Source organism: Streptomyces chiangmaiensis (assembly GCF_036281785.1).
In the GTDB taxonomy this organism is placed as follows: domain Bacteria; phylum Actinomycetota; class Actinomycetes; order Streptomycetales; family Streptomycetaceae; genus Streptomyces; species Streptomyces chiangmaiensis.
This window is the reverse complement of the sequence record NZ_JAYWVC010000002.1, coordinates 1-57671: the sequence shown is the minus strand read 5'-3', so window position 1 is coordinate 57671 and position 57671 is coordinate 1. Positions and strand designations below refer to the sequence as shown.

Here is a 57671-nt window from a genome sequence, read left to right as displayed (position 1 = left end):
AATGTCGATTCCCTGGAGCGAGGAGGCATGGACATATTTCGGCGGAACATTCTAGGCGGGCCTCATGAGCCTCGGCCCGGGCGGGCGGAAGTGGATCCCGGGGGTGAGGCGCTCCACAGGAGCAGCTCTCACGCGCCCGTCGCGTCTGCGGTCTGCACCTGCCGGGACCGGCCTGACCCGCTCACCTCCTTCCCGGTGCCGCGATGACGGAGGTGGTGTCCGCCCGCCCGGCGAGCGGAGCGCTGTACTTCTCCGCCGGAAGACTCACCCCACGGCATCGGGCCGCCTGGTCCTGGTACAGGAGCTGTCACCAGCGGGAGCCGGGCATCGTCTCGTTCCGTCCCCGTACGCCGGTGAGAGCGGTCCGGCTCGCGGTCGCCTGCCCGCTCGCCCTGGTGCTGCCCGGTTGGGGGCCGGTCGGCTTCGGCAGGCCGGACGAGGTCGCGGCCATGGGCCTCGTCCGAAGGGTGCCGCGACTCCGGCATTGCCCCGGTCGACGGCTCGTCCCTCGGCACGTCACCCGGTCGGGCGGCGGGTCGCGGTCACGGTGATCGTGCCGGCCGGAGCCACGGCACCCCAGGTCATGCCAGTGGTCCAGTCCAATATTGGTAGGCGCGTCCCTGGTCGAAGTGCTGGCAGAAGTCCCCGGATGGCGGCCATAGTTGGCCCACACCGTGCGCCTGAATCGCTGCTTCCGGACAACTGGGGGTCACCCACCGATGACGAGAGCGTCAGAGCCGTCCCGCAGAGCCATCCTCACCGCGGCGGTCGCCGCGGCCGCCGCGACCGCCACCGCGGGCCCTGCGGCCGCGGCCGCCCCGGTCGGCGAGCCGACGAAAGCCTCCCCGAGCCTTGTGGACAACCGTGCCTGGACCTCGTACGCGGAGTGGCGGACCGGCTCCGCGCAGGGGGTCCGCGCCGTCCCGGGCCTTCGCCCCGGCGTCGTGATCTCCGCTCCCGCCGGCCGCACCGACTACACCGACCCGCACACGGGGACGACCACCTCGTGGGAGTACGCCACCTGGACCTCCCCGGTGCACGTTCTGTCGGTCCCGTCCACCGAGGCCATCGCCTCGTGGAACGCGCACACCCCGGCCGGCACCTGGCTCCAGGTCGAGCTGAAGGGCACCTACTCCGACGGCACGGACACCCCCTGGTACGTGATGGGCCGCTGGGCGGCCGGTGACCAGGACATCCGGCGGACCTCCGTCGACGACCAGTCCGACGGCAAGAGCGACATCTGGACCGACACCTTCGCCATCGCGGACGCCGCGTCGGGCCTGCGTCTGGCGGCGTATCAGCTGCGCCTGACGCTCTACCGCACGCCGGGCACCCAGCTCACCCCTGTGGTGTGGCGGCTCGGCGCCATGGGCTCGGCCGTCCCCGACCGCTTCACCGTCGCGGCCTCGACGCCCGGTCTCGCCAAGGAGCTGAGCGTCCCGCGGTACTCGCAGGAGATCCACAAGGGGCAGTACCCGGAGTACGACAACGGCGGTGAGGCCTGGTGCAGCCCCACCTCCTCGCAGATGATCATCGAGTACTGGGGCCGGAAGCTCACCCCCGAGCAGTTGTCCTGGGTCGACCCGTCCTACACCGACCCGCAAATCTGCCACGCCGCCCGGTTCACCTACGACCACCAGTACCAGGGCTGTGGCAACTGGCCCTTCAACGCGGCCTACGCGGCGACGTTCCAGGACCTCCAGGGTGTGGTCACCCGGCTGTCCTCGCTCAAGGACCTGGAGACGCTGATCGCGGCGGGCATCCCGGCCATAACGTCGCAGTCGTTCCTCAAGGAGGAGCTGACGGGGGCGGGCTACGGCACCTCCGGTCATCTGATGACCGTGATCGGGTTCACCGCCGACGGTGACGTGATCGCCAACGATCCGGCCTCGCCGAGCGACGCGGCGGTGCGCCGCGTCTACAAGCGGCGCGAATGGGAGAACATCTGGCTGCGGACCAAGCGGTACAACGCCACCGGCAAGGTCGTCTCCGGCACGGGCGGCGTCTGCTACCTGTACTTCCCCGCCCGTCTCACCGTGCGCCAGCGCACGGCGCTGGCGGCGGTGGGCGTCCGCTGACATCACGCGGACCCGGCCATGATCCAGGGGCCCCCGGGAAACCGGGGGTCCCTGCGTGTGACCGAGATCTCCGTCGCACCGGTGCATTCCGGTGGCAAGGTGGACACATCGGTGGGGGGAGTCCACCGCACAGCCCTAGACGAGCGAGATGCCATGACCGCCACCTCAGCCACCACCGCCCGACTCCGCGCCCGCACGGGCGGCCCGAAGGACGACGGACCGAAGATCGTCGAACATGTCGTGGGCTGGGTCCTCGTGGCGGTCCTCGCGATGCTCGTCACGCAGCTCGGTCTGCTGTGACCTGAGCGGCCAGGGTTTTCGGTATCGGCCCGCACTTTCCGAACGGCGTCCCACCTTATCGATCAGAGCCGAACGCGGCCTGGGGTCGTTCTGCAATACTGCAGATGTTCCGCCGGTATTCGGAGGCATGGCCGAAATTGAATATCAGTCAACAGCGAGGTGCCGTACGCCCCCGGGTGCGCGCCACCGATCGCTCGCTGGCGCGCCGCGCCGAACTCATCGCCATCGGGCGGAAGTTGTTCGCCGACACGTCGTACGACGCGTTGTCGATGGACGATATCGCGCGCCATGCCCATGTGGCCAAAGGGCTGATTTATTACTACTTCAAATCGAAGCGCGGCTATTACCTCGCCATTGTCGAGGATGCGGTGGCCGACCTCGTCACCTCCGCGGCAGGCGGCCTGGAACTCCCGGCGGTGGACCGTGTGCACCGCACCGTCGACCGCTATCTGCGGTACGCCGAGCAGCATCAGGCCGCCTATCGCACGATCGTCAGCGGCGGCGTGGGTTTCGACGCCCAGGTGCACGCCATCCGGGACGGAGTGCGCGAGGCGATCGTGGCCACGATCGCCGAGGGGGCGTACGGCCGGCGTGACATCGCCCCGCTGGCACGCATGGGGCTCTTCGCCTGGGTGTGCAGCGTGGAGGGCGCGACGCTGGACTGGATCGCCCGCCCGGAGCTGCCCCGCGACTCCATGCGCAAACTGCTGGTGAAGACGCTCGGCGGTACCCTTCGCGCCATCGAGGAGCTCGAACCTGCGTATGCGGCGCCGCCGCCGGCCCGCCGCGACACCTGACCGCACCATGGGGCAGGAGCCGTCGCGGCTCCCACCCCGGTGCCCTTCGGCCGGTCAGCCGATGGCCTTGATCAGCTCCCCGTTCGCGGTGTCACCGCTCAGCTCCCAGAAGAAGGTGCCTGCGAGGCCCTGCTGTTTCTTGTAGGCCATCTTCGTCGCGATGGTCGACGGGGTGTCGTAACTCCACCAGTTGTTCCCGCACTTGGCGTACGCGGTGCCGCCGACGGCGCCGGTCGCGGGGCACTTGGTCCTGAGCACCTTGTAGTCGTCGATGCCCTGCTCGTATGTGCCCGCCGCCGGGCCCGTGGCCGTGCCGCCCGGCGCCGCCTGGGTGACCCCGGTCCAGCCGCGGCCGTAGAAGCCGATGCCGAGCAGCAGCTTCGAGGCCGGTATGCCGAGACCCGTGAGCTTCGCGATGGTCGCCGAGGTGTGGTAGTTCGCCTTCGGGATGCCGGAATAGGAGTTCAGCGGCGAGTGGGGGGCGGTCGGGCCGGAGGCGTCCCAGGCGCCGAAGTAGTCGTAGGTCATCGGGTTGTACCAGTCGACGTACTGCGCCGCGCCCGCGTAGTCCGCCGCGTCGATCTTCCCGCCGCTCGTGGCGTCGGCCGTGATGGCCGCGGTGACGAGGGCACCGGAGCCGAACTTCGACCGCAGTGCCGCCATCAGGTTCTTGAACGCCTCCCGTCCGCTGGTGTCACAGGTGTTGCCACAGGCGTTCGGATACTCCCAGTCGATGTCGATGCCGTCGAAGAGGCCCGCCCACTTGGAGTTCTTCACCAGGTCGTAGCAGGACTGTGCGAACGCGGCCGGGTTCTCGGCGGCCTCGCCGAAACCGCTCGACCAGGTCCAGCCGCCGAACGACCAGAGGATCTTGAGCTTCGGGTGCTGCTTCTTCAGCTTCAGCAGCTGGTTGAAGTTGCCGCGCAACGGCTGGTCCCAGGTGTCGGCGACGCCGTCCACCGACTCGGCCGCGTTGTAGGCGCGGTCGGTGGCGGCGTAGGAGTCGCCCATCGCACACTTGCCGCCCGTGACGTTGCCGAAGGCGTAGTTGATGTGGGTGAGCCTCGTGGCGGAGCCGGACGTCTCGATGTTCCTGACGAAGTACGAGCGGTCGTACGTGCCCCATTCGGTGAAGTAACCGACGACCTTGGAGCCGGCCGCGGCCGGCCGTGCCGCGGTGGCGGTCGCGGTGCCAGCGCCGGCGAGCAGCCCGGCGCCGAGGACGGCGCAACAGGCGGCGGACACGAGCGCCCGGAAGCGGGCGCTCGAGCGGTGGAGTGTGAGCATCGTGTCTCCTCGTGGGGGAGAGGGGAACGCGCGCTGACCGAACCCGTGCCGATCGGCGTGGGCGCGGTAAAGCAATGGGCCGAACAGTAGGAGGCCTAGACCAGTAGGTCAATGGTTTGGACCAATTTCAGGACTTGCGCTATTCTTTGAGTAAGCGATCGTTAACCGGTGACTCCGTGCCTCCGATCGGGCATACTCACAGCGCCACAGCCGCTGGTCAGCAGCTGCCGAGACCCGGAGCGACGAGCATCGGCGAGGCCCAGTGAGACCCGGCGGAGTCGCCCCACCCAAGGCGCACCTCTCGCCGATGTGCCCGACAGGGAGGAGAGCGTCGCCATGCCCGACCGCGCCCCGCAGCCGGTGGACCGTCAATTGCCCACGGACGAGGCCCGGGACCTGATCTCGCTCGTCCGCGACATCGCGCAGCACGAGATCGCCCCGAAGGCGGCCGCGGAGGAGGACGCAGGACACTTCCCGCGCGAGGTCTTCCGGCTGCTCTCCGAATCCGGGCTGCTCGGCCTGCCCTACGGCTCCGAGTACGGCGGCGGTGACCAGCCGTACGAGGTGTACCTCCAGGTCCTCGAGGAACTCGCCGCGGCCCGCCTCACCGTCGGCCTCGGGGTCAGCGTCCACACCCTGGCCTGCCACGCCCTCGCCCAATACGGCACCAAGCAGCAGCAGGGCGAGTACCTGCCCGCGATGCTCGGCGGCGGTCTGCTGGGCGCGTACTGCCTGTCCGAGGCGACGTCCGGTTCGGATGCGGCGTCCCTGCGGACCAGGGCGGTTCGGGACGAGCGCGGGGGAGAGTGGCAGATCACGGGGACGAAGTCGTGGATCACCCATGGCGGGATCGCCGACTTCTACACCGTGATGACGCGCACCGGCGAGGAGGGCCCCCGCGGGATCACCGCCTTCCTGGTCCCCGGCGATGCCGCCGGTCTGAGCGCTGCGGTGCCCGAGAGGAAGATGGGCATGAAGGGCTCGCCCACGGCGCAGGTCCACTTCGACGGGGTGCGCGTGTCCGACGCCCGGCGCATCGGCGAGGAGGGGCAGGGCTTCGCGATCGCCCTGGCCGCGCTCGACTCCGGGCGGCTCGGCATCGCCGCCTGCGCCATCGGGCTGGCCCAGGCGGCCCTCGACGAGGCAGTCGCGTACGCCTCCGGGCGCCGGCAGTTCGGACGCCCGATCTCGGACTTCGAGGGGCTGCGCTTCATGCTCGCCGACATGGCGACGCAGATCGAGGCCGGCCGGGCGCTGTATCTGTCGGCGGCGCGGCTGCGTGACGCGGGCCGACCGTTCGCCAAGCAGGCGGCCATGGCCAAACTGCACTGCACCGACACCGCGATGAAGGTCACCACCGACGCCGTCCAGGTGCTCGGCGGGTACGGCTACACGGCCGACTTCCCGGCCGAGCGGTACATGCGCGAGGCCAAGGCCCTGCAGATCGTCGAGGGGACGAATCAGATCCAGCGCATGGTCATCGCCCGTCACCTCGCTGGTCCCGAGTCGCGCTGAACGACTCCTGGCCCGCCGCGAGCCGCCTGACGCCGCCCGGGGGCGTCGCGAGCCGCACCCATTCCGGGTCGTGGCGCCCAGGGAGCGTACGTCCGCCGTCGGCCCAGGTCCGCATCAGCGCACGGTAGATGGGCGGATCCTGGGGCTGCGGCGGCGGAGGCGCTCCTATGGGTGCCGGAACGAACACCCGTCGCAGACGCCCGGCCGCCGAATGCGTGGGGGTCATACAAGGAAAACGCCGGGGCCCGCGCCGAGGTCACCTGCCCCGCTAATCGAGAGTGAGTTCGCTGATGGCCCGTACGGGGCGGGTCGCGTCCCACCGGGTGACCTGTCTCGGACACACCTCCCGGCGGCACACCCGGCGTACCGCACGGTGTGCGCCCGGTGGTCGCTGTGCGCCGCCCGTGCCCTCCGCACTCGGGTGAGGCGGCCGACCCGGTCGGCTGATCCTGCACCGGGCGGCCCGCGTGACATGGTGCGGGGCGGTCACCGCCACCCGGCGGCCGCAGCCGGGTGAAGAGTGTGGATCAGGCGGCCTGGTGCCGCAGCGCCGCCATCCGCATCGGGCGCGAGCCCGGGCCGCCGACATGCGAGAACGGCTGCATACGCCAGTCGAGTCCCTGAGGGAGTGTCAACAGCAGTGCCGCGTCCTGCTCCTGGGGCGCAGCGGACTCGTCCGCGGGGCGACCGTCCGACGCCGCGCGGCCCGTGCCCCGGCAGACGGTGAGGCCGAACGGGTTCCAGGGCGAGGCGCACAGCGCGTGCTCGGGCAGGAACTCCTCGTCCGCCAGGAGCGCGATGGGCTGCGCGCAGTCCGGGCAGACGACCCGGTACATCTCGAAGGTGTCGTACGCGTCGAACTCGTCGTCGGCGGATTCGACGCCCTCCGGCTCGGGCTCGACGACCGGCTGCTGCCGCTTGGACGCGGTACGACCAGGGCGCTTCAGACTGTGCATGGGATTCTCCCCCTCGGACTGGGCCGGTACGGCACTGTGGCCTCGACCACAGCAAGCACTTCCCGTCCCGTCACGGCGGTAATCACGAGGACATCACGAAGCCGGTTCACGCACTGTGGCGTTCGTCACATGTCGCCCGCGGGCACCGAGCACGGGGATTCCCGCCCCGCGGACGGGGCGCATGCCGTTCTCGGCAACATCACAAACCGGCCATGACCTGCACCGCTGAGGTATCCGCGGCATCGGGCGCACTGTAGGTTCTAGCGCCATGGAGGAGCTGGACCGACAGATCGTGCAGCTGCTCGTCAAGGACGGGCGGATGAGCTACACCGACCTGGGCAAGGCCACGGGCCTGTCCACGTCGGCCGTGCACCAGCGGGTCCGCCGGCTGGAGCAGCGCGGTGTCATCCGCGGGTACGCCGCGGTCGTCGACCCGGAGGCGATCGGGCTGCCGATGACCGCCTTCATCTCGGTGAAGCCGTTCGACCCCAGCGCCCCCGACGACATCGCCGAGCGTCTCGCCGGAGTCCCGGAGATCGAGGCCTGCCACAGCGTCGCGGGCGAAGAGAGCTACATCCTCAAGGTCCGCGTGGCCACGCCCCACGAGCTGGAGGAACTGCTGGCGCGCCTGCGGACGCTCGCGGGAGTGTCGACGCGCACCACGGTCGTCCTGTCCACGCCGTACGAGGCACGGCCGCCCCGCGTCTGACCCACCTGGGTGCAGGGCGACCGGGGCGAGGCGCGAGACTGTTCCCCATGAACGAGCGCAGCGCCTCGCAGCAGACCGTCCTGTTGCGCCGAGGAGAAGTCCACAGCCCCGCCGACCCCTTCGCGACCGCCATGGTCGTCGAGCGCGGGCAGGTCGCCTGGGTGGGCTCCGAGGGGGCCGCGGACGCCTTCGCGGACGGCGTGGACGAGGTCGTCGACCTGGATGGTGCGCTCGTCACCCCGGCGTTCACCGACGCCCATGTGCACACCACCGCCACGGGCCTCGCGCTCACCGGCCTCGACCTGTCCGGGGCGCCCTCTCTGGCGGCCGCCCTCACCCTCGTCCGTGACTTCGCCGCCGCCAGGCCGGACGACCGCATCCTCCTCGGCCACGGCTGGGACGCGGCCCGCTGGCCCGAGCGCCGGGCTCCCCGGCGGGACGAACTGGACGAGGCCACCGGTGGCCGTCCCCTGTATCTCAGCCGCATCGACGTCCACTCGGCCGTCGTCACCACGGCCCTGCTGGATCTGGCGCCGGGCGTGCGCGGCAAGGCCGGCTTCATCGACGGGGAACCGCTCGCGCGGGACGCCCACCATGTCCTGCGCGCCGCCGCCTACGCGGCGGTCACCACGGCCCAGCGCACCGAGGCCCATCGAGCCGCTCTCGCGCACGCCGCCTCCCTCGGCATCGGTTCGGTCCACGAGTGCGCCGGCCCGGAGATCTCCTCCGAGGACGACTTCACCGGGCTGCTGGGTCTCGCCGCACAGGAACCCGGGCCCCGGGTGGTCGGCTACTGGGCGCAACAGAACGTGGACACGGCACGGCGGCTGGGCGCCGTCGGCGCGGCCGGCGACCTGTTCGTCGACGGTTCCATCGGCTCGCACACGGCCTGCCTGCACGAGCCCTACGCGGACGCCGCCCACACCGGTACCGCGTACCTGGACGCCGCGGCCGTCGCCGCCCATGTCGTCGCGTGCACCGAGTCGGGGCTCCAGGCGGGGTTCCACGCCATCGGCGACGCCGCCGTCGTCGCCGTGGTCGAGGGCATGCGCGCCGCCGCAGAGCAGGTCGGTCTCGCCCGCATTCGAGCCGCCCGCCACCGGGTCGAGCACGCCGAGATGCTCACCCCCGAGACCGTCGCGGCGTTCGCCGAACTCGGCCTGACCGCCTCCGTCCAGCCGGCCTTCGATGCGCTGTGGGGCGGCGACGACGGCATGTACGCGCAGCGGCTCGGCGTCGAGCGGGCCCACACTCTGAATCCCTTTGCGGCGCTGCTGCGCAGCGGCGTCCCGCTCGCCTTCGGCTCCGACAGCCCCGTCACCCCGCTGGATCCGTGGGGCACGGTGCGTGCCGCGGCCTTCCACCGCACCCCTGAGCACCGGGTCTCCGTGCGTGCCGCGTTCACCGCACACACGCGTGGCGGCTGGCGGGCGATCGGACGGGACGACGCCGGGGTGCTGGTACCGGGCGCACCCGCGGACTACGCGGTGTGGCGCACGGACGAGCTGATCGTCCAGGCGCCCGACGACCGGGTCGCCCGCTGGTCCACGGACCCCCGCTCCGGCACCCCTGGCCTGCCCGATCTGTCCCCGGGCACCGACCTCCCGGTCTGCCTGCGCACCGTGGTGGGCGGCCGGACGGTGTTCGTGCGGCCGGGCGAGTGATCTCCCGGGGTGGCGCACCGTCGATCACGCGCCACGGCCCTGCGGCGCGACCTGCGCATCCTCCGCTCTGACCTGGGCGTTGGTGGAATAACCACAGGTCAAACGGCTGTTGACAGCGAGGCGCAGGGGGCCGGTAGGTTCGGCCGGGTCCACCACCGGACGTCCGACCGGAGAACCTCCGCGCAGTCGCCGGAGCGCCGCTGGGTCAGGGATGGTGTGCCGCACCGGCGCACCACCACTGGGAGCCAGGCTCAGCGCCCGCGCCACGGCGAGGGCAACGTTCCGGTCGGTCGGCATGGTGTGATCCGGGTGGGGCCCGGGCGTTCAGTAGACAACGGCTTTCGGTCGACCCGCAGCCAGCGGGTGCCAGGTCGGCCCGAAGGGCGCCGGGCCCCGATCCGCGCCGCGGCTTCGCGAGGGCGCGCACCGGGCCCGTCGGCCCGAGGTCCCCGGCCGTGGCCACGATTCAGCAGGCGCCCGGACGGCGCAGCGATCACTCTTACCTGACTCTTGCGCAATCGACACCGACGCGGGCGCAAGCTGTCATGTCGGCGCAGGCCGGGGCCACTATGGTGGTGCTCTGCGAACGGACATGAAGGGGCAGCAGTGAACGACGGCGACGGGACCCTCGCGGCAGGAGCCCAGGGGAGGCAGTTCGGCCCGCTCGGCACCGCCTTGGTGATCATTCCGACCTACAACGAGGCGGAGAACATCAAGACGATCGTCGGTCGGGTGCGGTCGGCCGTGCCCGAGGCGCATGTCCTTGTGGCCGACGACAACAGCCCCGACGGCACGGGCAAGCTCGCTGACGAGCTGGCGGCCGAGGACGACCATGTCCAGGTGCTGCACCGTAAGGGCAAGGAAGGCCTGGGTGCCGCGTATCTCGCTGGCTTCCGATGGGGCATGGAGCACGGCTACGGCGTCCTGATCGAGATGGACGCCGACGGCTCCCACCAGCCGGAGGAACTGCCGCGCCTGCTGACTGCGCTCAAGGGCGCCGACCTCGTGCTCGGCTCCCGCTGGGTGCCGGGCGGTCGGGTGGTGAACTGGCCCAAGAGCCGCGAGTTCATCTCCCGGGGCGGCAGCCTCTACTCACGCTTCGCCCTGGACCTGCCGCTGCGCGACATCACCGGCGGTTACCGCGCCTTCCGCCGCGAGACCCTCGAAGGGCTCGGACTGGACGAGGTGGCCTCGCAGGGGTACTGCTTCCAGGTCGACCTGGCCCGGCGCGCCGTCAAGGCGGGCTACCGCGTGGTGGAGGTGCCGATCACCTTCGTCGAGCGGGAGCTGGGCGACTCCAAGATGAGCCGCGACATCCTCGTCGAGGCGCTGTGGCGGGTCTCGGCATGGGGTGTGGGCGACCGCGTCGCCAAGCTGACCGGCCGCGGCAAGCCGTCGTAGCGGTCGGCCCGGACCTCACGTCAATCCGGGCGGCTTTCTGTCGTCGCTCGTAGGGGTTCACGGTCGGCCTGCCGGGTTGACGATCGGTGATCAACCCCCTTATCCCGCATTGAGCCGGCTTTGGGCACACTGGGACCATGACGACTGGCGTACCCGCTTCCTCTCACCCCGCCTCCCGGCCACGGCGTTCCCGGCTGCGCAGATTCCTGCCGCTGGGTGTCGCCGCATGGCTGGTGCTGGAGATCTGGCTGCTCACGCTGGTGGCGGACGCGGCCGGCGGGCTCACGGTGTTCCTGCTGCTGGTGGCCGGCTTCGTGCTCGGCTCCGTGGTCGTCAAGCGGGCGGGGCGCCGGGCGTTCCGCAGTCTCAGTGAGACGCTCCAGGCGCGGCCGTCCGGCGAGGCGCGCACGGGCGGGAGCGGGAACGGGCTGATGATGCTCGGTGGTCTGCTCCTCATGCTGCCGGGCCTGATCTCCGACGCGGTGGGGCTGCTGCTGCTGATTCCGCCGGTCCAGCAGGCGGTGAGCCGTTCCGCCGGACGCACCATCGACCGCAAGCTGCGCGAGGCTACCCCCGGCAGCCTCGGGGACGCCGTCCGGCAGGCTCGTATTCACCGTCCCGACGGAAAGGTCGTCCAGGGTGAGGTCATCAGGGACGAGCCGTCACACGCGCCCCAGGAGCCGCGCCCGCCTCTGAACCGCTGAGTCAATCCGGGCTCGCACGGCAGACGGAGAGCGCTACCCGTCCCGGGCTCGCACGGCAGACCTCGCACGGCAGACAGAGAGCGCCGCACGTCCTGGCGTACGGCGCCCACTGATGACCCGCGTGTGTTGTGTCCCGCTGGACCGCGCAGGGACTATGCGGACTTGCGGCTGTCCCGCGGATGGATCGCGATGTTCATCGCGCCGGAGCGGAGGACGGCCAGGCGCTCCTCGAGGACCTCTTCGAGTTCCTCACGGGTGCGTCGCTCCATCAGCATGTCCCAGTGCGTACGCGCCGGCTTGGCCTTCTTCTCTTCCGGGCCTTCGCCGTCCACGAGGAGTGCCGGGGTCCCACAGACCTTGCACTCCCACTCCGGCGGGATCTCCGCCTCGACCGAGAAGGGCATCTCGAAGCGGTGCCCCTTCTCGCATGCGTACTCCACGGCCTGGCGCGGGGCCAAGTCGATGCCGCGGTCCGTCTCGTAGCTGGTCACCACGAGGCGCGTGCCGCGAAGAGCTCGCTCACTCATGAATCGTGCCTCCCGGGCTTGTCGCCCACAGGACAGGTGTCGCTGTCGTCGTCATCCGGTCAACGTCCGGTCGGCGGTAAAGATTCCCGTTCCGGGTCATGCGTCGCCGTCGTAGCCGCCCCTTGTTGTACCCACCGGCGCCCGGTTTGTCACATCTGCCAGCAGATGTCACCCGGTGTTTCGTCCCCTTTGACGCGCAGTAACGGTACGCCTGGCAGGCCAAACGCGTACACTACCGCCCTTTGTCGTCAGGTGCTAAATCCTCTCGGGTACCGGATTGCCCGCGTCGCGCACCGCCTGCCACACCGGGACCCGGGCCAGCAGCACGAATCCGATGAGGAAGAACGCCACCAGGGAGATGATCGCGTCCCGATAGCTTCCGGTCAGCTGGTAGGTGAGCCCGAACAGCAGCGGTCCCAGCCAGCTCATGCCGCGGTCGCTCATCTCGTAAGCCGAGAAGTACTCGGCCTCCTTGCCGGGTGGCACCAGATGGGAGAAGAGGGACCGGGAAAGGGCCTGGCTGCCGCCGAGGACCAGGCCGATGCAGGCCGCCAGGACGAAGAACCAGACCGGCGCCCCCGCGGGCAGGAAGTAGCCGGCGCCGAGCGTCACGGTCCAGGCCACGAGCGAGCCGAGGATGGTGCGCTTGGCCCCGTACCTCCGGGCCAGCCGCCCCATCCCCAGGGCGCCGCCCACCGCCAGTACCTGCACCAGCAGCACGGCGGCGATGAGCGTCGACTGGCTCAGACCCAGCTCCTCGGAGCCGTACACCGACGCCTGGGAGATCACCGTCTGGATGCCGTCGTTGTAGATGAGGTACGCCAGCAGGAAGGCGAGGGTGAGCGGTTTGCCGCGCATGTCCCGGATGGTGGCCGCCAACTGCCGCCAGCCGTGCACCGCGGGCGCCGTGGACGCCGTACGGCGGTCCCGCAGCCGCCTGAGCGGTACCAGCGTGAAGGCGCCCCACCATATGCCCGCGGAGGCCAGGCAGATGCGGACCGCGGTGGACTCCGAGACGCCGAAGCTGTCGTGGGCCGTGAACAGGACCAGGTTCGCGACCAGGACCAGGGAGCCGGCCGCGTAGCCGAAGGCCCAACCGCGCGAGGAGACCGCGTCGCGCTCCCCGGGAAGCGCGACCTGCGGCAGATAGGAGTTGTAGATGACCATCGAGACGGCCACCGACGCGTTCGCGACGACGAGGAGGAGACCGCCGAGCAGATAGCGGTCCCCGTCCAGGAAGAACATCCCCGTGGTGGCCGCGGCGCCCAGATAGGCGGAGAGGCCGAGCAGCGGCTTCTTGCGCCCGCTACGGTCGGCCGCCGCGCCCGCGAGCGGCATGACGAGGATCGCCAGAACGACCGAGGCGGAGACGGAGTAGGCGAAGAACGAGCCCGCGCGGACCGGGACGCCCAGCGGGTGGACATAACCGTCCGCGTCAGCCGCCGACTTGGCCACCGAGGTGAGATAGGGGCCGAGGAACACGGTCAGCACGCTCGTCGAGTAGACGGAGCACGCCCAGTCGTAGAAGTACCAGCCGCGCTGTTCGCGCCGCCGTCCGGCGGGTTCGTCGGTCGCCACTGCCCGCACGGTGTCGCTGCCCACCCGTGCCCTCGCTTCCCCGTGGAACGTGATCGCGCGCGGGGCGTTCAGACCCAGGTGCCCCGGTCCTCGAGGACCTTGCGCAGTGTGTCGATGTGATCGGTGATGATGCCATCAACTCCCAAGTCCAGGAGTCGGTGCATACGATCGGGTTCGTTGATCGTCCACACGTGCACCTGCAGCCCTCGCGCATGGGCGGTGCGCACGAAGCGGCGGTCGACCACGGGGATGCCCCACTGGGACTCCGGGACCTGAGCGGCGACCGCCGAGCGGCGCAGCCCCGCCGGTATGCCCCAGGAGCGCAGCCGCAGGCCCAGCACGCCGCGGGTGCCGTACGACGTCGCAAGGCGCGGCCCTGCCAGGCGCTGGGCGCGCACGACGCGCGCCTCGGAGAAGGAGCCGACGCAGATCCGGTCCCAGCAGTCGGTGCGCTCGATCAGCTCGAGAAGGGGCCGCAGGGCGGGCTCCGCCTTGACGTCGACGTTCCAGCGCACGTCGGGCAACTCCTCGAGCAGGTCCTCGAAGAGGGGCACCGGCTCGCTGCCCGCCACGCGTGCGTGCCGTACGTCGTCCCAGGGCAGGTCGGCGATCCGCCCGGCCCCGTCCGTCACCCGGTCGAGGGTCGCGTCGTGGAACGCCACCAGCTTTCCGTCGGCTGTGGCGTGCACGTCCGTCTCGATGTAGCGGTAGCCCGCCGCCACGGCGCGCCGGAACTGGGTCAGGGTGTTCTCCAGGCCGTCCGCGACCCCGCCCCGGTGGGCGAAGGGGATGGGGCCGGGATGGTCGAGGTAGGGGTGGCGTATCAGGGTCGTCACCGTGGCAGTATCGCTCCTTCCGGTTGCCCGGTGGCAACGACCGAGCTGCGCTGCGATGCCGAGGGGACGGCGAACACGCGCAGGAAGAGCTGGGCGAGCGGACCGATGGACAGCGCGTACAGCACGGTCCCGACTCCGACGGTGCCCCCGAGGGCGAACCCGGTCGCGACGACAGCGACCTCCACCGCCGTGCGGATCAGCCGGATCGAACGGCCTGTGCGCCGGTGCAGTCCGGTCATCAGCCCGTCGCGCGGACCCGGGCCGAAGTTCGCCGCGATGTAGAGGCCGGTCGCCGCGCCGTTGAGCACGATGCCCGCGAGGAGAAGGGGAAGCCGTACGGTCAGGGCACGTACGTCGGGAAGTACGGCCAAGGTGGCGTCCATGGCGAAACCGATCACGAGGACGTTGGAGACGGTGCCGAGACCGGGGCGCTGGCGCAGGGGGATCCACAGCAGCAGGACGGCGGCGCCCACGATGGTCAGTACCACACCCATGCTGAGCCCCGTCAGCTTGGCGAGGCCCTGGTGGAGGACGTTCCACGGCGCGAGGCCGAGGCCCGCCTCGACGAGGAGAGCGGAGCTCGCGCCGTACAGCGCGAGGCCCCCGTACAACTGGATCAGCCGCCGTCCGAGCCGGTTCCTCGTGGACATGCCAGTAAACAAAACGAACCCCCCTGTGGTGGCCGTGGCCTTTTGCATGACACTCTGTGGCTTGGAAAGACAAGCCATCCATGGCCAATTCCGGGAAGGTGGACTGGGGCTTATGGCGCAGTGGACCTCGGCGGTGGGTGCGGCGCAGCTCGCCCGGCTGCTCAACTCCCAGCAGGACCGTCCCGCAGGCCCCGGCACCCGCCGCCCGCCCGCCTATCGCGCGCTCGCCGACGGCATCCGGCTGCTCGTGCTGGAGGGCCGTGTGCCGGTCGCGGCCCGGCTGCCCGCCGAGCGGGAACTGGCGCTCGCCCTCTCCGTGAGCCGTACGACGGTCGCGGCCGCGTACGAGGCGCTGCGCGCCGAGGGATTCCTGGAGTCCCGACGTGGAGCCGGCAGCTGGACCGCCGTGCCCGCCGGCAACCCGCTTCCGGCGCGCGGGCTCGAACCGCTGCCGCCGGAGGCGCTGGGCTCGATGATCGACCTCGGCTGCGCTGCCCTGCCGGCACCCGAGCCGTGGCTCACCCGCGCGGTCCAGGGGGCCCTGGAGGAGCTGCCCCCGTACGCGCACACACACGGCGACTACCCGGCGGGCCTGCCCGCGCTGCGCTCCATGCTCGCCGAGCGCTACACCGCACGCGGCATCCCGACCATGCCGGAGCAGATCATGGTGACCACGGGCGCCATGGGCGCCATGGACGCGATCTGCCACCTCTTCGCCGGCCGTGGCGAACGCATCGCGGTCGAGTCCCCGTCGTACGCCAACATCCTCCAGCTGATGCGGGAGGCGGGCGCCCGTCTGGTCCCCGTGGCCATGGCCGAGGGGCTCGGCGGCTGGGACCTGGACCGCTGGCGCCAGGTGCTGCGGGAGGCCGCGCCCCGGCTCGCCTACGTGGTCGCGGACTTCCACAACCCGACGGGTGCGCTGGCCGACGAGGACCAGCGCCGCCGACTGGTGGAGGCGGCCCGCTCCGCCGGGACGGTCCTGGTCGTCGACGAGACGATGAGCGAGCTGTACCTCGAGGACGACCTGGAGATGCCGCGACCGGTGTGCGTCTTCGACCCGGCGGGCTCGTCCGTGATCACCGTGGGGTCGGCGAGCAAGGCGTTCTGGGCGGGCATGCGCATCGGCTGGGTGCGTGCCGCCCCCGATGTGATCCGCAGCCTGGTCGCCGCCCGCGCCTATGCGGACCTGGGCACGCCGGTGCTGGAGCAGCTCGCCGTGAATTGGCTGCTCAGCACCGGCGGCTGGGAGCAGGCGGTGGAACTGCGGCGCGGGCAGGCCCGGGAGAACCGGGACGCCCTGGTCGCCGCGGTGCGCACGCAGCTGCCGTCCTGGGAGTTCACGGTGCCGCACGGCGGCCTCACGTTGTGGGTGCGCACGGGCGGTCTGTCCGGGTCCCGTCTCGCGGAGGCCGGTGAGCGGGTCGGCGTCAGGGTGCCGTCGGGACCGCGCTTCGGCGTGGACGGTGCGTTCGAGGGGTACGTGCGGCTGCCGTTCACGGTGGGCGGTGCCGTGGCGGAGGAGGCGGCGGTGCGCCTCGCGGCGGCGGCCCGCCTGGTGGAGTCCGGGGCGTCGGGACCGGCGGAGGCACCGCGCACCTTCGTCGCCTGAGCGGCCGCTGATGCGACGGCACCGTCGGGCGCCGGCCTTCCGGGCCCCGGTGTCGGATCAGCCCTCCGCCGCGACCGCTCCCGCCACCGAGCTGCTCCGCCGAGGCAGCAGCCCGAGGACCGCCTGCCGGTGACGTTCACTGGTGGCGTCGTCGTACGGGTCCGGAGTGGCCGGCACCTGGAGGCGGTGGACCGGGCCGGTGCCCAGGCGGGCGTAGCCGCGGCCCGGCGGAACGTCCTTGGTGGGCGTGGTGTGCGGAGGCACACCGAGTACCGCCTCGAGCTCCTCGGGGGCCGCTGAGCCCAGCACCACGCGGGCACGGGTGTGCTGGCGGACCGGGTCGGAAAGACCGTCGAGCCCGTCGAACTGCTCGGCGACCACCACGGTGACGTTCGCGGCCCGGCCGTGCCGCAGGGGCACCTGGAGCAGCGCCTGCGGATCCCTGCCTCCGTCCGCCGCCGCGAGATGCCCCAGCATGCTCGACCGGTCCAGCAGGATCCACAGCGGGCGCCTGATGTCGTCGGGCGGGGGGTGCCCGGTCTGCCGGGCCCGGTTCGCAGAGATCAGGCGTCGCTCCGTCTCATGGGTCGCCCACTCGAGACTCGCCACCGCCCCGGCGAGCCCGGACTCGATCGCGAGCACGCCGTCCCGGCCCGTCAGGCACGCGTACTCGCCGGTGCCGGCGCCCTCGACGATCAGGATGTCCCCGTACTGCAGTGCCTGGAGAGCGATCGAGCGCAGCAGCGTCGTCGTACCGCTGCCGGGCCCACCGACGATCAGCAGATGTGGCTCGGTGGAGCGGGGACCCGTGCGCCACACCACCGGAGGGACGTCGCGCTGCTCCTCGCCCTGGGTGAGGGGGAGCGTGCGCTGGACGCCGGTGGGGTCGGTGAAGCCGAGGACCGTCTCGCCGGGCGCGGTCACGAAGCGCTGCGCGGCGATGTCGGTGGGCAGGGGCGGCAGGACGGTCACCGTCAGCTCGTTGCCCTCCTCGTCCCACTGGAAGTGGTACTCGCGGCCCCGCCCCGACTTCGCGTGCACGAGCTGCTCGATCCGTGCACGCGACTCGGCCTCGCCGTCCGTGAAGTAGGCGGGGTAGCGGATTCGGAGGCACGAGATGCGGCCGGTCTCGTCGAACTCGAACGAGGACAGCGTCTGCGTCCAGTCCCCGCCGGGTGCGTACAGCGGAGCCGGGTCGTCGGTCACCGAGAAGTACGGCACCAGCGCCTCGTACAGCGACCGCAGACGCGCGGTCTGGGCGTCGTTCGGGCCCGTCGGCTGCGCCGGCCGGCGGTCGCGGCCCTGCCACCCCGCCGCCGCCATGAGGGCGATGCCGGCGAGCAGGGGCCCGTACGGCACCAGGGCCACGACCAGGATCACCGAGGCGGTCAGGAAGAGGAGCGGTCCCCGCCGGTCCTTCGGCGTCTCCGTCCACTTGCGCCGCCCGGCCAGGGCCAGCCGGCGCAGACCGCGCGAGATCGTGATCAGCGGGTGGAGGACGTCGGTGGCGCCGCCCGCCGCCGTCCGGGCCAGCTCCCGGCCGCGGGTGATCTGTGCGCTGCCGTTGCTCAGAATGCGAGGGAGGGGGCGCCGGGCCACTACTTGCTCCTCGGGTGCGTGCGGAGGGCGGGCGGGATCAGAAATTGAGCCCGCCCAGGAGGCTCGCGAGGCTCGCGCCTCCGGCCTTGATGCTCGGAGCCACGGCGGTGCTCGAGAGGTAGAAGCCGAAGAGCCCGCAGACCGTGGCGTGGGAGCCCTTCAGGCCGTGGTTGCGGCAGAACAGGAAGACGACGGTGCCGAGCACCACAACGCCCGAGATGTTGAGGATCATTTGCTCTCTCCTGGTTCACGGGGACAGTCACCATGAGTTCTTCCAGGCTCACAGAATGTATCCATAGGACAAAAGCTGCAACCGAGTGAAATTGCGTGGATTTCACCCAGCTGGCGGCGGTGTCCTGCGCACTCCGGGCATGTCCGTTGCGCTCACCGGGCACTGTCGTGATCTTTGCCTCGTGCGGCGCCCGCCGTGTGCCGCCGAAGCCAGTACGCTGGCGATTCACCCGTACGGCGTCATCGCTCGCCGCCGTACAAGCCGCGTGCGACCCTCCCGCTCGCCGTCGTACGCTCCCGCAGTCTTTTAGCAGTCGTAATGAGAGGCGGTCCGGCCCATGAGTGACGCCCCCGACCCCGAGGTCGTGGAGCTGGCGACCAAGATCTTCGATCTGGCGCGCCGAGGTGAGACCGAGGCTCTCGTGGCGTACGTCGACGCGGGTGTTCCGGCCAACCTCACCAACGACCGCGGTGACTCCCTCGTGATGCTCGCCGCCTACCACGGCCACGCCGATGCCGTCCGCGCCCTGCTGGAACGCGGCGCGGAGGCCGACCGGGTCAACGACCGGGGCCAGACCCCGCTCGCCGGGGCGGTCTTCAAGGGTGAGGTGGAGGTCATCCGGGCCCTGCTGGACGGGGGCGCCGATCCGGCCGTCGGCACCCCCTCGGCCGTCGACACCGCCCGGATGTTCGGCAAGAGTGACCTGCTCGAACTGTTCGGCGAACCCTGATCCACATGCTTTGACCAGCGAAGACGACGAAAACGGGGGAGGCGGTACGGGGCCGCCCGAAATAAGGTCGCGGCAGCGCGAGACGCCGAGTCATCATGACGTCGTGGTTCACGGACGCGATGGCTGGGCAGGTGTTGCCGCGCCGCGCGGACCGTGATGCGGTCCGCATGGGCCACCGACGAGAGGCAGAGGAAGATGGTCTACAGCAAGCAAGCGACGGCGGGCGCCCCGACGTGTTGTCACGCGGCCAGGTAGTGCGTGTGTCCCGGTTGCGTCGACGCTTGATGTGAGGCTGTTTCCCATGTTCGAACCGGTCATAGCGCCCAGCGGTACCCTGCTCGGCCTCCTCCAGAGAGGCCGTGGCGACGGCACGCTGCATGCGCTCACCGCACCGCGCTCCGAGGCGCTCGCGGCTCTCAACCACTGCGTGCTGCGCGATCCTCGCCACGACTGGCAGGTGGAGAACCGCTCCCTCTACTACGCCCGGCTCTACCTCGATCTGAACGGTGAGCTGGACGACATCGAGGCGCACCTCTTCAGCGCCGAGGACGTCCTGGACACCGACGATTGCCGCACGGGGCTCGCCCTCGCGGTGCTCGGGCACCTTGCGTCGTACGGCAGGCGCGACGCGCTGGAGTTGCTGCGCAGGTACGCGGCCTCGGGCTCCAACTGGGCCTGGGCCCTGGACGAACTGGCGCTGCGTGACGACGACGCGGGGCTGCGGGCCCTGGCCGCTCCCGTTCTGGCCCGTTTCCCGGCCGATGCCGAGGGCGAGGCCGAACTCGCCGCCGCGGTCCGGGACGCCTTCGAACCACGGCCCTGGCGGCTGTGGGCCGACGATCCGCGCCCGTCCGTCGCCACGCGTGTGCGCGCCGCGCAGGAGGCGGGCTGCTTCGACCGCTGGCAGCGGCAGATGCGCTCGCAGGGCCCGCGGCCGGGGTGGAGCGTGCAGGCCGTCTTCGACTGGGCCCAGCAGGGCGTCGACCGCGGTGCCGTGCTCCATGTGCCCGCCGCCCGCTGCCTCACCGCCGTCGCCGGCCCCGAGGACCGGCCGGAAATCGTCGAGGCCGCCCGCTCCGGCGGTGACGGGGCCCGGTGTACCGCCCTGCGCTACCTCGCCGACAGCAACGACACCGAGGCCCTCGACCTGATCGAGGCCGCCGTGTCCTCCGGGTCAGCGCTCGTCGTCGACGCAGCCGTGGCTGCCTTCGAACGCATGCGCAGTGTCGCCGCCGTCGACCGGGCGCGCGGCTGGGCCCGCCGGCCCGACGCCCTGGGCGCGGCCGCCGCGCGCATGCTCGCCTGCCGTGGCGGCGCACAGGACAGCGACCTGGTGCTCACGGCGCTGCGCGAGGGGGTACGGGGCGAGGGCCCCGACGCGCCGACCCTGTGGCCCCTCGTCGACGGCGCCGGTCGGCTCGGCATCGCCGGCGCCGCACCGGTACTGCGCCACATCTATCGCGAAACCGCCTCATCCCATCTCCGCGGACGGGCCGCCCGCGCCCTGGCCGCCACCGATCCCTCCTTCCCCGCGGGATTCGCCGTCGAATGCCTCTGGGACTGTGAGGAGTCCACCCGCGAGATCGCCGCACGGCACGCCGAGACCGGGGACGCGCGCGTCGTCGAGCGGCTCCGTCGACTCGCCGCGGATCCGGCCGAGGAGGCCGAAGTTCAGACAGCCGTACGAAGTCGTATCGGCCCGGACATGCCAACCGTATGAACGTTCGGTGACGCGGCGGTCAGCAGTGTATGGACGAGGGCTGACCTGCCCGGCCGCGCAGCCCAACGCTCACAGGACGTTCCCCCTCCGGAAAGATCGACGTTGACGAGGCCACGTCCAGCGGGGCGAGAACACGGGTATGCGTGTCGTCATCGTGACCGAATCCTTTCCCCCCGATGTGAACGGCGTGGCCCACTGCGCGCTCCAGACCGTCCGGCACCTCGTCGATCGCGGTCACGTTCCCCTCGTCGTCGCCCCGGCCACCGCCGCCGGGGCCGGGCCCGACGCCCTCGCGCCGTGCCCCGTCGTCCGTATCCCCTCCATTCCGCTCCCGGGCTACCCCCAGGTGCGCGTCGCTCTCCCCAGCCGACGCGTCGCCGCGGCCATCACCGAACACCGCGCCGACATCGTGCACCTGGCCAGCCCCTTCATCCTCGGCGTCCGGGGCATGGCGGCCGCCGCCCGCCTGCGCATCCCGGCCGTCGCCATCTACCAGACCGACCTGGCCGGCTACGCCCGCACCTACATGGGCGCGGGCGAGGCCGCGGCCTGGCGGCGCATCCGCTCCGTGCACGCCGCCGCCGACCGCACGCTCGCACCGTCCAGCGCCGCCCAGCGCGACCTGGAGGCGCACGGCGTGCCGCGGGTCCAGTTGTGGCCACGCGGCGTCGACACCGTCCGCTTCCGCCCGGACCTGCGGGACGAGGCGCTGCGCCGGGAACTCGCCCCGAACGGCGAAGTGATCGTCGGCTACGTCGGCCGGCTGGCCCCCGAGAAGCATGTCGAGCTCCTCGCCGGTGCCTGCGGACTCGAGGGCGTTCGGGTCGTCGTCGTGGGGGACGGGCCGAGCGAGACCACCCTCCGGTGCGCCCTGCCCGGGGCGGCCTTCCTGGGGCGCCGCACCGGCGACGAGCTCGCCCGGATCTTCGCCTCGCTGGACGTCTTCGTGCACACCGGCCCGTTCGAGACGTTCTGTCAGACCGTTCAGGAGGCCATGGCCAGCGGTGTGCCGGTCGTCGCGCCCGCCGCCGGCGGACCGCTCGATCTGGTGGCCCACGGCCAGACCGGACTGCTCGTCCCGCCCGGTGACACGGCCGCCTTCCGGGACGCGGTGCGGTCGCTGGTCGTGGATCACGGGCTGCGGGCCGAGTACGGGGCCGCCGCACGCGCCCTCGTCGAGGGCCGCACCTGGGCGGCCGTCGGCGATCAGCTCATCGGTCACTACGCGGACGTGCTCGCCGCGCGCAGGACGGCGGTGGCGGCATGAGCTTCGCCACCGAGCGCGTCGGCGGCGGACTGCGGATCGTGCGGCTCGCCAACTTCGTGGCGCCCTCCTCCGGCGGTCTGCGCACGGCCCTGCGCGAGCTGGGCAAGGGCTTCAAGGAAGCGGGCCACGACCCGGTGCTCATCGTGCCCGGGGAGCGCCACACCGACCGGGAGACCGAGCAGGGCAGGGTCATCACCCTGCCCGGGCCCCTCCTGCCCGGTACCGGTGGCTACCGGGTCCTCACGGACAAGCGGCGTGTCGCCGCCCTCCTGCAGCGACTGGACCCCGACCGCCTGGAGGTCTCCGACCGGACGACGCTGCGCTGGACGGGGAAGTGGGCGCGGCGCGCCCGGATTCCCGCCGTGATGGTCTCCCACGAGACGGCCGACGGCGTGCTGCGCACCTGGGGCCTGTCCGAGAACCTCTCGCGGCGCGCCGCCGACGCCCTCAACATCCGTACGGCACACACCTACGCGCGCGTGGTGTGCACCACCGAGTTCGCCGAGCGCGAGTTCGTGCGGATCGGGGCCCGCAACGTCGTACGGGCCCCACTGGGCGTCGACCTGGAGCAGCGGCACCCCGCCCTGATGGACGCCGGGCTGCGCGACCGGTACGCGCGCGCGGACGAGACGTTGCTCGTGATGTGCTCCCGCCTCTCCGTGGAGAAACGGCCCGGCACGGCACTGGACGCCTTGGAGGCACTGCTGCGGCGCGGACGGCGGGTGGTCCTGGTGATCGCGGGGGACGGGCCGCTGCGGGCCCGGCTCGAACAGCGGGCGGCCGAGCGGCGTCTGCCGGTCACCTTCCTCGGTCATGTGGGCGACCGGGACCTGCTCGGTGCCCTGCAGGCCACGGCCGATGTGTGCCTGGCCCCCGGGCCCGCCGAGACCTTCGGGCTCGCCGCCCTGGAGGCGATGGCGTGCGGAACTCCCGTGGTGGCCAGCGCCCTCTCGGCGCTGCCCGAGGTCATAGGCTCCGCCGGGGCCACCGCGATGAACACCGGCGACGCCTTCGCCGACGCGATCGACCTGCTCATGGAGCGGTCCGAGTGCGAACGCCGGGAGGCGGCACGCGCGCGCGCCGAGTGCTTCGGGTGGAAGACGGCGGTCGACGCGTTCCTCGCGGCACACGACGCACAGCTGTCCGTCACGCCGACGACGGCCGCCGACGACCGCCTGTGGGACGGCGCCCGGGAGGGTGTCGCATGAGACCCCTGCGGTTCGTCACACTCGGCGACTCACTGACGGAAGGCGTGGGTGACCCCGTCGGGGACTCCTGGCGGGGGTGGGCCGCGCTCCTCGCCGAGGGGCTCGCGCCCGTGGAAGCCCCGGCGGAGTTCACCAACCTCTCCTTCAGCGGCGCACAGACCCGGGACGTCCTCGAACGGCAGACCCCGGATGCGCTCGACCTGGATCCGGACGTCGTCTCCGTCGTGATCGGTGTGAACGACACGCTGCGCTACACCTTCGACATCCACGCCGTCGCCGCGCGACTCGACAAGGTCTACGCGGCCTTCAGGGCCCAGGGGGCGGTGCTGCTCACGGCCTGTCTGCCCGACCCGGGGTCCATGCTCCGGCTGCCCGGGGCGCTGGCACGTCCGCTGGCCCGACGGCAGCGGGCCGTGAACGCGGTCGTGCACGCGCTGTCCGAGCGCTACGGGGCGGTGCATCTGCACGCCGAGGGCGGGGACTGGATCACCGACCGGTCCATGTGGAGTGCGGACCGGCTGCACCCGGGGGAGCGCGGGCACCGGCAACTCGCCCTGCGCTTCCACGCGCTGCTCGCCGAGGGGGGCGTCGCGACGGGCAGCGCGCCCGCGGCCGAGCCCGAGTTCCCCCCGCCCACCCGCTCGGCCAGCCTGTGGTGGCTCGCCACCGCCGGAACGGGCTGGGTGGCGAGGCGGTGCACCGATCTGCTGCCGCAGCTGCTCACCCTCGCCGCCGCCGAGGTGCGCCACAAGGCGAGGGGGACCAGCGCCCGGCTGGACCTGAGCGCCTCGCACGCGGTGGCGTCCGCGCTGGCCGCGCTGTCGGTGGCCGAACAGCCGGACATGGCGTGAACCGGGGCGCCTGACGGCGGCTCACGGCCGTGAAAAGCACGGGGGTGCCCAAAGTCGCCTGGGCGGCGGCCGCGAGGCCGGCCGGACGACCGCGATCATCGGGTACCCCCCGGTCGCCGGATGGTCGGCCAGGAAGACGACCGGACTGCCGCCGGGGCGGCACCTGGACCGCTCCCAGCACCGTTCCCTCACTGGGGAGCGCCCCCGGCCGGGCGCGCTCCAGCGGGGGACCCTCGGTGCGCAGACCCCCGGTTGCCCGCCGAGGACACGCGGTACGCGCGGGTGAGGAACGTGCGGACCGCGTCCGCCGCGAACCAGTCGTCGCGCGGACCGAGCGTCACAGGTAGACCAGTTCGGCCGGCGGACCAGGCTGCGGAGCGGCGTCCACGGACGCGGGGACACCCTCCGGCCTCCCCAGGACAGCACGGCACCGCACGTGAGCGGTGGTGGGCCGAGCCCGGAGGGCAGGTCCGTGGAGCGGGTGCCGAGCACCACGGTCACACCGCCCGAGACGGCGAGGTAGCTGCGCACCCCGGACCGCGCGGGTCCGATGTCGAGCAGCGCGCCGCGGCAACGCGCACCGGCGCTCTCCAGGGCGCGGGACGTCCGTCCACGGTGACCGGACAGGGCGCGCCCCGACCGCCACGGTGACCGTCGAACGAGGCCTCGCGGGAAAGGGCTGGGCACGGCCGACATCCACTTCCATCGGGAGCTGGTGGCGCTCGCGGGCAGGGAACGCGGGAACGAGCTGATGCGCGGCGTCTTCGCCGAACTGCGGCTCGCCTTCCACGTCGTGGACGATCCGCGGCGGCTGTACGAGCCGTACCTCGAGCGCAGCCAGCAGATCCTCCGGGCCCTGGGGGCCGGCGACCGGGTCGAGGCGGAGGAACTCCTCGAGGTCTGTCTCCACGACTCGGTGGAGCGGATCGTCGAGGACTACCGGCGGCGGGTCGGTGTCGAGTAGCAGGTCCCCCACATCGGTGGGACAGCGCGGGCACTACGGCGCACCCGTGCTGTTTGGGTCGTTGTCAGACCGAGGACCTAATCTGTGCACCGTGACTTCGCCTGTATCGACGGACCGTGTTCCGCCCCAGCTCGGCGCGGGGCCGCGCCCTGCTCCCGGCCCGGCCGCCGACGAGGGGCTGGCGCGGCGGCTGCGCGCGCTCGCCTGCACCGCGCCGTTGCACGACCTCGATGTGCGCAAGGCGAACCTCGCGGGCGAGTACTCGGTGTACGGGATGGCGGAGGTGGCCCTGGCCGCCATCGATCTGGTCACGCTGAACATGGACTTCGACACGGGAGCGGACCACGACCAGATCGTGGCCCGGCTCATCCCGCGCATCGCCGCCCAGGCCCCGCAGCGCCCGGTCGCCGAGCACGAACGGGTGGCCCGCTGGGTCCTGGAGAACCTGGTCAACGTCGGCAGCGTCGACCGCGGCTTCCGCGCCGTGTACGGCACGTTCACGGTGGATGGTGCATATGTCCGCCGGGACTACGACTTCAAGTTGATCGAGGAGGTGCCGGGATACGGCGGAGGCGTCTACCTGAGGACGACGGACGAGGCGGTCAACGTCCTGGTCGGCGCCCTCGACACGGACGTCACCAGCGCCCAGATCGCCGCCGAGGTCAAGCTCGATGTGCTGATCAGCCGAGGGCGCCTCGCCGACGCCCAGCTCGCCGCCGAACAGGCCCGCTACCGGACCGTGCAGTACTCGGAGTCGCTGCGCAGGACCCTCGAGGCGACCCGGCGCAACGTCCGGGCGGTGGACTGGCTCAACGCGGTGCCGGACATGATCGCCGAGGCCCTCGACCATGTCGCCGACCGCTACCGCCACGAGAACGCCATCCTCACCAATATCCGCAGGGCCCGCGACGAGTCCGAGGACCCCGAGCAGAAGCGGCGCGCCGCCGAGCTCGTCGACATCGTCAAGGACTGCATCCGCAGACACACCCAGTTGCAGTCGCGGCTTCTGGAAGCGGGTCCGCTGTTCCGCGCCGAGCAGGACCGGCAGGCGTTCTCCACACCGCCGGCGACCTCGGGGACGGATCTGTACGGGCACCTTCTCGCGCCGCTGCTGCCGCTTCCGCTGGAGCAGGCGATCCGCGTCACTGACGCCTTCTTCACTCACGGGACGGGGCTGCGCACTCCCGGGTCCGTGCGGGTCGGGGACCTCGTCGACCTGCTCCTGACGCCCCCCGTGGAGCGCGAGCACCTCGGCGCCGAGATGCCCGAGCCGGACCTGATCGCCACGCCCGACGACAGCCGGTTCGGCGAGGAGCAGCTGGCCGCCGCGCTGGAGCTGCTCGACCTGCCCGCGGACGCACCGCGACGGCTGTCCGGACTGCTGGCACAGGCGCGCCGCCAGGACCCGGAACTGCCGTACCTGGTGGCCCTGCTGGCCGTGCACGCGGCCAGCCCACCGGTCGGCACGGCCTACCGGCAGGGCGAGCAGAAGCTGTTGTTCGCCGTGGACGACGGCACGGAGCTGGACGATCCGGAGTTCGGCGGTGCCGACCTGATCGTCGGTACGGCACTGCTGGACGCGGCGGGCATGGCGGCGGACCGGACGGAAGCGGCATGACCAGCCATCAGTACCAGCCCCATGAGGAGCCCCAACCGTGACCGAGCACGTCGAGTGGAGCGAGCCGGAGGCCGCCGCCGCGCCGGTGAGTGCCGCCGTCACTCCCGCCGACGCCGCCGACGCGGCGCGGCTCGTCGCCTTCGGGCTGCAGCCCAAGCTCCAGCCCGCCCGTGATCAGGAGTACACGGAGCTGCTGCGCCGCTACCGCGAGAATCCGCAGTTCGCGCGGCTCGCCGACGCCGTCGCCACCGGGCTCGGCCTGGTGGTGCTGGAGGTGTCCCCGCGCGCGGGCATGGCCGTGACCGCCGCCGAGGACTCCCTGTTCGCCGTCCGCATGGGCGACTACGCGCGTCGCACCTCCGCCGACTCCGGCGACCGGTTCCTGCACGGACTCGCCCATCTCGCCGTCGCCGCGTTGGCGTTCCCGCGCCCCGAGGACCTGGCCGACGACGGCTACATCGGTCGTGTCACGGTCAACGGCGTCGACGCGTTCGTACGCCAGGCCTGCCGTCGTCTCGAGGAGCGGGCCGAGGAGCAGGGGGAGAACACCGACCCGGCGACGGAGACGCCGGGACTGGAGGCGGCCTGGCGGATCTGGGCCAGACGGAGCGCGACAGGGGCCACCAAGGACGCTCGCCGGCTCGCGGGTTCCACCACGGGCATCGTCGGCAAGGCCGTCGCGTTCCTCACGGATTCCGGATTCCTGCAGCGCACGGGCGACGACAACGGCGGCACGTATCGCACAACGGCCCGCTACCAGCTCCAGGTGCGCGACATGGCGGGCAGCGCCGCCATGGCCGAACTCCTCGAACTGGGCGTGGTCCCGGTGACCGACGGCACGGCCACCCTGCTGCCCGCCGAGGACACCGACGACCTGGAACTGGTGGCCGACGCCGGACTGCCGTTCCACTCCGGAAGAGCCTGAAGCCCCACGGCTTTCCTTCTTCCGCATCTCCGCAGACTCAGCAAGACCGACGACGAGAGTCCCCCGCCATGTACGAGCTGTCCCGGGTCAGCCTCTACTCCATCGGGCCGGCCGGTGCGCGCTATGCCGACACCGTGCTGGACCTGCGGGGTGTGGGTGATCCGGTACGCGACCCCGCGCCCACCCAGGCCGAGTTCTTCGAAGAGGAGCCCTTGGGTCCGCCGCGCCGTCCGGCGCCTGCGGGTGTGCTCTTCCTGGAGAACGGTGGCGGCAAGTCCGTCCTGCTCAAGCTGATCTTCTCGGTGATGCTGCCAGGTCACCGCAACACGCTCGGCGGCGCCAGTTCAGGTGTGCTGCGCAAGTTCCTGCTCGCCGACGACTGCGGGCATGTGGCCCTGGAGTGGCAGCACACACTGACCGGCGAGTGCGTGGTGGTCGGCAAGGTGAGCGAATGGCGGGGACGCCAGGTCTCCAGCGATCCGCGGAAGTTCGCGGAGGCCTGGTACTCGTTCCGGCCCGGCCCCGGGCTCAGCCTCGACAATCTGCCGGTCGCCGAGTCCACCGCCGTACGGCCGCCCGCCGAGGGTGCTTCCGGGGCGACGGGACGGCGCCGCACGATGAAGGGCTTCCGGGACGCCCTGACGGAGGCGGGCAAGGCGTATCCGCATCTCGAAGTGCACTGGGAGGAGATCCACGACCGCTGGAACGAACATCTGACGGACCTCGGCCTGGATCCCGAACTCTTCCGATACCAGCGGGAGATGAACGCCGACGAGGGTGAGGCGGCCGGTCTCTTCGCGGTCAAGAAGGACTCCGACTTCACGGACCTGCTGCTGCGGGCCGTGACCGACACCCGGGACACCGACGGGCTCGCCGACCTGGTCAGCGGTTTCGGCAACAAGCTGGGACGGCGCTCCGAGCTGATCGCCGAGCGCGACTTCACCGCCGGGTCGGTGGATCTGCTCGGGCGCATCGTCGACGCGGCCGAAGCGCGGTCACGGGCCCGGGACATCCATGCGGGCGCCGAGCGACGGACCCGCACCCTTGCCCGGCGATTGTCGGCGCGGGGGGTGCGCGAGCGGGTACGGGCCACGGACCTGGCCCAGCGGGTCACCGCCGCCGCCCACGCGGTCACGCATGCCGAAGGCGCCCGCGAGCGCAGTGCCCTCGCCGCGGCCGAACTCTCGTACCGGCACGCCTCGTTGGCCCTGGCCGGAGCGGAGAAGGCGGCAGCCGCGCAGAAGCGCGAACTCGCCGACGCGCGTCAGCTGTACTCGGCGTGGCAGGCCGCCGAGGCCGTGCTGCGCCACCGCGCCGCCGCGGACCGCTCGGCCCGCGTGGCGGCCGCCATCCGCGAAGCCGAGCGGGACGCCGCGCCGGCACTCGCCGCGCGCGCCAAGGCCGCCGTGGATCTCGTCCGGGCGCTGCACGCCGCCGCCACGAGCGCCGAGACCCTCGCCAACGAGGAGGAAGAACGGTCCGCCGCCCTCCAGGCGGCCGGCGAGTCTGCACACCGGGACGCGACCGCCGCCGCCACGGAGGCACAGCGTGCGCGCAGTGAGGTGGGACATCTGCGCCAGCGGCTCGCCGAGGTCGAGCAGGAGACCGCCGAGGCGGTACGTGCGGGGTGGCTGGACGACAGCGCGCCGGACGCCGACCCGGCTCGGGCCGCACTCGCCGCGAGCGATGCGGAGAAGGCGGCCGTCGCCGCCTGGGACACCGCGCGGGAGGCGTCCCGCCGGGCGTCCGAGCACGCCCGGGAGGCGGCGTCCGCCGAGTCCCGTGCGGAACTGACGGCCGCCCGCTCGGCCGACGCGGCCATGGCCGCCGAGCGGGCGTACGAGGCCGAGCAGCGCACCGCTGAGGCGCTGGCGGCGGAGCAGCGGCTGTCGGAGCTGCTGAGCCTGTCGGGCACTGGCGGGGCCCGGGTTCCCCGGCCCCGCCGTGACGAGGAGGCGAACGCGGCGGAAGCGGCCGCGGAGGGTGGCTCCCTCACCGCCGAGGAGTTGGACCGCTTCGCCGACGAACTGCGCGAGCTGCTCGAGGACTTCGTCGCCTCCGCCGAACGGCAGCTCTTCGAGCTGCGGACCGCGGCGGCCGACGACGCGCGCATCCTCGGTGCCCTCGGCGACGGGGGGCTGCTGCCCCCGGGCCCGGACGTGCTGGCGACCGTCGAGTTCCTCGGCGAGCACGGCATTCCGGCGCTCCCGGGCTGGCGCTACCTCGCGCAGGCCGTCGACCCCGCCGACCATGCGCGCGTGCTGGCCGCCCGTCCCGAACTGGTCGACGGAGTGATCATCACCGACCCGGACACGCACGCCCGGGCCCGTGACGCGCTGAGCGACGCGGCGCTGCTGCCGCGTTCCGCCGTCGCCGTCGGGACCGCGGCCGCGCTGCTCGCCCTGACCCCTGCCCTCGACGAGGGCGAGGGTGGCGTCTTCCTCGTGCCGCCGAATCCGGCCATGCACGACGAGCACGCCGCCGACGAGGAGCGGCAGGCGCTGCGCGCCCGGGCCACCGAGCGGGACGAGGAGATCCGGGCCCTGGCGGCACGGCTCGGCAAGGACCGCGAGCTGACGGCCCGGCTGGCTTCCTGGCGCACCGGCTGCCCCGCCGGGCGCCTCACCGAACTTGCCACGGCCGCCCGGGACGCGCGCGTCTTCGCGGAGGAGGCCGAGGCCGAGCTGACCGAGGCCCGCACCGTTCGTGCCGAGGCCGACGAGGCGGCGACCGAGGCCGCCCAGGTGCGCGATGAGCGCCAGGAGGCCGCGCAGCGGGCGCGGCGCGCCGCCGACGCACTCGCCGGCCTCGCCTTCCGGCTGCGTGAGCGCGCCGGCTGGCAGGCCAAGCTGCGGGAACTCGCCGACGAGGCGGTCGAGTCGGAAGCCCGCGCCCAGTCGTGTCTGGAGCGCGCCCGGGCAGCCGACGAGGACCGGAGGGCCGCCCAGCGCGCCGCCGACGACGCCCGCCGCACCGCGCGTGCGCTGCGCGCCGAGCGCGCGGAGATCGCGGGAGCCCCCGACGACGTACCGGCGGACGACGCCGGCGCCCCCAGGTCGTCCCTGCCGGCACTCCGCGAGGCCTACCGTGCCGCCTCTCAGGTGTACGAAAAGGTCGGCGTCGGCGCCGACCTGCGGGCCGAACAGGCACGGGCCGAGAGCGACGAGTCCGCCGCGCTCGCAGAACTGGACCGGCTCAGCAACAAGGTGCGGTCGCGTGCCGGGCAGCTCCTCGAGTCCCCGGACGGTTCCGACGGCCCGTCCCGGCAGGCCGCCGCGGCGCGCGCCGAGGAGCTGGTGCAGTTGCTGGAGGCGCGGATGTCGACGGCGAGCGAGCAGCTCGGCCGATTGCGCGGCGAGGCCGAGCGGCACGCGCCGGAGAACGGGCAGGCCCACACCGAGCTCCCCGGAGAACTGGCCCCCCGGGACACCGAGCACGCGCAGGTCCTGCTGCGCACGGCGACGTCCGAACTCTCCTCCCATGTCGAGGCACTCGGCCAGGCCCGCGAGGCCCACGCCGAACTGCTGGAGGCCCACCGGGCCGCCGAGGACGCGGCGAGCGGCTTCGACGAGGTCGCGGCGATGCTCCGGGATCTGCTGCGGGAACACGCCGTCGAGGAGGAACAGGAGGAGCCCGAGCCCTATCCGGGTACGCTCGAGCAGGCCCGGCAGGCCGCCGCCGAGACCCGCCGGTCGCTGCGCGGCTGTGCCACCGACCTGTCCGCGGCGGAGGCGGCCGTGCGCGAAGCCTCCGACGTGCTCGTCCGGCATGCCAACTCCACCCGTTATGAGCAGGTCCGTACGCCCGCCCGGCAGCAGATCCGCGAACTGCCCGCGTCGGCGCTGCCGGAGCACGCACAGCGGTGGGCGGATGCCTTCGCGCCCCGACTGCGCGTGCTGACCGACGAGCTGGCCCAGCTGGAGCGCAATCGTGACTCGATCGTGGACCGGCTGAGGGGGCTCGTCGAGTCGGCGCTCGCCACGCTGCGGTCGGCACAGCGGCTCTCGCGGCTCCCCGAGGGACTCGGCGAATGGTCCGGGCAGGAGTTCCTGCGCATCCGCTTCGAGGAGCCCGACCAGGCCGCGCTCACCGAACGGCTCGGCCAGGTCATCGACGAGGCGACCCGTGCGGCCGTCAGGAAGAACTCCGACCTGAGGCGTGACGGCATGTCGCTGCTCCTGCGAGGGGTCAGCGCGGCCCTCCAGCCCAAGGGAGTCGCGGTCGAGATCCTCAAGCCGGACGCCGTGCTGCGCGCCGAGCGTGTGCCCGTCGGACAGATGGGAGATGTGTTCTCCGGTGGCCAGTTGCTCACCGCGGCCATCGCGCTGTACTGCACGATGGCGGCACTGCGCAGCAACGACCGCGGCCGCGACAGGCACCGCCACGCGGGCACGCTGTTCCTGGACAACCCCATCGGACGCGCCAACGCCACGTATCTGCTGGAGCTCCAGCGCGCCGTCTCGGACGCGCTCGGCGTCCAGCTCCTGTACACCACCGGGCTGTTCGACACGACCGCACTGGCCGAGTTCCCGCTGGTCATCCGGCTGCGCAACGATGCCGACCTGCGGGCCGGACTGAAGTACATCCGTGTGGAGGAGCATCTCCGACCGGGGCTGCCGCAACAGCCCCAGGCAGGAGAGGCGGTGCACAGCGAGATCACGGCGACGCGGATGTTCAGACGACCGGCCGTGGACGTCCCGTAGGAAGGGGAGCCGGGCGCGGCACCGTGCGACTCGGCCGCGTCGCCCCCGGCGTCACGGGTGTGACAGCTGTCCGGCGCTGCCCTGCCGGCGTATCCGCTCCTGTCGCTGCTCCGCGGCCCCTGCCTGACGCCGGGCAGTACGGCGCTCTCGGCGCAGAGCACGGGCTGTACTGCTCGGGTCCGACACCACGCCATGGCGCTGGTTCCAGACCTGGCGCGTGATCCAGACGTCGAGCACGCCCCAGGTCGCCACCACGGTGCCGGCCACACTGCTGAGGACCATGGGGAAGGCCAGCCAGGAGCCGGCGAGCGTGCACAGGAAGGCGATCACCGCCTGCGTCAGCGTCACCGCGATGATGAGCACCGCGCGCACCGCCGCGGTGCGCACGGGGTCCGGCAGCCGCCGCCGGCGCGCCGGCTCCTCGATCCACAACGGCCGGTGGTACGGGACCTCGTACCTTTCCTCGTCCAACGCGGTGCCCCACCCCTCTTGTTCGCGCCCCTCCGGTATCCCAGGGTCCGTGTCCGCCGGAATGCCGTGATCCGGTGACCGAGCCCCCCGTCGCGCCGCCGTGGACACCCAGGCGCCCGTCTCCGGCGTCTCGCGTAGCTCCGCCGTGCCCATCAAGTCGTCACTCCCCACCACCCGCAGACCTCCGCCCCGTGTCGTACAACCCCCGGCTCCCCAGTAGGTGCCCGGCTTGCGCTGCTTTACGCCAGCTGAGTGCGGCATGCGGCGGCTGCGGCCGAATCCGCCCCCGTTTCCCGTACAGGGAGACGATCGGCGATCCGCGAAGATTCCCCCCGGGCGAAAGATTCCGGCCAAGAGCCCCGCGTTCCCGGCCCGATGCGGATCGCGCCGCGCCCGTTTCGGGGAGGCAATCTCCCGCAATGACGGGACAACTGCCCATGTCCCATTGGCCGCCCGTGCGGTGTGCGCTCCGCCCGCCCTTCGAGATACGGGCGTGTCGGTAGTAGGCTCGCGCCGTTTGTTGACGTACACGTGTACCCCCGGGCCTAGGGGGTCGAGCTGGGGGAGGCCATGCGCTTTCGCGGGAAGTCCATCCGCCGGAAGATCGTGGCGCTGCTTCTCGTGCCGCTGCTGTCCCTGACCGCCATCTGGGCATTCGCCACGGCGCTCACCGGACGTGAGGCCCAGGCGCTGTTCGATGTCTCGAATGTCGTCGAAAGGGTGGGCTACCCCACCGAGGACACCATCCGCGTGCTGCAACAGGAACGGCGCGAGACCCTCGTCTACCTCGCCGACCCGCGCGCCGCGGACGCCCTCGCCGCGCTCCGCCGCAGTCGTGCCGCCACCGACAAGGTCGTGTCCAAACTCCGGCGCAACAGCAACAACGAGAGCCTGTACGAGGACATGGGCCCGAGCTCCTCGGAGCACCTCTCCTCGATCCTGGACGCCCTCGACGGCATCGTGTCGCTGCGCCGCAGCGTCGAGGACGGCACCGTCAACCGCTCCCAGACCCTCGACCTCTACGACCGCCTGGTCGACCCCTGTTTCACGCTCCTGGCCAACCTGCAGGCCCTCGACAACGTGGAGATGGACAAGCAGGGCCGGGCCCTCGTCGATGTCTCCCGGGCCCGCGAGCTGCTCTCCCGCGAGGACGCCCTTCTGGGCTCCGCCCTCGTCGCCGGCCGCATCACCCACGAGGAGATCCACGAGGTCTCCGACCTCGTCGCCCAGCGTGCCGTGATGTACGACGTCAGCCTGTCACTGCTGCCGGCATCGGAGAGCGGACGCTTCCAGCGCTACTGGAACAACGCCGACACCGCGTCCCTGCGCGTGGCGGAACGGGCCGTCGTCAACGGCACCTCCGGCATCCCGCACGGCGTGACCGCCAAGAGCTGGGACGAGGCCGCCGGCCAGGTCCTCGCCCGGCTCGACACCATGAGCCGGCAGGCCGGGGACCGCTACCAGGACCGCGTCCACCCCCTCGCCGTCAGGGTCATCGTCAAGGCGGCCGTCGCGGGCGTCCTCGGCCTCGTCGCGCTGCTGGTCTCGTTGTTCCTGTCCGCGCGCATCGGCCGCGGCCTCATCCGGGATCTGCGCCGACTGCGCCTGGAGGCGCACGAGGCGTCCGGGGTGCGGATGCCCAGCGTGATGCGCCGGCTCTCCGCCGGCGAACAGGTCGACGTGGAGACCGAGGCGCCGAGGCTGGAGTACGACAAGAACGAGATCGGCGAGGTCGGCCAGGCCTTGAACACCCTTCAGCGCGCGGCCGTCGAGGCGGCCGTCAAACAGGCCGAATTGCGGGCCGGGGTCTCCGAGGTCTTCGTCAACCTCGCCCGCCGCAGTCAGGTGCTGCTGCACAAGCAGCTCACCCTGCTCGACACCATGGAACGCAGGACCGAGGACACCGAGGAACTCGCCGACCTGTTCCGTCTCGACCATCTGACCACGCGCATGCGCCGTCACGCCGAGGGTCTGGTCATCCTCTCCGGTGCCGCCCCCTCCCGGCAGTGGCGCAAGCCGATCCAGCTGATGGACGTGGTACGCGCCGCCGTCGCCGAGGTCGAGGACTACGAGCGCATCGAGGTGCGCCGGCTGCCGCGGGTCGCCGTCACGGGGCCCGCGGTCGCCGACCTCACCCACCTGGTGGCCGAACTCCTGGAGAACGCCACCGTGTTCTCGCCGCCGCACACCGCGGTCCAGGTGCTCGGTGAACGGGTCGCCAACGGTTTCACGCTGGAAATCCACGACCGCGGCCTCGGCATGCCCGCCGAGGCGCTCCTGGACGCCAATCTTCGGCTCGCGGAGACCCCCGAGTTCGAACTCTCCGACACCGATCGGCTCGGCCTGTTCGTGGTCAGCCGGCTCGCCCAGCGGCAGAACGTCCGCGTCTCCCTCCAGCCGTCCCCCTACGGCGGCACCACGGCCGTCGTCTTCATCCCCGACACCCTGCTGACCGACGACGCCCCCGACACCAACGGAATCGGCTTCCGGCTCGACCGGCCGATGCCCGAGAAGGGTGCCGCGGCCGAAGGGGACAGCGCTGCGGCGCTGTCCCAGGTGCCTGTCAGGCTCCCCGGCCTTCCGGTATCGATCCTGGACGGTCCGGTGGAACTGGAGGCGCCCGTCGATCTGGACGAGCTCGACGACTTCCCCGATGGCCTCGACGACGGGGACAGCGAACGCGGCGGCCTCTTCCGCCCCCGCCGCTCCTTCACGCAGGCCCCGGGCGAGCAGCACCAGCAGGCGCACGACACCCGGCGTGAACCGGCCCGCTCCGGCGAGGCCGATGTTCCGGGCGCGCTGGTTCCGCTTCCCCGGCGCCACACCCCCAAGCTCGTCAGCTCGCACGGCCGCCCGGTGACGGGACCGGGCCCGCGGCGCGAAGGGTCCGGGAAGGACAGCGGTCCGACAGATCACGATCCGACGGGACGTGAGGAAACCGGGCATCGGTCGAGCCGCCGGGAACCTTCGGAAGGAGCCGCACGTTTGCAGGCTGAACGTTCCGAGAGCCCTGCCCTGCGCCAGCGCCGCCACGCCCGGCACCTTGCCGGACCGGAGGAGGGGACGGCCTCGCAAAAGGACTCCGAGACGGGGCCGGCTCAGTCGGGTGCGGGCTCGCTGCCCCGCCGCATACGGCAGGCCAGTCTGGCCCCGCAGTTGAAGGAAGGCCCCGACCGTGGCGCCACCGAGGACCGGCCCCGCACCGCGAACGGAGCGGTTCCGGCCGAGCGTGACGCCGACGAGGTCCGCAGCCGTTTCGCCTCGCTCCAGCGGGGCTGGCAGCGTGGCCGCGACGAGAACGCCGCGGGCGATGACGCCCTGGACGGCTCAGCACGAGGAACGACAAAGGGGGACGGTCGATGACCGCACCGAATGCCGCAGGGGACAACGTCACCAAGAAGGCGTCGGGCGAGCTGAATTGGCTCCTCGACGACCTGGTGGAGCGTGTCGCCAGCATCCGCAAGGCACTCGTGCTCTCGAGCGACGGCCTGCCCACAGGGGTCTCCAAGGAGCTGAGCCGGGAGGACAGTGAGCACCTGGCCGCGGTCGCCTCGGGATTCCACAGCCTCGCCAAGGGGGTCGGCCGCCACTTCGACGCGGGCGGTGTCCGGCAGACGGTCGTCGAACTCGACGAGGCATTCCTGTTCGTGACGGCCGCCGGCGACGGCAGTTGCCTCGCCGTCCTGGCCGACGCCGACTCCGACATCGGCCAGGTGGCGTACGAGATGACCCTCCTCGTCAAGCGCGTCGGCGTACATCTGGGCTCAGCTCCGCGCACCGATCTGCCCTTGGGCGGGTAGTGGGATGGCATGAGCGGAGACGATCAGGGAAGCAGTCGCTGGTTCGACGACGAGGCCGGGCCGGTGGTCCGTCCGTACGCCATGACGCGCGGCCGCACCAGTCATGCGGCCCAGCACCGCCTCGACCTGATCGCGGTGGTCGTCGCGGAGCCGCATGTGGACGATCCTGAGGCGGATTCGTCGCTGTCCCCGGAACACGTGGACATCGTCGAACTCTGCCGTGACACGCCCCAGTCCGTCGCCGAACTCGCCGCCGAACTCGATCTGCCCGTCGGCGTGGTGCGTGTCCTCGTGGGGGACCTCGTGGACGGGCAACTGGTGCATGTGACACGCCCCGTGCCGCCCGCCGAACTGGTGGACGAGAGCATCCTGCGCGATGTGATCAGCGGCCTGCGGGCCCTGTGACCCCGGCTCTTCGCGCCCTCCGGGCGAGCGCGCGGAAGCGCCAGCCGGAGGAAGGGGCCGCAGCCGCTCCTCCCGTACGCAAACCGGCGGGGTGACGCCCCGCCCGTTATGATCTGACCGATCGTCGACGACCAACCGCAGCGTGCCGATCACCCTGCGGGCGCGGTTCCGAGCAGCACGATCGGAGAGATGGACGTGACCACGGGCTGGCAGTTCTGGGTCGACCGCGGCGGTACCTTCACCGACATCGTCGCGCGCCGCCCCGACGGCCGCCTGCTCACCCACAAACTTCTGTCGGACAACCCCCACCGGTACGCCGACGCGGCCGTGGCGGGCGTGCGCGCACTCCTCGAGGACGACGGTCCGATCGACGCCGTGCGCATGGGCACCACCGTCGCCACCAACGCGCTTCTGGAGCGCACGGGCGAACGCACCCTCCTCGTCATCACCCGAGGCTTCCGGGACGCCCTGCGGATCGCCTACCAGAACCGGCCGAGCATCTTCGCGCGCGCCATCGAACTGCCCGAGCTCCTGTACGACCGGGTCGTCGAGGTCGACGAGCGGATCGCGGCCGACGGCACCGTCCTGCGCGCCCCGGACCTGGACGCCCTCGCACGGCCGCTCCAGGAGGCCTACGACGACGGGATCCGCGCACTGGCCGCGGTGTGCATGCACAGTCATCTGCACCCCGCCCACGAGCAGGCCGTCGGCGAGGTGGCCGCCCGCATCGGCTTCCCCCAGATCTCGCTCTCCAGCGAGGTCAGCCCCCTGATGAAACTGGTCCCGCGCGGCGACACCGCCGTCGTCGACGCCTACCTCTCGCCCGTCCTGCACCGCTACGTCCAGCACGTCGCCGACGAACTCGAGGGCGTGCGGCTGATGTTCATGCAGTCCAACGGCGGGCTCGCCGAGGCAGGACAGTTCCGTGGCAAGGACGCCGTCCTCTCCGGTCCCGCGGGCGGGATCGTGGGCATGGCACGGATGTCGCAGCTCGCCGGCTTCGACCGGGTCATCGGCTTCGACATGGGCGGCACCTCCACCGACGTCTCGCACTTCGCGGGCGAGTACGAACGCGTCTTCACCACGCAGATTGCGGGCGTGCGGCTGCGCGCACCGATGCTGGACATCCACACCGTGGCCGCGGGCGGTGGCTCGATCCTGCACTTCGACGGCTCCCGCTACCGCGTAGGGCCTGACTCGGCGGGCGCGGACCCGGGGCCCGCCTGTTACCGCGGCGGCGGTCCGCTCACGGTCACGGACGCCAACGTCATGCTCGGCCGCATCCAACCCGCCCACTTTCCCCGGGTGTTCGGCCCGGACGGCGACCAGCCCCTCGACGAGGCGCTCGTCCGTGAACGCTTCGCCGCGCTCGCGCGGGAGATCCGCGAACGGACCGGCGACGACCGCACTCCCGAACAGGTCGCCGAGGGGTACCTGCAGATCGCCGTCGCCAACATCGCCAACGCGGTCAAGCGGATCTCGGTCCAGAAGGGCCACGACGTCACCCGGTACGCGCTGACCACCTTCGGGGGAGCGGGAGGCCAGCACGCCTGCATGGTCGCGGACTCCCTCGGCATCCGTACCGTCCTCGTGCCGCCCATGGCCGGAGTGCTCTCCGCTCTCGGCATCGGACTCGCCGACACCACGGCCATGCGCGAACAGTCCGTCGAGGCGCCCCTGGAGCCCTCCTCGATGCCGGGGGTCCTCAAGACCGCCGACGACCTGGAAAGCGCCGTCCGCGCCGAACTCCTCGCCGAGGACGTCCCCGAGGACCACATCCGGGTCGTCCGCCGGGCCCAACTGCGTTACGACGGCACGGACACCACGCTCACCGTCGAGCTGACCGAGCCCGCCACGATGCACCACGCCTTCGAAGAACGTCATCGCGCCACGTACTCCTTCACGCTGGACCGTCCGGTCGTCGTCGAAGCCCTCTCCGTGGAAGCCACCGGCATCACCGACCCCCCCGATCTCTCCGCCCTCGCCCCCTACGAAGGCACCACCGCCGCACCCGAGACCGTCCGCCTCCACACGGGCGGCGTCCGGCGCGACGTGCCTCTGCACCGCCGGGAACACCTGCCACCCGGCGAAACCGTCATGGGCCCCGCGATCATCACCGAGGCCAGTGCGACGACCGTCGTCGACGACGGCTGGCGGGCCGCGGCGAGGGATGGCGGGCATCTGGTCATGGAACGCGCCGCGGTTACGGAGAGTTCCGATCTCGGTACTCGAGTCGACCCGGTTCTCCTCGAGGTCTTCAACAACCTGTTCATGTCCATCGCCGAACAGATGGGCGCCCGCCTGGAGTCGACGGCCCAGTCCGTCAACATCAAGGAACGCCTGGACTTCTCCTGCGCGCTCTTCGACCCCGAGGGCAATCTGGTGGCCAACGCCCCGCACATCCCGGTGCATCTGGGCTCGATGGGCACCAGCGTGAAGGAGGTCATCCGACGACGCGCCGGCCGTATGCGTCCGGGAGACACGTACGCGGTCAACGACCCGTATCACGGCGGCACGCATCTGCCCGACGTCACCGTCATCACTCCCGTCTTCGACACGGAGGGTGAGCGGATCCTCTTCCATGTCGCCTCCCGCGGCCACCACGCGGAGATCGGCGGCATCGCACCGGGGTCCATGCCCGCGCACAGCCGCACCATCGAGGAGGAGGGCGTTCTCTTCGACAACTGGCTGCTCGCCGAGGACGGCCGCTTCCGCGAGGAGGAGACGTACCGCCTGCTCGCCGAGGCACCGCACCCCTCGCGCAACCCGAGGACCAACCTTGCCGACCTGCGCGCCCAGATCGCCGCCAACCGGAAGGGCGTCGACGAGGTCCGACGCATGATCGAGAACTTCGGGGTGGACGTGGTCCAGGCGTACATGAAGCACGTCCAGGACAACGCCGAGGAAGCCGTGCGCCGCGTCATCGACGCCCTGGACGAGGGCGAGTGCGCGTACGAGACCGACTCCGGGGCCGTCATCCGCGTCCGTGTGCGGGTCGATCGCGACAGCCGCTCGGCCACCGTCGACTTCACCGGCACGTCCCCACAACTCGCCACCAACTTCAACGCGCCCTTCTCGGTCGTCAACGCCGCCGTCCTGTACGTCTTCCGCACGCTCGTCGCCGCCGACATCCCTCTCAACGACGGCTGCCTTCGCCCCCTCGACATCGTCGTGCCGTCCGGGTGCATGCTCGCGCCGGAGCCCCCGGCCGCCGTTGTCGCGGGCAACGTGGAGACCTCCCAGGCCGTCACCGGTGCCCTGTACGCGGCCCTCGGCGTGCAGGCCGAGGGCTCGGGCACCATGAACAACGTCACGTTCGGCAACGAGCGGCACCAGTACTACGAGACCGTGGCCTCGGGCTCGGGAGCGGGCGACGGCTTCCACGGCGCGAGCGTCGTCCAGACCCATATGACCAACTCCCGCCTGACCGATCCCGAGGTCCTCGAGTGGCGATTTCCGGTTCTGCTGGACGAGTTCGCGGTACGGTACGGCAGCGGCGGTCAAGGCCGCTGGCGTGGCGGGGACGGTGCCGTTCGCCGGATCCGCTTCCAGGAGCCCATGACCGTCTCCACGCTCTCCCAGCACCGCAGGGTCCCGCCCTACGGCATGGCGGGCGGCATGCCGGGAGGGCTCGGCGCCAACCGAGTGGAGCGCGTGGACGGGACCGTGCTGCGCCTCGAGGGCAGTGATTCGGCAGACGTGGGTCCCGGCGACGTACTGGTCATCGAGACCCCTGGCGGCGGAGGCTACGGACCGCCGCCGTGCGACCCCCAGCGAGCAGGAGAAAAGAACGATGGCCTTCGGGCGCAGTGAGCGCGGCAGGCCTCCGGTCGAGCCCGTCACGCTCAAGATCCTCGTGGCCGGTGGTTTCGGCGTGGGCAAGACGACCCTCGTCGGGGCGGTCAGCGAGATCAGGCCACTGCGCACCGAGGAGGTGCTCACCGAGGCGGGCCGCCCGGTCGACGACACCCACGGCGTGGAGGGCAAGAACACCACCACCGTCGCGATGGACTTCGGTCGTATCACCCTCCGCCAGGACCTGGTGCTGTACCTGTTCGGGACCCCCGGCCAGGACCGTTTCTGGTTCCTGTGGGACGAACTGGCCACCGGCGCCCTGGGTGCCGTCGTGCTCGCCGACACCCGCCGTCTGGAGGACTGCTTCGCCGCCGTCGACTACTTCGAGCGCCGCTCCATCCCCTTCGTGGTCGGCGTCAACTGCTTCGACGGCGCGGCCCGTCATCCCGCCGAGGACGTACGGCAGGCCCTCGACCTCGACGCCGATGTGCCAGTCGTCCTCTGCGACGCCCGTGAGCGGGACTCCGTCAAGGAGGTCCTGATCGAGGTCGTCCAGCACGCCATGGCGCACACGGTCGGCCTCCGTCCGCACGTCGCCACCTGATTCGTCAGGCGCGCGTGCGGCTCGCACCCCCGCCGACCGGGGTACGAGCCGCAGCCGCGCGCGATGCGCGCGCGTGGCGGTGGCGTCAGGCCCCGTCCTCCTGCCAGCCGAAGCTCCGCTCCACGCCCTTGCGCCAGTTGCGGTACTCGCGGTCGCGTAGCGAGGGCGCCATGGCGGGCGTCCACTCGGAGTCCTTCTTCCAGTGCGACTTGAGCTCGTCGAGGTCGTTCCACACCCCGGTGGCGAGGCCGGCGGCGTAGGCGGCGCCCAGGCAGGTCGTCTCGGAGACCTGCGGACGGATCACTGGCACACCGAGCACGTCCGCCTGGTGCTGCATCAGCAGGTTGTTCTTCGTCATGCCACCGTCGACCTTGAGGGTGGTGATCTGCACCCCGGAGTCCTGGTACATGGCGTCCACGACCTCGCGCGTCTGCCAGCTCGTCGCCTCCAGCACCGCGCGTGCGAGGTGCGCTTTGGTGACGTAGCGGGTCAGACCGGTGATGACGCCGCGCGCGTCGGAGCGCCAGTACGGTGCGAACAGGCCGGAGAACGCGGGCACGATGTAGGCGCCGCCGTTGTCCTCGACACTCGCCGCCAGGGTCTCGATCTCGTCCGCGCCACGGATGATGCCGAGCTGGTCGCGGAACCACTGCACCAGCGCGCCCGTGATCGCGATCGAGCCCTCCAGGCAGTACACGGGTGCCTCGGCGCCGATCTTGTAGCCCATCGTCGTCAGCAGCCCGTTCTTGGACGGCACCGGACGGTTGCCGGTGTTGAGCAACAGGAAGCTGCCCGTGCCGTAGGTGTTCTTCGCCGTGCCCACGTCGTAACAGGCCTGCCCGAAGACGGCGGCCTGCTGATCGCCCAGCGCCGATGCGACGGGAACTCCCGCGAGCTGTCCGACAGCGGTCCCGTAGACCTCGGAGGACGACTTGATCTCCGGGAGCACCGCCTCGGGAACGTTCATGGCGGACAGGATCGACGGGTCCCACTGGAGTGTCTCCAGGTTCATCAGCATCGTGCGTCCGGCGTTGGTGACGTCGGTGACGTGCTGTCCGCCCTCTGTGCCTCCCGTGAGGTTCCAGATCAGCCAGGAGTCGATGGTGCCGAAGGCGATCTCGCCGTGCTCGGCGCGGGCCCTGAGCCCGGGCACGTTGTCGAGCAGCCAGGCCGCCTTGGGTCCGGAGAAGTAGCTCGCGAGGGGGAGTCCGGTCTGCTCGCGGAAACGATCCTGCCCGTCGGAGCCCCCGAGTTCGTTGCACAGGGCGGCCGTCCGGGTGTCCTGCCAGACGATCGCGTTGTGCACGGGCTTGCCCGTGGCGCGGTCCCACAGGACCGTCGTCTCGCGCTGGTTGGTGATGCCGAGTGCGCTGAGCCGGTCGGCGCGCAGGCCTGCCTTGGCGAGCGCGCCGGCGACCACCGCCTGCACCTTGGACCAGATCTCCGTGGCATCGTGCTCCACCCAGCCGGGCTTGGGGAAGATCTGCCGGTGTTCGCGCTGGTCGACCGCGACGATCGCCCCGCCGTGGTCGAAGATGATGCAGCGGCTGGACGTGGTGCCCTGGTCGATCGCGGCCACGTACTTCTGGGCGTTGTCCGTCATGACGTCCCCTTCGTCAAAGGGTCAGAAGGCTGCTTTGTACACAAGGGCCGACAGCGCCCCGCCGATCAGCGGGCCCACCACCGGTATCCATGCGTAACCCCAGTCCGAGGTCCCCTTGTTGGGAATCGGCAGCAGGGCGTGGGTGATGCGTGGGCCGAGGTCGCGGGCCGGGTTGATCGCGTACCCGGTGGGCCCGCCGAGGGAGAGGCCGATACCGACGACGAGCAGGGCGACGAGCAGGATTCCGATGCCCGAGCCGTACGCCGTCGTGCCGGGGATCAGGCCGATGCCGGTGCCGAGGTTCTTTCCGAAGAACAGGATGGGCAGCACGAGCCCGACGGTGGCGATGATCTCGGTGATCAGGTTGGCGACCGGATTGCGGATCTCCGGGGCCGTGGAGAAGATCCCCAGCGTGGGCAGCGCGTTGTCCTGGTCGGCGTTGGCCTGGAACTGCGCGAAGTAGACCAGCCAGGTCAGCACGGCACCGGGGATCGCCCCCGCCAACTGGCCCAGCAGGTAGTACGGGACGTCCCCCCACCCGGTCATGTCGGCCATGGCGAGACCGAGGGTCACCGCCGGGTTGAGGTGTGCGCCGGACTTCGGGGCGGCCGTGTAGGCGCCCGCGAGGACGCCGAAACCCCAGCCGAAGGAGATGACGACCCAGCCCGCGCCCTTGGCCTTGGAGTGGTTCAGGGTGACGGCGGCGCACACACCCGCGCCGAACAGGATGAGGATGGCCGTTCCGATCAACTCGCCGACGAAGATGCTTCCATGGGTCATGGCGGCTCCTAGGCCCTCGCCCGGGGCGGTGCGGCCCCGTGTCCGTCCTCCGTGCAGGGTGCGTTTCCCTTGGCGACTTCAGCCGAAGGCAGGGGGGTGCCGCGCCCCGCCCGGCGTCCGCGACGAGCGTGCCTGTGCAGCGGAATCGCCCGTCGGGAGACGACCCGTCGAACTGGCGTGGGCCTCAGGGGCGCACGGCTTGAATACGCCCGAATGCGACGATGCCGACTGACACCCGGAAGTTTTCACCGGCGCTCGGAGAGCGTCAAGGTCGGGGACGACAACGGTTGAGCCAGGCCCCGGCCTTCGGCGGGACGGCTGTGCCGGGGGTTTCGATGGCGTGCGGCGGTCACAGCGGAGCCGGGATGGGACTCAGGCCCACGCCGGACCGCCGGCCTCGGCAGGGGCCGCCGCCGAGCCGCGTCGGACCTCGTGGCCGGGAAGCCCGGCCCGGCCGAGGACCCAACTCGCCCCGCTCAGGGCCTTTGCGGCCTGCTTCAGCGGCGCCAGGCACGCGGCCGCCTGACGGTGGTCGGTCACGCTGCCGGGAGCACACAGAACCGTGGCCAACGACAGCGTGATGATGCGGCCACCGGCCGACCAGGGGGCGTCCAGCACCGACGTGGCGAGCGGATCGAGTCCTTCCGGGTCGGCCAGGACCAGGAAGTCGTCCCCGCCGATGTGCCCCACGCGGGTGCCTCCGGATGCGGCGCCCTGTAGCGCCCGGCCCACCGCGCGGATCAGTTCGTCGCCCGCGGCGAAGCCGGCCCCGTCGTTGACCTGCTTGAAGTGGTCCACGTCCAGCCAGCTCAGCGCGAACATCCGTCCGTCCGCGATCCGCCGGTCCACCTCGCCCGTGATCGCGTCCGAACCGGGCAGACGCGTCAGCGGATTGAGCCCGGCCGCCTCTTCCACCCGGTTCTCGGCCAGCGCCCGCACGAGCTCGGCGAGTCGTACGACGCCCACGCACCGCCCGACCCGGTCGACCACCGTCACGTCGTCCGAGGTGCGGTCGCGCCCACCGTCGGCCACCACGTCGAGCACCTCCCAGGCCGTCGCGTCGATGCCGACCGTGCGCGGTGGATCGCCCAGCTTCGCGGCCGGCCGATCGGCGTACAGCGCGTGCCCGTAGCGTCCCGACATCGACAGCAGGAAGCGCGAACGGTGGACCGAGCGGACGGGGATTCCGGCCGGGTCCACCAGCACCACACCGGACACGTCGGGTGAACCGTTGAGCAGCGCTCGTACCTGTCCGGCCGACGCCGTGGCGGCCAGCAGCGCGGCCGGCCGTATGAACTGCCGCACCGACGGGCCGGTGCGGGGCGGTGCCGTCGGGGACGAGGGAAGCGCCGGAACGTATACGTCCGCGGCGGGGAGCCGGGACGGCGGCGCGAACAGGTCGCCCTGCGCCAGTTGTGCGCCCGCCGCCCGGACGGCCGCGCACTGCAGCTCGGTCTCCACGCCTTCGACCGACAGCAGTGCGCCCAGCTGCTCGCTCAGCGTCCGCATGGCCCGCATCGCGGCCGACCGCGTCAGCAGGGACGCGTCGAGCTTCACCAGGTCCGGTTCCATGTCGGTGAGCAGACGCAGGGGTACGTCGCCGTCGCCTACGCCGTCCGCGCTGACCCCGAAGCCCTCGCCGCGCAGCACGGCGACGGCCTCCAGCAGTGCCCGGTGCGGCACATGCGTGTACGGCGGCCCGATGTCGACCGTCACCTCCCAGGGCATGCGGCCCGTCTTGCGCACCGCTTCCCGCAAGGCGGCGAGACCGCCGAGGTCGGCGAGGGTTGCGGCGAAAACGTTGACGTGCAGGGGGAGCAGCGTTTCCCGCCGCGCGGCCGCGGTGACCGCCAAGGCGGCCAGGTTCCCGTCGAGTTCGGGGTCCCGGCGGGCCTGTGCGAGGACATCGCCGGTCTCCGGGCGTGCCAGGATCTCGAGCGCCGCGACGCCTCCGGTCGTCAGATTGACCACCGGCTGGAAGGCGAAGCGGAGAGCATCCGTCCAGGAAGGCACGGGAGCATGATGACGCCCACAGCGCCTTCCCAGGCCCAATTCATGACCTGTTCACACAGCATTCCCAGGTGATCACGGAGCGTGTGAACGACCTGTGTCCAGTGGAGCGAACGTCAGTCGCACGACGGCCGGCTCTCCGGGCACGGCCCCGGCCGCTCCGGCGAGGGGCCGGCCCGCTCACCGCACCACGACGACCGCGGATCCGTGCCCGAACAGCCCCTGGTTCGCCGTGATCCCGACTTGCGCGCCCGCAACCTGCCTTCCAGCCGCGTCGCCACGTAACTGCCAGGTCAGCTCGCACAGTTGGGCGATCGCCTGTGCCGGAACGGCTTCGCCGAAGGAGGCCAGCCCGCCACTGGCATTGACGGGTATGCGCCCGCCGAGCGCCGTGGCCCCTTCCCGCAGCAGCTTCGCCGCCTCACCCTCCCCGCACAACGCCAGATCCTCGTACCACTGCAACTCCAGTGCGGTGGACAGGTCGTAGACCTCGGCGAGAGAGAGGTCCTCGGGACCGATCCCCGCCTCCTCGTAGGCGGTGCGCGCGATCGACGCGCGGAACGTCTCGCCACCCGGCTCCACGGCCACCGCCGAGTCCGTGGCGATGTCGGGCAGGTCCAGCACGGTGTTGGGGTAGCGCGGAGTCACCGTGGACACCGCTCGTATCCGCACCGGCTCCGTCACCCCGTGCCGCCGTGCGAACCCCATGCTCGACAGCACGAGCGCGGCTCCGCCGTCCGACGTCGCACAGATGTCGAGCAGCCGCAGGGGATCGGCGACCACCGGCGAGGCTGAGACCTCCTCCGCGGTGACCCGCCGACGGTAGCGGGCGTTCGGGTTCAGCGCTCCCAGAGCCGCGTTCTTGACCTTGACCTGGGCGAAGTCGTCGACCGTGTCGCCGTGGACGGCCATCCGGCGGCGCGCGTACAGCCCGAAGTACGCCGGATTCGTCGCCCCGAGGATCAGGAACCGCAGCCAGTCCGGATCGTCCGGTCGGTCACCGCCCGCGGGACGGAGGAACCCCTTGGGGGCCGAGTCCGCCCCGACCACGAGCACCACGTCCGCCAGCCCGGAGAGGATCTGCGCCCTGGCCGTCCCGACTGCCTGGGCGCCTGACGCGCATGCCGCGTACACGCTCGCGACCCGTGCTCCCTGCCAGCCGAGCGCCTTGGCGAACGTGGCCCCCGCCACGTACCCGGGATACCCGCCCCGGACCGTGCCCGCGCCCACGATCGAAGCGACGTCGTTCCAGGCGATCCCCGCATCGGCGAGTGCCGCACGCGCCGCAGCCGTCCCGTACGCGACGAACCCGTGCCCCCATTTGCCCCAGGGGTGCATCCCCACCCCGAGCACCGCCACATCGTCCGTCACGCCGCCACCCCCGTCGGCCGCCAGTGCCAGGTCGTCCAGGTCGTCTCCGCGTCCTCGTACAGCACACCGGGGACGATCTCGACCTCCATGCCGACCTCCAGGTCGGTGACGGTCACCCCCGGAGCGGCCTGCCCGAGCACGACGATCCGCTCTGTTTCCAACTCCACCGCGACCAACGCGTAGGGTTCCCAAGGAAGTTCCGGATTCGTCACATAGGGTGACGGGGGTCGGTATCCGGTGTTCGTGTACGACCAGATGCGTCCCCGTCTGGACAGTGACGCCGAGGCGAGCTCGCCGCCCTCGCACTTCGGATTGCGGCAGCAGGTGTCCTCGCGCGGGAAGAACACCGACCCGCACGCGGAACAGCGGGTGCCGACGAGACGGAAGTCGTCCCCCTCGCCGTCGAACCATCCGGCCACCACGGGGGTGTGCACCTGCGACATGGGACCTCCCGGCAAGGAATCCACTCGACGGCCGACGCATTTCTGATGGAACGTCAGAAGTCTGCCACGGGCTCCCGTGGACCGACAGGTGTCGTGGAGAACCGCCGGTCACACCAGGGGCGGGGCATCGGTGGGTGCGGCCGGAACGCACGGCCCCCCCCTCGTCCCCCGAACGAGGTCGCATCGCCTTCCCCGCTTCCCCGTCGGCTCCGTGACTGATATTGGAAGGGGCATGACACGTCTCTCCGTCGCGCTACGAGGTCTCGTCACCGCACTCGCCGCCGTCCTGGCCGTCACCTCCGCCTCCGCCACCGCCCGGGCCACACCGGAGCCCAAGGCGCCCGGGAACTTCGTGGCGCTGAGATCGGTGGACCCCACGATCCTTCAGGAGATCCGTTATTTCACTCCGCACAACTTCGTCGGCGAGCGCATCGACGGCTACCGGCAGCCCCTGTGCATCCTGACCCGCCCCGCCGCGGAAGCCCTGCACAGGGCCCAGGTGCAACTGGTGCGCAAGGGATACACGCTCAAGGTGTACGACTGCTACCGGCCGCAGCGCGCCGTGGACCACTTCGTGCGCTGGGCGAAGGATCTCGGCGACCAGAGGATGAAGGCCGAGTTCTATCCGGAGGTCGACAAGACCCGCCTGTTCGCGGACGGTTACATCGCTGAGAAGTCCGGACACAGCCGCGGGTCCACCATGGATCTGACCGTCGTGCGCCTTCCGGCGAGGCCGACCCGCCCGTACGTCCCCGGCGAACCGCTCGTGTCCTGCCACGCGCCCAAGGACGAGCGCTTCCCTGACAACTCCGTCGACATGGGGACGGGCTTCGACTGCTTCGACACCCTCGCCCACACCGACGACCCCCGGATCGTCGGCGAGCAGCGCGCCAACCGGCAACTGCTGAAGAGCACCCTCGAGGGCCTCGGATTCGTCAACCTGGCCGAGGAGTGGTGGCATTACACCTACAAGCCGGAGCCCTACCCGGACACCTACTTCGACTTTCCGGTGTCCATGAAGTCGCTCACGTCCTCCCACTGAGCCGCCCCCGGAAGACGCCCTCTCCGTGATCGGATACAGTCCGCCCGTGTCCGAATCCTCGTTCGCATCCGTCGACTCCGTGCCGGGCTCGCACTGCTCGAGCTGTGGAGCGTCCTTCGGAGATGGCGTCTCCGACTGGCCCCGCACCTGCGCCATCTGCGGCACGGTGGCCTACCGCAATCCGCTACCGGTGGCGGTGGCCCTCCAGCCCGTGTACGACACCAAGGGCACCGCCCTGGTCGTCATCACCCGAACCATCCCTCCGGCGCGGGGCGGCACCGCCCTCCCCGGAGGGTTCATCGAACACCGCGAGGACTGGCGGCAGGCCGTCGTCCGGGAGCTCCAGGAGGAGACCGGTATCGAGGCCGCGGCCCGCGACGTGCGGCTCGTCGACGCCATGAGCTCGCCCGACGGTCATCTTCTGCTGTTCGGTCTGCTCCCCGAGCGGCCGGCCGCCGATCTCCCGCCCACCGCCGCCACGGACGAGACGGAGGGCTGGCAGCTCCTGCGCCGCCCGGCCGAACTCGCCTTCCCGCTGCACACGCTGGCGGTACAGGGATGGTTCGAGGGCCGCTACGTGTGAGCCACGGGCGGGGCGACACCAGAGCGTCCCGCCCTGCCGTGTCGGGCAGGACGGCGTGTGGGGCCGGCCCGCCCGCACACCGGCCCTGTCACGTGTGTCCCAGCCCCCGTAGACGCACCGGGCGCGTGGGCTCGCTGCCGTCGTCGTCACCGTCGCGCCGTATCACCACGCGCCGGCCCTTCCACCGCGAGACATACCGCTCGATCTCGGGTTCGGTCCAACCGTCGCCCGCATCCGGCACCACCAGGCCGCCCCCGGACCTGCCCCGTGCCGGCGCCCACACCTCCAGCGTGAGACGACCGTCCTCGCCCTGCACGGGCAGTACGGCACCCGCGCGCGCAAATACCGGAATCCGCCCCAGCGGGGCGTCGACCTCCACGTGTCCCGGCCCTCGATACGCCACCTCGGTCGTCGTGTCGTACCAGCGTCCCCGTGGCAGCAGCACGGTCCGGCGGCCCACGCCCGGCTCCAGCACCGGCGCCACCAGGAGGCTGTCGCCGAGCAGAAACGCGTCCTCGCAGTCCCTCAGTTCCCTGTTCATCGGGCTGCTCCACCACAACGGACGTACATAGGGCGCACCCGTACGGCGCGCCAGATGCGCCAGCGTGACGAAATACGGCAGCAGGCGCCGCCGCTCGGCGAGCGCCACGCGCGCGTGCTCCAGGACGTCGTCGCCGAACTCCCAGGGTTCACGGCGCCCGGCCCGCAGACTCGCGTGCGTTCTGAACAGCGGCAGGTACGAGGCGAGCTGGAACCAGCGCACGTAGAGCTCGGGAGACGGACTCCCGTCGAAGCCGCCCACATCCGGCCCGGAGTACGGGATCCCACACAGCCCGAGCCCCAGCACGAGGGCCAGCGAGGCACGCAGTCCGGCCCAGCCCGTGGCCACGTCCCCCGACCAGGTCCCCCCGTAGCGCTGCATTCCGGCCCACCCCGAGCGTGAGAAGAGGAACGGCCTCTCCTGGGGGACGATGGCACGCAACCCCTCGAAGGCGGCCCGGGCCATGCACAGCGCGTACACATTGTGGCCCTCCCGGTGGTCACCGCCGCGCCCCTCCAGCGAGTGCCGGGCCGAGCGGGGCAGGGTGTTCTCCCCGAAGGCGGTGAACGACACCGGTTCGTTCATGTCGTGCCAGAATCCCGCGAAGCCCTGCCCGAGACGTTCCTCGTACAGACCGCCCCACCACCGGCGCACACGCGCGTCGGTGAAATCGGGATAGACGGCTTCCCCGGGCCATACGACGCCTTCGACCAGCCGGCCCGACGCGTCCCGCACGAACGCGTCCTCGGCACTCCCGCTGTCGTACACGGCGTTGCCCGGCTCGGCCTTGACCGCAGGGTCGACGATCGACACCAGACGGATCCCGTCCCGGCGCAACTCCTCGGCGAGCGACGGCAGCTTGGGGAAGCGGTCCCGGTCGACCGTGAACACCCGGTGGTTGTCGTAATGGTCGATGTCCAGATGAACGGCGTCGAGCAGAAGGCCGCGCTCCTGATAGCCCGCGACGATGCGCCGCACCTCCTGCTCGCTGCCGAAGCCCCACCGTGCGTGATGGTGACCCAGCGCCCATGCCGGAGGCAGAGCGGGTGCCCCGGTCAGCGACGCCCAGACGAGCAGCACGCGCGCGGGGGTGCCGACCATCACCCAGCAGCGCAGCGGCCCGCCGTCCATCCGCACCTCACAGGTGCCCGCCCGGTCGTGCCCGGAGCCCGCGCCCTCCTGGCCCTCGCGCAATGTCACCGTGCCGTCCCACGACGTGTCGTGGAACATCAGGTGCGTGGCCGCGTCGGCCACCACCATCTGCACCGGCATGGTGATGTACAGGGGATCGTCGCCGGGCCCGAACGGCCGGCCCGGATCCGTGTTCCACAGCCGGTACGTCCCGTCACGCAACCGGGGTCCCGTGGCCCGGCCGCCGAGCCCGAAGAACCGGGCATCCGACGCGACTTCGGACCGCTGCATCCAGCGAGCCGCGCCGCCGTCCACCGGCTCCCACCACCGGGGCGGCAGATCCCGGCGCAGCGTCACCCCGCCAGGGGTCCGCACCTCGATCGCCCCGTGCCGCGACACGACCACCGTGACGCGCTCCGCCACGACCCGCCAGCCGCCGTCCTTGTCAGGCTCCAGCACGGCTCGCGGATCCGGATCGGGGCTGCGGCCCGCGAGCGCGTACGACGGCTCCGGCCCGGCACCGTCCCAACCCCAGAAGACCGCTCCGGTCACGGCGACCGTGATCCGCAGTTCGGCCCGGGCGAACCGCACGACACCGCCGCCCGGCCCCGGGCTCACCTCCTGCACCGGGCCCGGCACCCGCGCCCGCTCCGTACCGCGCCGCGGCAGCCCGATGGCGTCGGTACGCCTCCTGCGCCACGCGGCCCGTACCGTGCGCAGGCCCTGGGCCGCGCCTCCCGAACCGACCGCCCGCACCGAACGCACCAGGTCACGACTGTTCATGCTGCTCACCCTGCCATTGACGTCCCCGTACACGGGTGCCGTTCAACTGTCGTTCACCCGTGCCGGGAGCACAGCTTCACGATGCCAACTATGTGTGGCGCACCCTGGTGCAGAAGTCGATCACATGGCATCGTCCGTGTCAGCCGCGTATCGCGCACACCCCAGCCCGTGCGCGGACCACGCACACGACGCGCACAGTCCGGGAGCCGCCCCATGACCTCAGCGAACCCCTCGCCGCTCTGGCAGCCCGATGCCGACCGTATCGCCCGGGCGCAGATCACCAGGTTCCAGGCCTGGGCGGCCGAGCGCCACGGTGCGCCCGCCGAGGGCGGCTATGCGGCCCTTCACCGCTGGTCGGTGGACGAGCTGGACACCTTCTGGAAGGCCGTCACGGAGTGGTTCGACGTACAGTTCTCCACGCCGTACACGCATGTGCTGGGCAACCGCTCCATGCCGGGTGCCGAATGGTTCCCCGGGGCGACCCTCAACTACGCCGAGCACGCCCTGCGCGCGTCGACCGCGCGTCCGGACGAGCCCGCGCTGCTGGCCGTCGACGAGACCCATGAACCGCGGCCGGTCACCTGGGCCGAACTGCGACGGCAGGTCGGATCCCTGGCCGCCGAACTGCGCGCGCTCGGCGTACGCCCCGGCGACCGCGTCAGCGCCTACGTTCCCAACATCCCCCAGGCCCTCGTCGCCCTCCTCGCCACGGCGGCGGTCGGCGGTGTGTGGACCTCCTGCGCCCCCGACTTCGGCGCCCGCAGCGTCCTGGACCGCTTCCAGCAGGTCGAGCCCGTCGTACTGTTCACGGTCGACGGCTACCGGTACGGGGGCAAGGAGCACGACCGACGCGAGATCGTCGCCGAGCTGCGCCGGGAACTGCCCTCCCTGCGGGCCGTCGTCCACATCCCGCTCCTCGGTACGGACGGCCCCGAAGGCGCCCTGGAGTGGTCGGCCCTGACCTCCGCGGACACCGAGCCCGTCTTCGAACAGGTTCCGTTCGACCACCCGCTGTGGGTGCTGTACTCCTCGGGCACGACCGGTCTGCCCAAGGCCATCGTCCAGTCCCAGGGCGGCATCCTGATCGAGCATCTCAAGCAGCTCGGCCTGCACTGCGACCTCGGCCCCGAGGACCGCTTCTTCTGGTACACGTCCACCGGCTGGATGATGTGGAACTTCCTCGTCTCAGGCCTCCTCACGGGCACCACGATCGTGCTGTACGACGGCAGCCCCGGGTATCCCGACACCGGTGCCCAGTGGCGTGTCGCCGAACGCACCGGCGCCACCCTCTTCGGCACGTCCGCCGCCTACGTCATGGCTTGTCGCAAGGCGGGAGTGCATCCGGGGCGCGACTACGACCTCACCCGCGTGCAGTGCGTGGCCACCACCGGCTCGCCCCTGCCACCGGACGGATTCAGCTGGCTGCACGACGAGGTGCGCGACGACCTGTGGATCGCGTCCGTCAGCGGAGGCACGGATGTGTGCTCCTGTTTCGCCGGGGCCGTCCCGACCCTCCCCGTCCACATAGGCGAACTCCAGGCGCCGGCCCTCGGCACCGACCTGCAGTCCTGGGACCCCAGCGGCAAACCCCTCATCGGCGAGGTCGGCGAGCTGGTCGTGACCAACCCGATGCCCTCCATGCCGATCCGCTTCTGGAACGACCCCGACGGAAGCCGCTACCACGACAGCTACTTCGACATGTATCCGGGAGTGTGGCGGCACGGCGACTGGATCACCGTCACCTCCCGCGGCTCCGTGATCATCCACGGCCGCTCGGACTCCACGCTGAACCGGCAGGGCGTCCGCATGGGCTCGGCCGACATCTACGAAGCCGTAGAGCGCCTCCCCGACATCAAGGAGTCCCTTGTCATCGGCATCGAACAGCCCGACGGCGGCTACTGGATGCCCCTCTTCGTCCAGCTGACGCCCGGAGCCGTCCTGGACGAAGCCCTCATGAACCGCATCAAGCAGACCATCCGGGAACAGCTCTCCCCCCGCCACATCCCCGACGAGATCATCGAGGTCCCGGGCATCCCGCACACGCTCACCGGCAAACGCATCGAGGTCCCCGTCAAGCGCCTCCTCCAGGGCGCCCCCTTGGAGAAGGCCGTCAACCCGGGCTCCATCGACAATCTGGATCTCCTGCACTTCTACGAGGACCTGGCCCGCAAGCGCGCCTGACACACCTCTCCGCACACCGGACCGGACGCCCCGCGAAGGCCTTGCAGCCGCCGCGGGGCGTTGGTGTCAGTGGTGCCGACTACTGTGAGTGAGGATCGATCGACTGTACGTAGGGGGAAGAATGCCGCACACCGACCAGACCATGCGAAGCGTCCTGCGCCGCGAAATCGCCGGCACCATCGGCCTGTTGACCGACGAACACGACTTCACCGTGATGCGGTGCTACCGCACCTTCACCTTCGACGACCACACGACCTACCTCCAGCAGGTCGAAGCCCTGCTCCGGACCCTCGCCGACCAGGGCGGCCACACGAGGGTCGCCCTCTTCGACCCGGAGGAGTACGCGGAGTTCTGCAGCGACAGCGGCCTGGAACCGGACGCCCCTGCCAGCCGCACCCGCTTCACGGCGGAACTGGCCGCCACGGGACCGACCGTCCGGTACGAGGGGCAGCCGCTGGCCGACCTGGTCCCGAACCTGGTCGACGAAGCCGTACGGCAGGCCACCTGGCAGTACGCGACCACCGTCCTCGCCGACGTCGGCACCTGCGCCTCCTGCGGAGAGGACATCGGACACGCCGCCTTCGTGCACGCCTCGCGGCTCCTCACCCGCATCATCGACACCGCGAGCCGCGGCCACCGCCATCTCGTCCTCAGCGTCTCGGCGCCGGCCGAAACCCTCATCGCCGTGCTCAACGCCGACGAGGACCCCGACGGCACGGCCCACATCGACGAGACCGAGGCCCTCGAATTCACCACCGTCCTGGCTCTGGGCATCGCCACCCACAGCTCCGGCGGACTCGTCATGCGCGCTTCCGCACCCGACACGACGGACCGCGTCTACGGCTGGCGCCTGCGCGGTGAACGCCTGGAGCCGCTCACCGCGGGAGAGGTCTTCGACGCCTACTGCACCGACATCGAGTCCGGTGACCTCGTCTCCCCGGAATCCGGAGTCGACTACTGCTCCCCACCCGACCTCGGGGACGACGGCCGGCCGACCGGACACACCCATTGACGGGCCACACCCCATGAACGAAGGAGCCGTGGCACTGATCACGGCGGGTGCGGGAGCCACTGAGCGGCACAGACGGGCCTGAACGAGCGAGGGGCGTCCCACCCGCAGGTGGAACGCCCCTCGCCGCACGCCATCGAAGTGACGCCTCCCGGATCACTCGCCGGACAGCACCGCCTGAGCCGCCTTGCGTGCGTCGTCCGCGGTGTCGGTCGCACGCGCGGCCGCGGCGGCGCGCTCGCACTGCGCCAGCGTGTACTTGGCCAGCGTCGCGCGGACGTAGGGAATCGACGCCGCACCCATGGAGAGGGAGGTGACACCGAGCCCTGTCAGCACACACGCGAGGAGCGGGTCCGACGCGGCCTCGCCGCAGACACCGCAGCTCTTGCCCTCGGCCTTCGCCGCCTCGGCGGCCAGCGCGACCAGGTCGAGCAGCGCGGGCTGCCACGGGTCCTGGAGACGGGACACCGCACCCACCTGACGGTCGGCGGCGAACGTGTACTGCGCGAGGTCGTTGGTGCCCAGCGACAGGAACTCGACCTCCTGCAGGATCGACCGAGCCCGCAGAGCCGCCGAGGGAATCTCCACCATGGCACCGAACTTGGCATGCAGCCCGGCCTCACGGCACGCGTCCGCGAACGCCTTGGCGTCGGAGCGGTCGGCGACCATGGGCGCCATGACCTCGAGGTAGACCGGCAGACCCTCCGCCGCCGTCGCGAGCGCGGTCAACTGGGTGCGGAGCACCTCCGGGTGTTCGAGCAGGGTCCGCAGGCCGCGCACGCCCAGCGCCGGGTTCGGCTCGTCCGCCGGGGTCAGGAAGTCCAGCGGCTTGTCGGCGCCGGCGTCCAGCACCCGCACCACGACACGGCCCTCGGGGAAGGCCTCGAGCACCTGGCGGTAGGCCGCGATCTGCTTCTCCTCGGACGGCGCAGTCTTGCTGTCGTCCAGGAAGAGGAACTCCGTGCGGAACAGACCGACACCCTCGGCACCGGCCTCGACTGCCGCCGGCACGTCCGCCGGACCACCGACGTTCGCCAGCAGCGGCACCTTGTGACCGTCGGCCGTGACACCCGGTCCGGTCGCGGCGGCGAGGGCGGCCTTGCGCTCGGCGGCCGCGGCCTCGAGCTGCGCCTTCCGCTCGTCGCTGGGGTCGACGAAGATCTCGCCGGTGCTGCCGTCGACCGCGATCACGGTGCCCTCGGCAAGCTCACCCGCACCCGGAAGTGCGACGACGGCAGGAACTCCGAGTGCCCGCGCCAGGATCGCGCTGTGGCTGGTCGGACCACCCTCCTCGGTGACGAAGCCCAGCACCAGGGCCGGGTCCAGCAGGGCCGTGTCGGCGGGGGCGAGGTCACGGGCCACCAGGACGTACGGCTCGTCGCTGTCAGGCACACCCGGCATCGGTACGCCGAGGAGACGCGCGACGATACGGTTCCGCACGTCGTCGAGGTCGGCGACGCGACCGGCCAGGTACTCACCGGCGTTCGCCAGCAGCTCGCGGTAGGCGGCGAACGCGTCGTACACGGCGCGCTCCGCGGTGCTGCCGACGGCGACGCGACGCTCCACATCCCCCATCAGCTCGGGGTCCTGGGCCATGAGGGCCTGGGCCTCCAGCACCGCCTGGGCCTCTCCACCCGCCAGATTGCCGCGTGCGATCAGGTCGGCTGCCACGGCGTCCACGGCCTGACGTGCGCGCCCCTGTTCGCGCTCGGCGTCCTCCGGCGGAATCTGCTTGGCCGGGGGTTCGAGTACCGCCGTCCCCATATGGCGGACCTCGCCGATCGCCACGCCGTGACTCACACCGACGCCTCGCAGCGTTGTCTTCATCTCACCCGTCTCCGAATCATGCGGCGGGTCCCTCCACCGCGAAGGTTGTCTGTGCTGCCGTCCGGTACGGCGTCGCCGTTCGATACGGCGCGGGTGTCACTGCCAGGCGAAGAGCTCGTCACCCTGCTTCACATCGCCGTCCTCACGCAGACCGGAGAGGGAATCGGCGGTCGCCTCGAGAGCCACCACCGGGCACACCGGGGACTTGCCGGCCTCTTCGACGGCGGCGGGGTTCCAGCGGACGACCGCCTGACCACGCGTCACGGTGTCGCCCTTGTTGGCGAGCAGCTCGAAGCCTTCGCCATTGAGCTGGACCGTGTCGATGCCCAGGTGCGTCAGCACACCGTGACCCTCTCCGTCGACCACGACGAAGGCGTGCGCGTGGAGCGAAACAATGACCCCGTCGACGGGAGAGACGGCATCCATGGGCTCACGCACGGGATCGATCGCCGTGCCGGGCCCGACCATCGCTCCTGAGAAGACGGGGTCGGGCACTGCGGCCAGTCCGATCGCGCGTCCGGCGAGAGGGGACGTCACGGTGGTCATGGGAAGCCTCCCAGGGGTGGAGATCCAAACGGGCCGTCGCTACCTGTCCCGGACGGCGCACTGGGGAGCAGCGTATGTCATATGAAGTGCCCGTTCCGCATGAGACGTAGGGGTTGAGGGCCCTAGGCACGCAGCCCAAACGATTTGCGCCCGCTCCAGGACCGCGTGTAGAGTTGCATCCCTGCCTAGGGGCGGGCGATGCGGCCAAGCATCGTTGCCCGGCAGCACCCAAACTTGTCGGATCCTATCTCGGGGTCCCGTTCTGCATGTCTGCGGGGCGGTGGTCAGAGAGACAGAAAATGACTGATAGAGTTT

45 protein-coding genes and 2 pseudogenes (1 of these 47 running past the window's edge) are annotated in these 57671 nt (G+C 71.4%); 27 read left to right on the top strand and 20 right to left on the bottom strand.

The window, feature by feature from the left end; translation table 11 throughout:
* Window positions 1-3: the 5' end (the start) of a uridine kinase family protein gene (locus tag VXC91_RS01075; protein WP_329504514.1), read on the bottom strand. The gene continues 618 nt to the left of window position 1, outside the view; 3 of the gene's 621 nt are visible here — the first part of the coding sequence; the start codon lies at window positions 1-3; its stop codon lies beyond the left edge, outside the window.
* Between the two features lie 716 nt (window positions 4-719).
* On the opposite strand from VXC91_RS01075, the gene VXC91_RS01070 reads away from it, so the two are divergent.
* The 3 genes from VXC91_RS01070 (at window position 720) to VXC91_RS01060 (ending at window position 3175) form a co-directional block, all read left to right on the top strand.
* Window positions 720-2078 carry a peptidase C39 family protein gene (locus tag VXC91_RS01070; protein ID WP_329504398.1) on the top strand — a complete coding sequence of 453 codons (1359 nt, stop codon included), beginning with the start codon at window positions 720-722 and terminating at the stop codon, window positions 2076-2078.
* Between the two features lie 153 nt (window positions 2079-2231).
* The gene (locus VXC91_RS01065; protein WP_329504397.1) at window positions 2232-2378 is read left to right on the top strand and encodes an SCO1431 family membrane protein; all 147 of its coding nucleotides are present in this window, start codon (window positions 2232-2234) and stop codon (window positions 2376-2378) included.
* Between the two features lie 137 nt (window positions 2379-2515).
* Window positions 2516-3175, top strand: a complete 660-nt coding sequence (locus tag VXC91_RS01060; RefSeq protein WP_329504513.1) for a TetR/AcrR family transcriptional regulator — start codon at window positions 2516-2518, stop codon at window positions 3173-3175.
* Window positions 3176-3229: 54 nt separating this feature from the next.
* Here VXC91_RS01060 and VXC91_RS01055 read toward each other — a convergent pair whose 3' ends face one another.
* Window positions 3230-4462, bottom strand: a complete 1233-nt coding sequence (locus VXC91_RS01055) for a glycoside hydrolase family 18 protein (protein ID WP_329504396.1) — start codon at window positions 4460-4462, stop codon at window positions 3230-3232.
* Window positions 4463-4798: 336 nt separating this feature from the next.
* Here VXC91_RS01055 and VXC91_RS01050 point away from each other — a divergent pair, with 336 nt between their 5' ends.
* Window positions 4799-5977: an acyl-CoA dehydrogenase family protein gene (locus VXC91_RS01050; RefSeq protein ID WP_329504395.1), complete on the top strand. Its 1179-nt coding sequence runs from the start codon at window positions 4799-4801 to the stop codon at window positions 5975-5977.
* Here VXC91_RS01050 and VXC91_RS01045 read toward each other — a convergent pair.
* Window positions 5940-6203, bottom strand: a complete 264-nt coding sequence (locus VXC91_RS01045; RefSeq protein WP_329504394.1) for a hypothetical protein — start codon at window positions 6201-6203, stop codon at window positions 5940-5942. The two genes, VXC91_RS01050 and VXC91_RS01045, sit on opposite strands and share 38 nt — an antisense overlap.
* A gap of 301 nt (window positions 6204-6504) precedes the next feature.
* A complete protein-coding gene (locus tag VXC91_RS01040) occupies window positions 6505-6933 on the bottom strand; it encodes a hypothetical protein (RefSeq protein WP_329504392.1) in 429 nt (142 codons plus the stop codon).
* A 268-nt stretch (window positions 6934-7201) separates the two neighbouring features.
* Between VXC91_RS01040 and VXC91_RS01035 the strand changes: the two genes are divergently transcribed.
* The 4 genes from VXC91_RS01035 to fxsA all read left to right on the top strand — a co-directional run bounded on the left by VXC91_RS01035 (window position 7202) and on the right by fxsA (window position 11411).
* Window positions 7202-7642, top strand: coding sequence for an Lrp/AsnC family transcriptional regulator (locus tag VXC91_RS01035; protein ID WP_329504390.1), 441 nt, complete (start codon window positions 7202-7204; stop codon window positions 7640-7642).
* A gap of 47 nt (window positions 7643-7689) precedes the next feature.
* Complete coding sequence (locus tag VXC91_RS01030) at window positions 7690-9306, top strand: amidohydrolase (RefSeq protein ID WP_329504388.1); 1617 nt, start codon at window positions 7690-7692, stop codon at window positions 9304-9306.
* A 606-nt stretch (window positions 9307-9912) separates the two neighbouring features.
* Window positions 9913-10707 (top strand): polyprenol monophosphomannose synthase, encoded by a 795-nt coding sequence (locus VXC91_RS01025; protein WP_329504386.1) that lies wholly within the window; start codon window positions 9913-9915, stop codon window positions 10705-10707.
* 137 nt (window positions 10708-10844) lie between these two features.
* The gene (gene fxsA / locus VXC91_RS01020) at window positions 10845-11411 is read left to right on the top strand and encodes an FxsA family membrane protein (protein WP_329504384.1); all 567 of its coding nucleotides are present in this window, start codon (window positions 10845-10847) and stop codon (window positions 11409-11411) included.
* A 152-nt stretch (window positions 11412-11563) separates the two neighbouring features.
* Here the strand turns inward: fxsA and VXC91_RS01015 are convergent, their stop codons facing one another.
* From VXC91_RS01015 to yczE, 4 genes are all read right to left on the bottom strand, one after another.
* Window positions 11564-11938 (bottom strand): RNA polymerase-binding protein RbpA, encoded by a 375-nt coding sequence (locus VXC91_RS01015; protein ID WP_329504383.1) that lies wholly within the window; start codon window positions 11936-11938, stop codon window positions 11564-11566.
* 255 nt (window positions 11939-12193) lie between these two features.
* Window positions 12194-13540 carry an MFS transporter gene (locus tag VXC91_RS01010; RefSeq protein ID WP_329504381.1) on the bottom strand — a complete coding sequence of 449 codons (1347 nt, stop codon included), beginning with the start codon at window positions 13538-13540 and terminating at the stop codon, window positions 12194-12196.
* 44 nt (window positions 13541-13584) lie between these two features.
* The gene (locus VXC91_RS01005; RefSeq protein WP_329504379.1) at window positions 13585-14352 is read right to left on the bottom strand and encodes a glycerophosphodiester phosphodiesterase; all 768 of its coding nucleotides are present in this window, start codon (window positions 14350-14352) and stop codon (window positions 13585-13587) included.
* The gene (gene yczE, locus VXC91_RS01000; protein WP_329504377.1) at window positions 14349-15002 is read right to left on the bottom strand and encodes a membrane protein YczE; all 654 of its coding nucleotides are present in this window, start codon (window positions 15000-15002) and stop codon (window positions 14349-14351) included. Before yczE ends, VXC91_RS01005 begins: the two co-directional genes overlap by 4 nt.
* A gap of 112 nt (window positions 15003-15114) precedes the next feature.
* Here yczE and VXC91_RS00995 point away from each other — a divergent pair, with 112 nt between their 5' ends.
* A complete protein-coding gene (locus VXC91_RS00995) occupies window positions 15115-16614 on the top strand; it encodes an SCO1417 family PLP biosynthesis transcription factor (protein WP_329504376.1) in 1500 nt (499 codons plus the stop codon).
* Between the two features lie 57 nt (window positions 16615-16671).
* Here VXC91_RS00995 and VXC91_RS00990 read toward each other — a convergent pair whose 3' ends face one another.
* Together VXC91_RS00990 and VXC91_RS00985 are read right to left on the bottom strand one after the other, a co-directional pair.
* Window positions 16672-18213 (bottom strand): P-loop NTPase family protein, encoded by a 1542-nt coding sequence (locus VXC91_RS00990; protein WP_329504374.1) that lies wholly within the window; start codon window positions 18211-18213, stop codon window positions 16672-16674.
* 37 nt (window positions 18214-18250) lie between these two features.
* Entirely contained in the window at window positions 18251-18445 is a 195-nt protein-coding gene (locus tag VXC91_RS00985; RefSeq protein ID WP_329504372.1) for a hypothetical protein, read from the bottom strand.
* A gap of 337 nt (window positions 18446-18782) precedes the next feature.
* Between VXC91_RS00985 and VXC91_RS00980 the strand changes: the two genes are divergently transcribed.
* The 5 genes from VXC91_RS00980 (at window position 18783) to VXC91_RS00960 (ending at window position 24221) form a co-directional block, all read left to right on the top strand.
* Window positions 18783-19175 (top strand): ankyrin repeat domain-containing protein, encoded by a 393-nt coding sequence (locus VXC91_RS00980; RefSeq protein WP_329504370.1) that lies wholly within the window; start codon window positions 18783-18785, stop codon window positions 19173-19175.
* A gap of 301 nt (window positions 19176-19476) precedes the next feature.
* Window positions 19477-20895 carry a HEAT repeat domain-containing protein gene (locus VXC91_RS00975; protein ID WP_329504368.1) on the top strand — a complete coding sequence of 473 codons (1419 nt, stop codon included), beginning with the start codon at window positions 19477-19479 and terminating at the stop codon, window positions 20893-20895.
* Window positions 20896-21034: 139 nt separating this feature from the next.
* Window positions 21035-22162, top strand: a complete 1128-nt coding sequence (locus tag VXC91_RS00970) for a glycosyltransferase family 4 protein (protein ID WP_329504366.1) — start codon at window positions 21035-21037, stop codon at window positions 22160-22162.
* Window positions 22159-23370, top strand: a complete 1212-nt coding sequence (locus tag VXC91_RS00965) for a glycosyltransferase (RefSeq protein WP_329504364.1) — start codon at window positions 22159-22161, stop codon at window positions 23368-23370. The genes VXC91_RS00970 and VXC91_RS00965 overlap by 4 nt, the downstream gene beginning before the upstream one ends.
* Window positions 23367-24221 (top strand): SGNH/GDSL hydrolase family protein, encoded by an 855-nt coding sequence (locus tag VXC91_RS00960; protein WP_329504362.1) that lies wholly within the window; start codon window positions 23367-23369, stop codon window positions 24219-24221. The genes VXC91_RS00965 and VXC91_RS00960 overlap by 4 nt, the downstream gene beginning before the upstream one ends.
* A gap of 13 nt (window positions 24222-24234) precedes the next feature.
* On the opposite strand, the pseudogene VXC91_RS00955 reads toward VXC91_RS00960, so the two are convergent.
* Window positions 24235-24888: pseudogene (locus tag VXC91_RS00955) on the bottom strand (5-oxoprolinase subunit C family protein); the annotation flags it as partial.
* A 6-nt stretch (window positions 24889-24894) separates the two neighbouring features.
* On the opposite strand from VXC91_RS00955, the pseudogene VXC91_RS00950 reads away from it, so the two are divergent.
* The 4 genes and pseudogenes from VXC91_RS00950 to VXC91_RS00935 form a co-directional block, all read left to right on the top strand.
* Window positions 24895-25185: pseudogene (locus VXC91_RS00950) on the top strand (FCD domain-containing protein); the annotation flags it as partial.
* A 91-nt stretch (window positions 25186-25276) separates the two neighbouring features.
* Window positions 25277-26803, top strand: coding sequence for a hypothetical protein (locus VXC91_RS00945; RefSeq protein WP_329504361.1), 1527 nt, complete (start codon window positions 25277-25279; stop codon window positions 26801-26803).
* A gap of 37 nt (window positions 26804-26840) precedes the next feature.
* Window positions 26841-27728 carry a hypothetical protein gene (locus tag VXC91_RS00940; protein WP_329504359.1) on the top strand — a complete coding sequence of 296 codons (888 nt, stop codon included), beginning with the start codon at window positions 26841-26843 and terminating at the stop codon, window positions 27726-27728.
* Window positions 27729-27796: 68 nt separating this feature from the next.
* Window positions 27797-32431, top strand: coding sequence for a coiled-coil domain-containing protein (locus tag VXC91_RS00935; protein ID WP_329504357.1), 4635 nt, complete (start codon window positions 27797-27799; stop codon window positions 32429-32431).
* 51 nt (window positions 32432-32482) lie between these two features.
* Here the strand turns inward: VXC91_RS00935 and VXC91_RS00930 are convergent, their stop codons facing one another.
* Complete coding sequence (locus VXC91_RS00930; protein ID WP_329504355.1) at window positions 32483-33055, bottom strand: hypothetical protein; 573 nt, start codon at window positions 33053-33055, stop codon at window positions 32483-32485.
* A 417-nt stretch (window positions 33056-33472) separates the two neighbouring features.
* Between VXC91_RS00930 and VXC91_RS00925 the strand changes: the two genes are divergently transcribed.
* From VXC91_RS00925 to VXC91_RS00905, 5 genes are all read left to right on the top strand, one after another.
* A complete protein-coding gene (locus VXC91_RS00925; protein ID WP_329504354.1) occupies window positions 33473-36265 on the top strand; it encodes a sensor histidine kinase in 2793 nt (930 codons plus the stop codon).
* Entirely contained in the window at window positions 36262-36702 is a 441-nt protein-coding gene (locus VXC91_RS00920; RefSeq protein WP_329504352.1) for a roadblock/LC7 domain-containing protein, read from the top strand. The genes VXC91_RS00925 and VXC91_RS00920 overlap by 4 nt, the downstream gene beginning before the upstream one ends.
* A 9-nt stretch (window positions 36703-36711) precedes the next feature.
* Window positions 36712-37107 carry a DUF742 domain-containing protein gene (locus VXC91_RS00915; protein ID WP_329504350.1) on the top strand — a complete coding sequence of 132 codons (396 nt, stop codon included), beginning with the start codon at window positions 36712-36714 and terminating at the stop codon, window positions 37105-37107.
* 189 nt (window positions 37108-37296) lie between these two features.
* Window positions 37297-40920, top strand: coding sequence for a hydantoinase B/oxoprolinase family protein (locus tag VXC91_RS00910; RefSeq protein ID WP_329504348.1), 3624 nt, complete (start codon window positions 37297-37299; stop codon window positions 40918-40920).
* Window positions 40901-41506: a GTP-binding protein gene (locus VXC91_RS00905; protein WP_329504346.1), complete on the top strand. Its 606-nt coding sequence runs from the start codon at window positions 40901-40903 to the stop codon at window positions 41504-41506. Before VXC91_RS00910 ends, VXC91_RS00905 begins: the two co-directional genes overlap by 20 nt.
* 85 nt (window positions 41507-41591) lie before the next feature.
* On the opposite strand, the gene glpK is transcribed toward VXC91_RS00905, so the two are convergent.
* From glpK to VXC91_RS00880, 5 genes are all read right to left on the bottom strand, one after another.
* Window positions 41592-43109, bottom strand: a complete 1518-nt coding sequence (gene glpK, locus VXC91_RS00900; RefSeq protein WP_329504344.1) for a glycerol kinase GlpK — start codon at window positions 43107-43109, stop codon at window positions 41592-41594.
* Between the two features lie 21 nt (window positions 43110-43130).
* Window positions 43131-43889 (bottom strand): MIP/aquaporin family protein, encoded by a 759-nt coding sequence (locus VXC91_RS00895; protein ID WP_329504343.1) that lies wholly within the window; start codon window positions 43887-43889, stop codon window positions 43131-43133.
* 372 nt (window positions 43890-44261) lie between these two features.
* Complete coding sequence (locus VXC91_RS00890) at window positions 44262-45902, bottom strand: GGDEF domain-containing protein (protein ID WP_329504342.1); 1641 nt, start codon at window positions 45900-45902, stop codon at window positions 44262-44264.
* Window positions 45903-46079: 177 nt separating this feature from the next.
* Window positions 46080-47270, bottom strand: a complete 1191-nt coding sequence (locus VXC91_RS00885) for a lipid-transfer protein (RefSeq protein ID WP_329504341.1) — start codon at window positions 47268-47270, stop codon at window positions 46080-46082.
* Complete coding sequence (locus VXC91_RS00880) at window positions 47267-47692, bottom strand: Zn-ribbon domain-containing OB-fold protein (protein ID WP_329504512.1); 426 nt, start codon at window positions 47690-47692, stop codon at window positions 47267-47269. The genes VXC91_RS00885 and VXC91_RS00880 overlap by 4 nt, the downstream gene beginning before the upstream one ends.
* A 253-nt stretch (window positions 47693-47945) precedes the next feature.
* Between VXC91_RS00880 and VXC91_RS00875 the strand changes: the two genes are divergently transcribed.
* Window positions 47946-48755, top strand: coding sequence for a M15 family metallopeptidase (locus VXC91_RS00875; RefSeq protein WP_329504340.1), 810 nt, complete (start codon window positions 47946-47948; stop codon window positions 48753-48755).
* Between the two features lie 46 nt (window positions 48756-48801).
* On the top strand, window positions 48802-49338 hold the full coding sequence (locus VXC91_RS00870; RefSeq protein WP_329504339.1) for an NUDIX domain-containing protein: 537 nt from the start codon (window positions 48802-48804) through the stop codon (window positions 49336-49338).
* A gap of 88 nt (window positions 49339-49426) precedes the next feature.
* Here the strand turns inward: VXC91_RS00870 and VXC91_RS00865 are convergent, their stop codons facing one another.
* Entirely contained in the window at window positions 49427-51793 is a 2367-nt protein-coding gene (locus VXC91_RS00865; protein WP_329504338.1) for a glycoside hydrolase family 31 protein, read from the bottom strand.
* Window positions 51794-52006: 213 nt separating this feature from the next.
* Here VXC91_RS00865 and VXC91_RS00860 point away from each other — a divergent pair, with 213 nt between their 5' ends.
* Window positions 52007-53974: an acetoacetate--CoA ligase gene (locus tag VXC91_RS00860; RefSeq protein ID WP_329504337.1), complete on the top strand. Its 1968-nt coding sequence runs from the start codon at window positions 52007-52009 to the stop codon at window positions 53972-53974.
* Window positions 53975-54095: 121 nt separating this feature from the next.
* Window positions 54096-54986 carry a hypothetical protein gene (locus VXC91_RS00855; protein WP_329504335.1) on the top strand — a complete coding sequence of 297 codons (891 nt, stop codon included), beginning with the start codon at window positions 54096-54098 and terminating at the stop codon, window positions 54984-54986.
* Window positions 54987-55139: 153 nt separating this feature from the next.
* On the opposite strand, the gene ptsP is transcribed toward VXC91_RS00855, so the two are convergent.
* On the bottom strand, window positions 55140-56810 hold the full coding sequence (gene ptsP / locus VXC91_RS00850; protein WP_329504334.1) for a phosphoenolpyruvate--protein phosphotransferase: 1671 nt from the start codon (window positions 56808-56810) through the stop codon (window positions 55140-55142).
* 96 nt (window positions 56811-56906) lie between these two features.
* Window positions 56907-57356 carry a PTS sugar transporter subunit IIA gene (locus VXC91_RS00845; protein WP_329504332.1) on the bottom strand — a complete coding sequence of 150 codons (450 nt, stop codon included), beginning with the start codon at window positions 57354-57356 and terminating at the stop codon, window positions 56907-56909.
* Between the last annotated feature and the right edge of the window lie 315 nt (window positions 57357-57671).

What these genes read in the sequence shown, in the direction of transcription:
- VXC91_RS01050 (WP_329504395.1), top strand. Translation starts at nt 4,799, where the DNA reads ATGCCCGACCGCGCCCCGCAGCCGGTGGACCGTCAATTGCCCACGGAC.
- VXC91_RS00960 (WP_329504362.1), top strand. Translation starts at nt 23,367, where the DNA reads ATGAGACCCCTGCGGTTCGTCACACTCGGCGACTCACTGACGGAAGGC.
- VXC91_RS00865 (WP_329504338.1), bottom strand. Translation starts at nt 51,793, where the DNA reads ATGAACAGTCGTGACCTGGTGCGTTCGGTGCGGGCGGTCGGTTCGGGA.
- VXC91_RS00965 (WP_329504364.1), top strand. Translation starts at nt 22,159, where the DNA reads ATGAGCTTCGCCACCGAGCGCGTCGGCGGCGGACTGCGGATCGTGCGG.
- VXC91_RS01040 (WP_329504392.1), bottom strand. Translation starts at nt 6,933, where the DNA reads ATGCACAGTCTGAAGCGCCCTGGTCGTACCGCGTCCAAGCGGCAGCAG.
- VXC91_RS00915 (WP_329504350.1), top strand. Translation starts at nt 36,712, where the DNA reads ATGAGCGGAGACGATCAGGGAAGCAGTCGCTGGTTCGACGACGAGGCC.
- VXC91_RS01015 (WP_329504383.1), bottom strand. Translation starts at nt 11,938, where the DNA reads ATGAGTGAGCGAGCTCTTCGCGGCACGCGCCTCGTGGTGACCAGCTAC.
- VXC91_RS00925 (WP_329504354.1), top strand. Translation starts at nt 33,473, where the DNA reads ATGCGCTTTCGCGGGAAGTCCATCCGCCGGAAGATCGTGGCGCTGCTT.
- VXC91_RS00895 (WP_329504343.1), bottom strand. Translation starts at nt 43,889, where the DNA reads ATGACCCATGGAAGCATCTTCGTCGGCGAGTTGATCGGAACGGCCATC.
- VXC91_RS00910 (WP_329504348.1), top strand. Translation starts at nt 37,297, where the DNA reads ATGGACGTGACCACGGGCTGGCAGTTCTGGGTCGACCGCGGCGGTACC.
- VXC91_RS00995 (WP_329504376.1), top strand. Translation starts at nt 15,115, where the DNA reads ATGGCGCAGTGGACCTCGGCGGTGGGTGCGGCGCAGCTCGCCCGGCTG.
- VXC91_RS00860 (WP_329504337.1), top strand. Translation starts at nt 52,007, where the DNA reads ATGACCTCAGCGAACCCCTCGCCGCTCTGGCAGCCCGATGCCGACCGT.
- VXC91_RS00935 (WP_329504357.1), top strand. Translation starts at nt 27,797, where the DNA reads ATGTACGAGCTGTCCCGGGTCAGCCTCTACTCCATCGGGCCGGCCGGT.
- ptsP (WP_329504334.1), bottom strand. Translation starts at nt 56,810, where the DNA reads ATGAAGACAACGCTGCGAGGCGTCGGTGTGAGTCACGGCGTGGCGATC.
- VXC91_RS01070 (WP_329504398.1), top strand. Translation starts at nt 720, where the DNA reads ATGACGAGAGCGTCAGAGCCGTCCCGCAGAGCCATCCTCACCGCGGCG.
- VXC91_RS00985 (WP_329504372.1), bottom strand. Translation starts at nt 18,445, where the DNA reads ATGATCCTCAACATCTCGGGCGTTGTGGTGCTCGGCACCGTCGTCTTC.
- VXC91_RS01065 (WP_329504397.1), top strand. Translation starts at nt 2,232, where the DNA reads ATGACCGCCACCTCAGCCACCACCGCCCGACTCCGCGCCCGCACGGGC.
- VXC91_RS01045 (WP_329504394.1), bottom strand. Translation starts at nt 6,203, where the DNA reads ATGACCCCCACGCATTCGGCGGCCGGGCGTCTGCGACGGGTGTTCGTT.
- yczE (WP_329504377.1), bottom strand. Translation starts at nt 15,002, where the DNA reads ATGTCCACGAGGAACCGGCTCGGACGGCGGCTGATCCAGTTGTACGGG.
- VXC91_RS01035 (WP_329504390.1), top strand. Translation starts at nt 7,202, where the DNA reads ATGGAGGAGCTGGACCGACAGATCGTGCAGCTGCTCGTCAAGGACGGG.
- VXC91_RS00970 (WP_329504366.1), top strand. Translation starts at nt 21,035, where the DNA reads ATGCGTGTCGTCATCGTGACCGAATCCTTTCCCCCCGATGTGAACGGC.
- VXC91_RS00905 (WP_329504346.1), top strand. Translation starts at nt 40,901, where the DNA reads ATGGCCTTCGGGCGCAGTGAGCGCGGCAGGCCTCCGGTCGAGCCCGTC.
- VXC91_RS00845 (WP_329504332.1), bottom strand. Translation starts at nt 57,356, where the DNA reads ATGACCACCGTGACGTCCCCTCTCGCCGGACGCGCGATCGGACTGGCC.
- glpK (WP_329504344.1), bottom strand. Translation starts at nt 43,109, where the DNA reads ATGACGGACAACGCCCAGAAGTACGTGGCCGCGATCGACCAGGGCACC.
- VXC91_RS00855 (WP_329504335.1), top strand. Translation starts at nt 54,096, where the DNA reads ATGCCGCACACCGACCAGACCATGCGAAGCGTCCTGCGCCGCGAAATC.
- VXC91_RS01030 (WP_329504388.1), top strand. Translation starts at nt 7,690, where the DNA reads ATGAACGAGCGCAGCGCCTCGCAGCAGACCGTCCTGTTGCGCCGAGGA.
- VXC91_RS00980 (WP_329504370.1), top strand. Translation starts at nt 18,783, where the DNA reads ATGAGTGACGCCCCCGACCCCGAGGTCGTGGAGCTGGCGACCAAGATC.
- fxsA (WP_329504384.1), top strand. Translation starts at nt 10,845, where the DNA reads ATGACGACTGGCGTACCCGCTTCCTCTCACCCCGCCTCCCGGCCACGG.
- VXC91_RS00975 (WP_329504368.1), top strand. Translation starts at nt 19,477, where the DNA reads ATGTTCGAACCGGTCATAGCGCCCAGCGGTACCCTGCTCGGCCTCCTC.
- VXC91_RS01055 (WP_329504396.1), bottom strand. Translation starts at nt 4,462, where the DNA reads ATGCTCACACTCCACCGCTCGAGCGCCCGCTTCCGGGCGCTCGTGTCC.
- VXC91_RS00930 (WP_329504355.1), bottom strand. Translation starts at nt 33,055, where the DNA reads ATGGGCACGGCGGAGCTACGCGAGACGCCGGAGACGGGCGCCTGGGTG.
- VXC91_RS00920 (WP_329504352.1), top strand. Translation starts at nt 36,262, where the DNA reads ATGACCGCACCGAATGCCGCAGGGGACAACGTCACCAAGAAGGCGTCG.
- VXC91_RS00875 (WP_329504340.1), top strand. Translation starts at nt 47,946, where the DNA reads ATGACACGTCTCTCCGTCGCGCTACGAGGTCTCGTCACCGCACTCGCC.